Source organism: Brachybacterium atlanticum (assembly GCF_025669985.1).
Classification (GTDB): Bacteria; Actinomycetota; Actinomycetes; order Actinomycetales; family Dermabacteraceae; genus Brachybacterium; species Brachybacterium conglomeratum.
This window is the reverse complement of record NZ_JAKJJW010000016.1, coordinates 1-56,643: the sequence shown is the minus strand read 5'-3', so window position 1 is coordinate 56,643 and position 56,643 is coordinate 1. Positions and strand designations below refer to the sequence as shown.

The following is a 56,643-nucleotide window of genomic DNA, read 5'->3' as shown; positions in this document are numbered from 1 at the left end:
GCTGGCCGTCCGGGCCCGGCGCGGGGACCACGGTCCAGCTCGCTCCGCCGTACTCGTGCACGCGCGAACGGGCGTTGAAGGGGGCGGGCAGGACGGTGACGCGGTCGGCCGGTACGGACGTGGCGGGCGGCTGCGAGTCGTCGGCGGCGGAGGCGACCCCGGGGGCGGGGCCGGCGTCGGCGGCGGTGACGCCGTCGGCCCGGTCGGTCGCAGCGGCCGATCCCTCGGCGCCCTCGGCCGGCGGGAGCGCGACGGGACCCGCGGTGCGGACGATCGCCTGGCGGCCGCCTTCGGTCGCGATGCCCTCGGTCCACCACACCTCCCGGCCGACGAGGCGCGGCGAGCCCAGGCGGGTGCCGCCGGTCGCGAGGAGGTCGGCGGTCAGGGGCGAGGGCCAGGAGCCGTACGGGAGAGTCGTCACCATGCGTCCAGCCTATGCAGGCGAGCGGTCCCGGGAGGTCGAGTCGTGCGTCCGGATCCAGCGGCCGGATCATGGACTCGTCCCTCCCGCGGAGAGCTGACGGGGTCGGGCGCGACGGTCATGGGCCCATCCTCCGCCGGTCGATTCTCTGCACGTCGCCGGAGCGGGCCCTGTCCTGCCGAGGCGGCAGGACATGGCTCCGCGTCTCCCTCACCACGTACTGCGCAGCACCCGCAGCGCGTCCTCGAGCGAGAGGCCCTCGTCGCGCGCGGCGGTCGCCAGATGGCGCGCCGCCTGCGCGACGGCCGAGGAGACCGGGGCCGCCTCGTCGCTGACCCGAGTGCCCGAGCCCACCCGGGTCACCAGGAGGCCGTCCGCCTCCAGCGAGCGGTAGGCCTTCGCCACGGTTCCAGGGGCGACGGCGAGGTCGGCGGCGAGCTGCCGGACCGAGGGCAGGCGCTCGCCCCGGCCCAGCCGACCCGTGGTGATCAGGCCGCTGATCTGATCGTGGATCTGCCGGGCGGGGCTCCCGTCCTCGTGGCTCAGGGCGAGGATCACGACGGGACCGCGCTGCGTCGCGAGCGGGAGAGGGACGGCGCGGGCACGGCGGTCAGGGCCGTGAACACCCACAGCGCACAGCCCGCGCAGGCGGCCACCGCCCCGAGCACGTCGAGCGCGCTCGAGAGGGCGGCGAACGGCGTGCTGATCGAGAACTGCCCACGATCCCCGCCGGAGAAGGTGCCGGAGAGCCGCGAGGTGTTCGCCAGCGAGGTCAGGATCGTGCCGAGGTGCAGCAGCAGCGCCCCGAGCGCGACCCGCGCGACGTTCGCGCTGCGCCGCCGACGCTTCGCCGTGTCGGCGGGCTCCGCCTCGGCCAGCGGCGAGCGCGCGATCCTGGACAGGGCCCACCAGGTGGCCGCACCCAGCGGCATCAGCAGCACCAGAGGGAGGGCGGAGTGGTGCCATCCGTAGATGCCCGTGCCGAGCGTGCCCGAGCCGACGTGGACCACGTAACGGGTGTACTCGCCGTCCTCGTCCGGCCGGGAGGCAGTGCCTGCGGCGAGCGCGAGAACGAGCACGAGGGTGAGGAGGACAGCGGAGAGCCAGCGGACCTCGAGGAAGGAGCGCCAGGTGCGGGGCGCGAGCGTCGCCCCAGCAATCGGCGCGCGGTGCGGGCGGACGGCGCCCAGCGCGATCAGGGCGGCCAGCCCGAGCACCAGCGGCAGCGCGTAGCGGGCCCCGAAGACGGCCGACCAGACCTCCCGGGGCGCCTCGACCCACAGCGGCATCGCCCCGAGCACGGAGTAGGCCGCCAGGAGCACCACGGCCCCTCCGGCTGCCGCCGCCGTCACGGCACGACCTGCCTCCAGCGCAGGGAGCCCGCGACGGCGCACCGTCCATGCGAGCGCACCGAGCACGATCCCGGCCAGGTGTCGCCAGAGCAGCATCCACAACAGCGTCCAGGTCATGCCTAACCTCCGCGGTGCACCAGTGCAGTGTCACACACCGTATCAGCCGCTTGATACACCTGGGGTGCCGCGCGCGCCGCTGCCGTCCCTGCGGACTGCTCGCTCAGCGCTCCTCGCTGTGCGGCTCCTGCTCCCCCTCGCCCGGCGCCCGGGCGAGGTCCTGCGGGGCGGTGCGCGGGTCCACGGGCGAGCCGGAGAGGTAGGCGGCGCGCGCCAGCACGTTCGAGGCGATGGAGGAGACGATGATCAGCGCCAGCACGGTGAGCAGCGTCTTCACCAGCACGACGGGGTCCAGGCCGCTGGTGCGGGTGTGCTGCAGGAAGGCGCCGATCACGATCATCGGCAGACCCAGGCCGGTGGCCGGGGAGAGCACGTTGATGCGGCTGAACGAATCACGGGCGTGGAACATCGACAGCGCGGCGGTGAGCATCCAGAACGCGCCGCCGATCAGCAGCACGCCGATCAGCACGGTGAGGGCGAGGTCGAGCACGGGGTTCATCGGCGCCCCTTCGTGAGGATGCGGGCCAGGGCCACGGTGGCGAGGATCCCCAGCACGGAGGCGATCAGCGCGGCGTCCACCGCCGCGGCGGAGGAGTTCACCAGGCCGATCAGCACGATCACCCCGATGCCGGAGAAGAACACCAGATCGCCCACCACGGCGCGGCTGGCCGGGTCCGGTGCCGTCGCCACCCGGAACAGGCCCACCAGGATCGCGGCGCCCAGCAGCACCACGGTGGTCCACAGGATGATGGTCATCGCTCGTCCTCCTCCTGCTCGCGGGGCTGCTCGTGCGAGGACCCGCCCGCTCCGGCGTGCCCGCCGGGACCCGTGCGGTGGCCCGCGGCGCGGATCCGACGCACGGCGCGCCCGTCCGCGAAGCGCTCGTCGACCGCACTGCGCGACCGGCGCGGGAGCAGCGCCGCCTCGGCCCCGCCCGGCCCGCGGGAGGCGCGCAGCAGGCGCTGCTCCATCTCGCGCAGGTCCTCGACCACCTGCTCGCGCGAGTCCGCGAACAGCACGTGCACGAACAGGCTCGGGCCCTCCTCGAGGGTGCCGTGGGCGGTGCCCACCACCAGCGTGCCCGGGGTGATCGTGATCGAGGAGGCCATCGCGATGATCTCGAGGTCCGTGGTGGCCCGCAGCGGGTACTCCACGATTGCGGGCGAGCTGCGGGTGCGCGGGCTGTACACCCCGGCGGCCACCGCGAAGGAGCCCTTCACGATCTCGCCGATGATCCACAGCACGTAGGTGAACGTGTACCAGGCGCGCATCAGCCGATCACCGCCTCGACGTAGGCCTCGACGTCCAGCAGGTCCGTGGCGGCCACGTCGATGCTGGGCAGCACGGCGCCGATCCCCGCGAACAGCGCCATCGACAGCGCGATCATGGCCGCGCCCGGGGCCAGCAGCCGCCGCGGCACCCGCACCTCGTCGGGCAGCGGCTGCTCCTCGCCGCGGCCCGTGGTCGGATCGTCCGGCCGGTAGGTGGTCATGTCCTCACCCCAGGCCAATCTGCGCCACACCCGCTGCAGGCCCAGCAGCGAGCCCACGGAGGCGATCACCACGGCGAGCAGCGCCGCCCAGCCCAGCACGGCGTCCCCGCCGGTGATCTGCTGGGAGGGGGCCTGCAGCAGGCCCACCTTGCCCCACAGGCCGGAGGTGGGCGGCAGGCCCACCAGGCTGAACATGCCCAGCGCCATCACGGCCATCACCCACGGCTCACGCCGGGCCAGGCCGCTGAGGCGGTCCAGGCGGCCCGAGCCGTAGGTGTGCTCGAGCGCGCCGGTGGTGAGCAGCAGGGAGGACATCGAGATCACGTGGTGGACCAGGTAGAGGATGCCCGCGGTCACGGAGAGCTGGGTGAGCAGCACCAGGCCCAGCAGGATGTGGCCCACGCCGGTGACCATCTGATGGCCCATCGCGGTGCGCACCCGGGTGGCGGCGGCGGTGGAGAACGCTCCCACCAGGATCGTGGCCAGCACCAGCACCGCGAACACGGTGAGGAACGGGAGCTCGTCGCCGAAGGCGACCGCGACGATGCGGTAGATCGCGTACAGCGCCACCTTGGTGTGCAGGGCGGAGAACAGCGCCATGATCCCGGCCGACGTCGCGGGGTAGGCGCGCGGAAGCCAGGAGTGCACCGGCACCATGCCGCCCTTGACGGCCAGGGCCAGCAGCACCACGGCCAGGGCCGCGGCGGTGACCTGGTCCTCGCCGCCGGCACCGGCCAGCGCGGCGAGGTTCACGGTGCCGGCGGTGCCGTACACGAACCCCACGCCGATCAGCAGTAACGTCGAGGTGAGCAGGTTGACCAGCACGAACAGTCGGCCGATGCCGAGGCGACGCCAGGTGCCCGTCAGCGCGATCAGCGCGTAGGAGGGCATCAGCATCACCTCCACCCACACGAACAGGTTGAACAGGTCGCCGGTGAGCAGCGCGCCGTTCACGCCGGCGCTCAGCAGCAGCACCAGCGGCGGCACGAAACGGTACCGCGCCTCCCCCGTGAGCACGAGGAACACGCTGGCGGCGAGCGTGGACAGCGCCGTCACCAGCAGCATCACGGCGCTGAGGGTGTCGGAGACGAAGGGGATCGCCAGCACGTCGGAGAAGCCGCCGACGGCGTGGGAGAGCACCGGCACGGTGCGGTGGAAGGCCAGCAGCCACAGCGCGCCGAGCGCCACCAGCAGCGGGGCGCCCAGCATCACCGCGACCTCCACGGGGCGGCGGCGCACCACCACCAGCGCGGCGGCGCCCAGCAGGGGCACCACCACGAACAGCGGCAGCAGGGCGGGGTTCACGGCGGGGAACATCAGTCGTGGGTCTCCCCGGTGTCGGGATGGGCGGTCATGTCGTCGTCCCGGCCGATCACCGCGAGGGTGAGCATGAAGATCGTGACCGCCATCGTGATCACGATCGCGGTGAGCACGAACGCCTGGGGCAGCGGATCGGCCATGTCGGCGCGGGAGGAGAGGTCGGTGAGCGGCTCGGCCCGCCAGCCGGGCACGCCGGTGGCCAGCAGGGCGAAGTTCGCGGCGTGGCTGATCAGGGTCATCCCGAACACGGCGCGCACCATGCTGCGCTGCAGCAGCAGGTACACACCGCCGGTCACGAGCACGGCCACGGTCAGGGCGAGGATCATCGGCGTCCGGCCTCCCTCGGCTTCGTTCCGGCGGTCAGGTGCGCGGTGCCGACGCCCACCGGGCGGCGCCGCGCGGGCTCGCCGCGGGTGGTGTCCAGCGGGCCGGGCAGCTCGCCCTCCACCGCCTCGTCGGTGCGCTCACGGGTGCCCTCGCCGGACTTCTCGCCCGTGGTGGCGCCGGCCCCCAGCAGGTTCACGGCCACCATCACCAGGCCCAGCACCGCCAGGTACACGCCCAGGTCGAAGATCATCGAGGTGGAGACGTGCTGGCCCAGCAGGTAGCCGTGCAGCGGCTCGAGGAAGCCGTCGTGGAGGAAGCCCAGCACGCCGGAGCCGAGCGCCACCAGCACGCCCCCGCCGATCAGCAGCAGCGGCAGGCGCGGCGGGCCGATCTGTCGGTCCCGGGAGGTGGACAGGTACAGCAGCGCCACGATCGCGGAGCCCACCAGGGCGGCGATGAAGCCGCCCCCGGGGGCGTTGTGGCCGCGCAGGAACAGCATCAGCGACAGCAGCGCGAGGACCGGGCCCACCACGCGCACCATCAGCTGCAGCGCGGCGGCGTTGCCCCAGGCGGAGGAGATGGCCCGGTGCGCGGAGGTGCCCTCCTCGCGCAGGTGCGGGGCCTCGACCTGCTCGTCGGCGCGGGCGGGGTCGATGAACATGTGACGCACGCTGGAGAGCACGGCCACGATCGCCACGCCCGCCATGCCCAGCACGGAGAGCTCGCCGAGCGTGTCCAGCGCACGGAACTCCACCAGGATCACATTGACGATGTTGTGGCCGCCGGTGATCTCCTCGGCGTGGTCGATGTAGTACTCGGCGACTTCGCTGCGGCCGCGCCGGCCCATGAACAGGAACACGCCGGCGCCGGCGGCCAGACCCACCGGGACCGCGACCAGCAGCGCGCCCGCCCGTCGGGAGCGGCGCGGGGCGCCGTCCCGCTCCGGGGCCTCGAAGCGCTGCGGCATCCGCTGCAGCACCAGCATGATCACGATGATCGTCAGCGACTCCACCAGCAGCTGGGTGAGGGCGACGTCCGGGGCGCCCAGCGCCAGGATCTGCGCGGTGGCGAGGATGCCGACGGCGGAGAGCGCCACCGCCGCACCCAGCCGGTCCCGCCGCGTGCACACCACGATCACGGCGACGGTGACCAGCACCAGCAGGATCACGTCGATGCCGCGGTTCATGCCCTGCTGCAGCGGCGCGAGGTCCCCCCACAGCACAGCGAGGGAGCCCAGCACCACCGCGGCGAAGGCCAGCAGGATCGCGCCCAGGTGGCGCATCGGGTCGTCGGAGGCGATGGGGCGCACCAGCACCGCCGCGACGCGCTCGGCAAGGCGGTCCACCGCCGTGAGCACGCGGGCGCCGTCCACGGGGAAGGGCCGCGCCTCCAGGGCGGGCAGCACCCGCTCCCGCGCCAGCGCGATCAGGGTGCCCAGCGCGATGATGGCGGCGGTGAGGCCCAGCTCCGGGGTGATCCCGTGCCAGAAGGCCAGGTGGGGGTGGAACTCGCCGCCCAGGGCGGCGTCCATCGCGCGGCCGACGGGGGTGTCCAGCACCCCCACCACCAGCGCGAGCGGCAGGCCCACCAGGATCGGCAGCGCGGCCGGGCCCAGGAACAGCAGGCCGGGGGCGTGGGCGTCCTCGGCGCGCACCAGCGCGCCGGTGGCGTCATGCGCGCCGGGGGCCGACGGCGCCCGCTCCCCGTCCACGCGGGCCAGGAGCTCCTCGTCACGACCGTCCACGAAGGCGCCCAGCACGATCTTCGCGCAGTAGGCGAAAGTCAGCACGCTGGCGCCGGCGATGCCGAGCGCCACCGCCCAGGGAGCCCAGGCAGGGCCGCCGGTCTCGAGCGCGCCGGTGAGCAGCGACTCCTTGGAGACGAAGCCGAGCATCGGCGGCAGGCCCGCCATCGACATGCAGCCCAGCACGGTCACCGCGAAGGAGCCGGGCATCGTGCGCCACAGCGCCGGCATGCGCCGCAGCTCGCGGGTGTGCACGGCGTGGTCCACCACGCCCACCATCATGAACAGCCCGGACTTGAACAGGGCGTGCGCGATGGTGTGCAGCACGGCGGCGAGGATCGCGTACTCGGTGCCCACGCCGATGAGGGCGACGATCAGGCCCAGCTGGCTCACCGTCGAATAGGCCATCAGCTTCTTCAGATCGCCCTGCTGCAGGGCCAGGAACCCACCCACGAAGGCGGTGACGATCCCCGCCACGATCAGCAGCACGTTCCAGGCGGGGACGTCGTGGAAGGCGGGGCTGAAGCGCAGCAGCAGGAAGATGCCGGCCTTCACCACGGCGGCGGCGTGCAGGTAGGCGGAGACCGGCGTGATCGCGGCCATCGCATCCGGCAGCCACACGTGGAACGGGAACTGGGCGGACTTCGTGCACGCCGCGAGCGCGACCAGGAGGGCGACCAGCGTGGTGAACGCCGGGTCCTGCTGCCAGATCCCGTCGGCCAGGACCTCGCTGAGGGAGGTGGTGCCCAGGCGCAGCACCATCAGCGTGACGGCGCTGAGCAGGGCCAGGCCACCCAGGAAGGTGATCAGCAGGGTGCGCATCGAGGCGGCCTGCCCAGCCGCGCCGGAGCGGGCGATCAGCAGGAACGACGCGATCGAGGTGAGCTCCCAGGCGATGAACAGCAGCACCAGGTCGTCGGCGAGCACCAGGGTCACCATCGACAGGGTGAACAGCGCCATCACCAGGGAGAAGCTGAGATTGCGGCCCACTGGGAGGTATCGCGCCGAGTAGGCGAGCACCACCGCGCCGATCACCAGCGCGATCATCGAGAAGACGATGCCGATCCCGTCGGCCCGCAGCGCGAGCTCCACGCCCCACTGCGGCGCCCACGGGACGGCGAAGGTGGTGGCCGGGTCACCGGCCCCGCCCGCCATCACGGCGGCGGCGGCGGGCAGCAGCGCCGCGGCGGCGGCCAGGTAGAGGGCGGCGAGAACCCAGCAGGCCGCGCGGCCCATCAGCCGGTCCAGCACCGGGGTGACGGCGACGGTCGCGGCGAGGAGCAGCAGGGTCCACAGCACTGACACCGTCAGCACCCCGGACGTGCGTGGGCGGCGGCGTCACGGCGGGTCATGGCGGGGAGTCTAGCGAAGCGGACTGAGGGCTCCAACGCGCCGCCACCTCTCCGGCCGGGCGGGCTCCTCGCGCGCGCGTGCGAGAGAAACTCGTCTCCGCCCCGGCCGCGCGCCGCGGGCGAGGACGGAATCCGGTGAGCAGGCTCACAGCGAGGCCGCGGGGCAGGGCGGCCGACGGGCCGGGCGCGGGGCTGTCGGGCAGGGCGCGGGCCGTCGGATCCGGTGCGGCCCCGCCGGCCGCCGTTCCCGAGCGCACGCGGGCACCACGAGGGCCCCGCACGACGCGAGGGTTCTCGCGGGGCGCGCGGGGCCGTTCAGGCGTGGTGCGGGGCCGACGTCGCAGCGACGCCGACCCCTCCCCGGCGGAGCACCGGATCAGCGGCAGATCAGTGCGAGATCAGGGCCAGATCAGCACGGGGTCAGCCGCGCTGGGGCAGCACCTGCACGACCGTGGGCTTCGGGCCCTGGCCGTCGTAGTCCGGGAAGTACGAGCGCTGCGCGCCGAACTCGCCGTCCTCGCCCGGGTGCTGGACGGAGACGAACGCCGAGCGGTCCTCGTCGCGGATGATCGGGCCGCAGGTCTCGCCGTCGATCGGGACGGAGAGGAACTGCTCGACGCGGCCGCGGTCCTCGCCCTCCAGGGTGACGCGGAACAGGCCGTCGTTGTAGCCGATGCCGGAGGGGGCGCCGTCGGTGGAGATCCAGAGGTTGCCCACCGAGTCGAAGGCGAGGTTGTCCGGGCAGGAGATCGGGGAGACCTTCTCGACCGGGAAGCCGGAGAAGTAGGTCTGATCGCCCTGTGCGGGGTCGCCGGCCACCAGCAGCAGGTTCCATGCGAAGGCGGTGGAGGTCTGGTCGCCCTGCTCGTCGATCTCGACGACGTGGCCGTCGCGGTTCTGGGTGCGGGGGTTGGCCTCGTCGACCGCGGCCTTGCCGGCGGTGCCGCGATCGGAGTTGTTGGTGCAGGCCACGTACACGCGGCGGCTGTGCAGCGAGGGCTCGACGTCCTCGCAGCGGTCCATCTTGGTGGGGCCGACGGCGTCCGCCGCGAGGCGGGTGTGCACGAGGGCCTCCTCGACGGTGAAGCCGGGGACCTGGGACTCGCCGTCGACCACGAGCGGCAGCCATTCACCGGTGCCGTCGAAGGCACCGTCGGAGGGGAGGTCGCCGGAGCCGTCGATCTCGGCGGCGGGCGAGTTGCCGGTGAACTTCGCGACGTAGAGGTCGCCGTTCTCCAGCAGGGTCAGGTTGTGCTCGCGGTCGCCCTCGACGTAGCGGTCGCGGGAGACGAACTTGTACAGGTAGTCGAAGCGCTCGTCGTCGCCGGAGTAGGCGACCGCGCGGCCGTCCTCGGCGATGATGATGTTCGCGCCCTCGTGCTTGAAGCGGCCCAGCGAGGTGTGCTTTCGCGGGGTGGAGGTCGGGTCGAAGGGGTCGACCTCGACGATGTAGCCGAAGCGGTTGACCTCGTTCTCGTAGCCCTCGTTGCGCGCGTCGTAGCGGTCGTGCGCGTTCTCCCAGCCGCGGGCGGTGGCCGCGTCGCGCAGGCCGTAGCGCTTCTCCGCCTCGGAGGTGCCGGCGGAGCGGAAGTAGCCGTGGAAGTTCTCCTCCCCGGAGACGAGGGTGCCCCACGGGGTGAGGCCGCCGGCGCAGTTGCCGAGGGTGCCCAGGACCGTGCGTCCCTCGGGGTCCTCCACGGTCCTGACCAGGTCGGAGCCGGCGGCGGGGCCGGTCAGCGCGAACTCGTCGTCCAGCAGGATGCGACGGTTCAGCTCCGCGCCCTGCACGTACCGGTAGGGGAAGTTCTTGTTCTTGCGCTCGAGCTCCACGACGGTGAGGCCGTGGGCGGCGCGGCCGATCTCGATCGCCTCCTCGGCGCCGGTGTCGGCCGGCAGCATGATGTTCTCGTTGGTGTACTCGTGGTTCACGAACATCACCGCGCGCTTGCCGGCGCTGCCCGGGATCTCCTGGATCTCGGTGTAGTCGTTGTTGTAGCCGAACTGGCGCTTCTGCGCCTCGGCGCTCTGGGCGTTCCAGTCGAACTCGGGCGCGTCGTCGAACAGCGGGTCGCCCCAGCGGATGATCGGGTACCAGGCGAAGCCCCGGGGCACGGTGAACTCGTCGACGGCCGCGTCGACCGGCTCGATCGGCGTGAAGGTGAGCTTGGTGCCGTTCGGGGGGCGGTGACCACCGCGTCCGTTGCCGTTGCCCTGCCCCTTGCCCTTCCCGCTGCCGGGATCGGCGAGGGCGCCCTGGGTGCCGGCGAGGCCGATCGCGAGCGCAGCGGTGGAGCCGCCGATCACGGCGCGACGGGACAGCGCGCTGGAGGCGATGTCGCGGAAGGTGGGGTTGTCCGAGTGGTTGCAGTCTCCGAAGGCGCACTGGCTGGCGCACTTGAGCTGGCAGGTCACGGCGGAGCGCTTGCCGCGCACCGCGTCCTTCATGAGCAGGGGCAGGTCGATCAGAGCCATGGCTGACATCCTTCGCTGGTGTACTCGTCTCTCCGCGCATCACGATGCGCAGGACCAGATGACGGTGCGTCACGAAGGTGAGTCGCTCCCGGCATGCGGGGAACGGGCAGATGAACAGCGGGCGAAGGGAGGCCCCCGAGCCCGGAGGAATCGGAAGGACGCGGCGTAGCTGCCCCGGATGCCCGACGGCGCCGCCGCGCAGGGCACCGCCGCCGTCTCCCGGCGAGGAGCAGGGCCGACGGGCCCCGCTCAGGGTCTCCTCAGAACCTCGTCGGCGCGACGAAGCCCTCGGGCTTGACCATCACCACCGGCACGGGCGCCTCGATCGCGACCCTCTGCGAGGTTGAGCCCAGCAGGATCTTCCCGATCGGGGTGCGCTTGCGGATGCCGAGGATCACGAGATCGACGTCGTCGTGCTCGACGGCGTCGAGGATGTCGTCGGCCGGATCGTCGCGCTTGGGGACCGTGCGCAGCTCGAAGGCGAGGCCGGTCTCCTCCAGACGCTCCTGGAGAGGGCGATGGTCCGTGACGCCGCGCGCCTTGCGCGGGTCGGGAGCGCGCTCGGAGGCGAGCACGAGCAGCGAGGCGCCGCGGAGCTCGGCCTCCTCGACCGCGAAGGCGAACGCGGCCTCGCTGGTGGCGCTGGGGACGTAGGCCAGCAGGATCTTCGACATGGGTTCTCCCTCGGGGTGCGGGTCTCAGGGAACGGGGCGGGACGGCAGGCCGACGGCGGGGTCAGTCCTTGCCGAGGTCGTCGGGGTGGCGGAAACGGGTGCGGCGTGCCCGCACAGCGCTGTTGTAGAACCAGGTGATCACGTACAGCACGAGCCCGACCACGAGCAGGCCGCCGCCGATCACGTAGTTCTCCCGCGGCTGCGCGATCGGCGAGACCAGGGCGAAGGACGTGATCGCACCGATGATCGGCAGCACCGTCGGGGTGCGGAAGTGGCGCACGTCCACCTTGTCCTTGCGCAGCACCAGCACCGAGATGTTCACCAGGCCGAAGACCGTCAGCAGCAGCAGGGCGGTGGTGCCGCCGAGCGCCGAGATGGTCTCGTCGGCGAGCACGTAGCGCACCGAGAGCACCAGCGCGAAGGCCAGCACGGTGGAGAAGACGATGCCGGCCCACGGGGTGCGCTGCTTCTGCAGCACGCCGCGCAGGAAGCCCGGCAGCACTCCCTGCTTCGCCATGCCGTAGAGCAGACGAGAGGCCATCATCATGTTGATCAGCACCGTGTTCGCGACCGCGAAGATCGAGATGAACGCGAAGATCGTGTCGATCGGGATCGTCGGGGCGCCCTCCTTGACCACCTCGAGCAGCGGGGTGGTCGACTCGGTGAGCTGGCCGATCGGGACCACCGCGACGGCGAGGATCGAGATCAGCACGTAGATCACGCCCGTGACCGACAGACCCGCGATGAGGGCGCGGGGGAAGTTCTTGACCGGGTCCACGGTCTCCTCGGCCATGTTCACCGAGTCCTCGAAGCCGACCATCGAGAAGAACGCGAGCGCGGTCGCGCCGATCACGGCCATGAAGATGCTCTTGTCGTCCTGGGTCTCGAAGAGGACCACGCGCGAGAGGTCCGCCTTGCCCTGGCCGACGGCGAAGAAGCCGACGACGATCACCAGCGCCAGGCCGGTCAGCTCGATGCAGGTCAGGACCACGTTCGCCTTGACCGACTCGGAGACTCCGCGCAGGTTGATCAGGGCCACCAGGGCCAGGAACACCAGCGCGATGGTGGTGGCGACGGCTCCGGCGGAGTCGCCGAGCGGCTCCTCGAGCGCGAAGGCCTTCAGCACGTTCTCCGAGAGGAAGATCGCGCTGGTGGAGGCCGAGGTGATGCCGGAGGAGAGGACCGCGAAGGTGACCATGAAGGTCAGGAAGTGGATGCCGAAGGCCTTGTGGACGTAGAGGGCGGCGCCCGCGGCCTGCGGGTACTTCGTGACCATCTCGACGTAGGACAGGGCCGAGACCATCGCGACGGCGAAGGCGATCAGGATCGGCAGCCAGCCGGCGCCGCCGACCTCGCCGGCGACCTTGCCGGTCAGCGAGTAGACGCCGGTGCCGAGGATGTCGCCGACGATGAACAGCAGCAGGAGCTTGGGCGTGATCGCCTTCTTGAGCTCGGGCTGATCGGAGCCGTGATCGGTGCCGGGGTCGCCGGCGTTCGCCGGGGCGGTCTCGTGGGACTCGCTCATGGGGGTTCCTCCCGGGGAAGACAGGGATAGGGACCGCCGACGGCAGCAGGGCGGGCACGAGGTCGGTGCACGCCGGTGCGGGGATCACCGGACGGCGGTGCACGCACTCTACTCTCCGGTGACCGCTCTCACAGCGCGGGCGCGGCCTCGCGCTCCTCCTCCGAGTCCTCGTCGGCCCGACGCTCGCGGGGGTCCAGGCGCAGGGTCTGGACCCACTGGCGGGAGGCATCGGAGCTGATCGCCATCACGCCGAGCGCGGAGGCGCCGGCGCCCACCAGCAGCGAGTGGGAGACGTCCCCGGTCATCGTGGTCGCCACGGCCAGACGGGCGAAGGCGTCGGCCGTGAAGAGCGCCATCAGCGCGATGCGGGCCCAGCGGCTGCGGCGCAGCACCCCGATCTGGAGCAGCAGCAGCGCGGCCGCGAACGCGGTGGCGCCCCAGATCGTGCCCTGCTCGGGCAGGATCAGCGACGCGTCGGGGAAGTGCTCGGTGAGGTCGACACCGGAGCCGAGCGTGAACCACTGGATCGCCACGATCGCCGCCTGCAGCAGCGCGAGGAAGCCGGTGAAGATCACCGAGGGCGGCGGGAGGTGGTGGTCCGCGGCGCGGGCGAGCACCTCGTGGAAGTCCCCGACCGTGCCGTGCCACTGCGCGGTCAGCTCGTCGGCCACCTCGGTGCGGCGCCCGCCGAAGCGCGTCGCGCTCAGAGCCGTCTGCGTCGCCGCGCGGGCGCGGGACTTCATCACCGAGCTGCCGGTGGGGCGGTGTCGCGGCAGCATGATCGCGCTCGCCCCGTCGGAGCGGGAGGCCGCGCCGGTCACGTCGATCACCGGCAGGTCGCCGTCGGTGCGGAACCGGTCGCCCTGCCCGTTGCGGTCGTGGTACGAGGTGGAGAACTCCTCGATGACCTCGACCTCCACCTCCGGATCCGCGAAGCGGACCGTGTCCACGAGGTAGTCCCGCTCCACGTCGATGTTCTCGTCAATGCGGTGGGTGATCTGCAGGGTGAAGAAGGAGAAGCCGACGGCGCGGTCGTAGGTGCCCGCCGCGAGCCAGTCCGAGCGGTACCCGCCCGGCAGCACGAAGTCGGGCGGCATCCGCCAGAAGCGCACGTGATGGCGCTTGGTGGTGGTGCCGCCCACCTCCTGCTGATAGGTGAAGTCGTGGCGGCGCCCCATCAGGTACAGGTCCGAGACGGGGGCCGACGGGTAGGAGCGTCGCAGCAGCGTCGAGCGCACCATCGACCAGGCCGAGGAGAGGGTCCGCTCCTCCGCGAGCACCCAGCCGGCCCGCCGCATCGCCACATGCAGATCCCGCTCGGGGCCGTCCAGGGCGATGTTGATCGGGTCCGAGAGCACGCCCTCGGTGGTGCGGGTGCGGCCGAAGAAGTAGTCCGGCAGGTAGATCCAGGTCATCAGCTGGTGCAGTCGCGGCAGCGTGATGTAGGTGAGCAGGATCCAGAAGCCCAGCAGGTACAGCAGCCGCACCGGCGTCAGCGAGAAGCCCTCGACGAGGTACAGCAGCGCGAGCCAGATTGCGACGACCACGCCCGCGGCGATGAAGAGGTTGTCCAGCAGCGCGTAGAGCTCGAACCGTCGGCCGCGCGGGGTGTGCCCGCGGGAGTGGTCGTAGCCCGGCGGCTCCGCGGGCACCGGACGGCCCAGCGGCACCAGTCGGGCGGACCGCGCCGGGGTCACCTCCGGCGTCCCGTGCTCGGCGACGTCATGCCGCCATCGTAGAGGGACGGGCTGGGAGGGCCGTGGGCCGGTCCGCCTCCGTCGGCCGCCCGCCGTAGGCTGGAGCGAGTCCGTCCCGAGGAGAAGAACTCCATGTCCACCACGCAGAACGCAGAGCACCCCGCCGTCCCGACGCTCGAGATCCGCGGTGCCGCCCCGATCCCCCAGCTCGGCTACGGCGTGTTCAAGGTCGACCCCGACATCGCGGCCGACGTCACCGCCCAGGCCCTCTCGGCCGGCTACCGCCACATCGACACTGCGAAGATCTACGGCAACGAGGAGGGCGTGGGCCGGGCGATCGCCGAGTCCGGGATCCCGCGCGAGGAGCTGTTCGTGACCACGAAGCTGTGGGACGACGCCCACGCCTTCGACGACGCCATCGCCGCCTGCGAGGCCTCCCTCGAACGGCTCGGCCTGGACTACGTGGACCTCTACCTCATCCACTGGGCGGTGCCCTCGCAGGGGCAGTACGTCGAGGCGTGGAAGGCGCTGATCGCCCTGCAGGAGCGCGGCCTGGTCCGCGCCATCGGCGTCTCGAACTTCCCGGCGCAGCAGCTCGCCGAGGTCATCGAGGCCACCGGCGTGGTCCCCGCGATCCACCAGATCGAGCTGCACCCCTACTTCCAGCAGCGGGAGCTGCGCGCGATCCACGCCGAGCACGGCATCCTCACCGAGGCGTGGGGGCCGCTGGGCCAGGGCAAGTCCGACCTGCTCGAGAACCCGGCCGTCACCGCGATCGCCGAGGCCCACGGCGCCACCCCCGCCCAGGTGGTCCTCGCCTGGCATCTCGCGCACGGCATCGTGACGATCCCGAAGTCCGTCACGCCCTCGCGGATCGTGGAGAACCTCGCCGCGGCGGAGCTGGAGCTCACGGCCGACGAGGTCGCCGCGATCGACGCGCTGGACCGCGAGGACGGCCGCGGCGGGACGGACCCCGCCACCAAGTGACCCGCTGAGGGCAGGCGACCCGCCGCCCGAGCGCCCCGCTGCCCGCGTGGCCTACTGCCCGGGTGCCCCGCCGCCGAGGTGCTCCGGCGGCCGGGCGCCCCGCCGCCGACCGAGTGCTGCATCTGGACCGCTGTGAAGCCGTCATGGCGGCCCGGATGCATCACTCGGCGCCGGTTCTCATGGGCAGGCGGCGCAGCCGCCTCCCCACACACATCGAGTGGCAGGTATCGACCGGTATGACTCAGGGATAGCGGTCGATATCTGCCACTCGGTGCTGGGCGCGAGGGCGGTGCGCCCGGTCCCGCTGTGCGGTGTCTCGCGGGGCCCGGACCCGGCCGGTCCGCCGCCGCCGGGCTCAGTAGTAGACGGCGAGCGGGCCCGTCGGCCCCTCGACCACCTGCACCGGGGTGTCGAAGACGCGGGAGAGCACCTCGCCGTCCATGATCCGCGCGACGGGCCCGGCCTCGACGACCGCGCCCTCCTTCATCGCGATGATGTGGTCGGCGTAGTGGGCGGCGAAGTTGATGTCGTGCAGCACCACCACGACCGTGCGGCCCAGCTCGCGGGCGGCATCGCGCAGGCGCCCCATCATCTGGACGCTGTGTCGCATGTCGAGGTTGTTCAGCGGCTCGTCCAGCAGCACGTACTCGGTGTCCTGGGCCAGCACCATCGCCACGTACGCCCGCTGGCGCTGCCCGCCGGAGAGCTGGTCGAGATAGCGGTCCTCGAGGTCGTCGAGGTTCAGGAAGTCGATCGCCTCGGAGATCTTCTGCTCGTCGAGCCGGGTCAGGCGCCCCTTGGAGTAGGGGAATCGGCCGAATCCGACCAGCTGGCGCACCGTGAGCCGGGTGATGAAGTGGTTCTCCTGGCGCAGCACCGAGAGGATCTTGGCGAGGTCCTTCGAGGCGGTGCAGGCGATGTCGTAGCCCGCCACCTCGATCGCGCCCTCGTCGATGCCGAGCAGTCGACCCACCATGGTCAGCAGCGTCGACTTGCCGGCGCCGTTCGGGCCCACCAGCGCCGTCACCCCGCCGGAGGGGATGCCGGTGGTGACCGGCCCGATCTGCACCGTTCCGGTCGCGGACCGGTACTCCTTCCGCACCTTGTCGATGGTGATCACAGGCGCCCCTTCCGCATGATGACGACGAGGAACACGGTCCCGCCGACGAGCTCGATGATGATGGAGACGACGCCCTGCGCATAGAACACGTGGTTCATGACGAAGTAGGCGCCGGCGAGGACCACGAAGCCGGTCAGCGCCCCGAGGGGCAGCAGGCGGCGGTGGTCGTGGGTCCCGGCGAGCTGGTAGGTCAGCGTCGCGACGAGGAAGCCGAAGAAGGTCATGGGACCGACGAGCGCGGTCGAGACGGCCATCAGCACCGAGACCAGGACGAGGGAGTAGATCGTGTGGCGGCCGTGATCCACACCCACGTTGATGCACACGTCCCGGCCCATCGCGATGACGTTGAGGGTGCGGGCGTTGAGCCAGATCAGCGTCGTCGCCACGACCACCAGCGGGATCGCGAAGGGCAGGTACTCGGCGCTCGCATTGGTCACCGAGCCGAACAGCCGGGCGCTGAGCACGTCGAACTCGCTGGGCGAGAGGAGGCGCTGCATGAAGGTCGAGACCGCGCCGAGCCCGCCGCCCATGATGATGCCCACCAGGAGCATGACCTGGATGTTCGCGTAGCGGCCGCGCAGCAGCCAGCCGTACAGCAGCACCGAGAGTCCCACCATCGCCGCGACCTGCGCGAGGAACTGGCCCGGGCCCTGCAGGGCGACGACGCCGGCCACGCCGAGCGTGTACACCGCGGCCGTCTGGATCACGGTGTACAGCGACTCGAAGCCCATGATCGAGGGGGTGATGATGCGGTTGTTGGTGACGGTCTGGAAGGTGATCGTGGCGACCGCCTGGCAGATCGCCACGACCGCCATCACCACCAGGGAGGTCACGCGCATCTCGGCGATCAGCCAGAAGCCGCGAGAGCCCACCGGCATGGGGTTCCCGATCGCGAGCAGCCCGAGCGCCGCGCCCGCGGCCAGGACCACGAGGACGGCCAGCACGATCCAGTAGCGGCGCTGGGAGACGGCGTCGGGGAAGGCGCCGGAGCGGGCGCGCACGCGCCGCGGGGCCGAGAGCACGCCGAGCTCACCTGCGGCGTCGGCCGGGGCGGTGGAGAGCTCGACCGGGGCGGCCTCGTCGGCGACCGCCTCGAGGCGGCGCCCGTCGTGGGTCGTCGTGCGCTCAGCCATGTCGGCGCTGCCTCAGCAGGAGGGCGATGAACACGGCCGCGCCCACGATCCCGAGGATCAGGGAGACCGGCACCTCGAAGGGCATGATGATGGTGCGGCCGATCAGGTCGCAGATCGTGACGATCGCGATGCCGAGCAGGCACACCCAGGGCAGGTTCGAGCGCAGGTCGTCGCCGCGGATCATCGAGACCACGTTCGGGACGATCAGGCCCAGGAAGGGCAGGTTCCCGACCACGACGGTGACCACGCCGGTCGCGATCGCGACCAGGCCCGTGCCCAGCAGCACCACGCGGCGGTAGTTCACGCCGACGTTGGTGGCGATGTCCTCGCCGAGGCCCGCGACGGTCAGGCGGTCGGCGACGACGAACACGGCCACGCCCACGGCGAGCACGATCCACAGCACCTCGTAGCTGCCGCGCAGCACGGAGGTGAAGGAGCCGGCGAACCAGACCCCGAGGTTCTGCAGCGCGTCGAACTGGAGGGCGACGAAGGTGGAGACGGAGCCGACGACGGCCCCGAGCATGATCCCGATGATCGGCACGATCAGGGAGCTGCGCAGCGTGACCCGGCGCAGGAACAGGAAGAACACCATCGTGCCGACGAAGGAGAAGACGATCGCCACGCCCATCTTCGTCAGCAGCCCCGCGGTCGGGACCAGCACCATCACCAGGATCAGGCCGAGCCCCGCCCACTCGGTGGTGCCGGTGGTGGACGGCTCGACGAAGCGGTTCTGCGTCATCAGCTGCATGATCAGGCCCGACATCGACATCGCGGCGCCGGCGAGGACCAGCGCGATGGTGCGGGGGATGCGGGTGATGGCGAACATCTCGCCGCCGTTCTCGGCGCCGAGCACGTCGTAGACGCCGGTGAGCAGGGAGACGACCAGCAGCAGCGCGACCGCGCCGATGCCGATCAGGAGCTTGCCGTCGACGAGGCGCTCGCGCCCGCGGGTGCGGGGCGGGGGCGCCTCGGAGGTGAGCTGGTGGGCGGTCATTCAGGACTCCTGGAAGGGGCGGTGGTCGCGTCGGCGCGCGGCCGCCGGAGCGGGCGCGCCGCACGGGGCCGACGGGCGCTCCGACGACGCGACGCACGGCGGGCGGGGCGCGCAGGCCCTGCCCGCCGTGCGGCGGTCAGCGGTGACGGACGTGGCTCAGGCCTTGCCCTCGAGCGCATCGGCGAAGGTGGTGAAGAACTCCGTGTAGGTCTGGATCGACTCGTTGGTGTAGGTGTCCGCGGGCATGTAGACGACATTGCCCTCGGCCACGGCGGTCACGCCGGCGAGCGCCTCGGAGGAGTCCAGCAGCTCGTTCGCGGGCGTGTACTCGGGGTCGTCGGCGGAGACGGCCGCGTCGCGGTCCATCACCAGGATCCAGTCGGGGTTGGAGTCGGCGATCGCCTCGACGGAGATGTCGTCGCCCTCGTGGTCGTCGCTGGCGCCCTCGACCTCGAGCGCGGGCACCAGGCCGAGCGCCTCGAAGGTCCAGCCCAGCGTTCGCCCCTGTCCGGGAGCGATGTAGCCGATCTCGCCGCCGGAGGTGTTCACGGCCATGACGGTGGAGGAGCCGTCGTAGGCGCTCTTCACGCGCTCCATCGCGGCGTCGAGGTCGGTGCCGAGGGCCTCGGCCTCGGTCTGCTTCTCGAAGATCTCGCCGAGCACGGAGACCTGGCGCTTGAGCTCGTCGGCGAAGGGCTGGTCCTCGCGCGGGTCGAGCTCGAGGATCGTGGCCCCGGGCGCGTACTTCACGAAGTCGTCGTGGTACTGGGCGAAGCGCTGGCCGTTGATGATCAGGGTCGGCTCGGCGGCGACGACGGCCTCGAGGTCGGGCTCGCGGTGGTTGCCGAGGTCCACGATCGACTCGTCGTCCTTGTACCCGATGGTGGTGGGCATGAGCGCGCGGGCCGCGGCGGTGAGGGTGACGCCCCAGTCCTCGAGGGTCTCGAAGGTGCGGTTGTCCGTCGCGACCACGGAGGCCGGCGGGACCTGCACGGTCTGAGTGCCGTTGTTGTCCTCGACCTCGACGGTGCCCGCCTCGGCGCCGCCCGCGTCGGAGGCGCCGGCGCCCGTCGCGTCATCCTCCCCGGAGCCGCCGCAGGCGGTGAGGGCCAGGCCGAGGACGCCGGCGGCGGAGAAGGCGCCGAGGCTGCGGCGGGTGAAGGAGGTCATGGGAAGTCTTTCTCTCGACGGGGTCCGGAGGCGCGGCGGGGATCCGGGCCGCACCGTGACTGAGGGTAGCCTCACCTGCGCGGTTTATGCCACTCCTTGCTTGCTTTATTCATCAGGTGGACGCGTGATCGTCGCTACATGCGCTGACCTGCGGGGACTTTCGGCCCGGTGCCGATGGAAGCCGGCGAAGGCCGGCGGATGGATGACAGGGGCGGGCCGGCGTCGTCGGCAGGCGGGTGGACGACAGGTGCGGGTTGGCGGCGTCGGGCGGCGGGTCGCCGGCATCGCGGCTGCGCTGCATCCACTGGCGCTGCGCGTGCGTCGGGGCCGGTATGCGCGGTCGGCTGCGGGCTGAGCGCCTGCGGATGCAACGGCCCGGCGGGGAGCAGGGGATGGCAGTGAGCACGGGGCCGGCAGGGGGCGCGGGGACGGAGCGGCGGCCCGCTAGGGTGGTCCCGGTCGTCGGGGGGCGGCGGCCGGGGACGAGGGGACGATCCATGAACGACCACAGGGGCGGTCAGGGACCGCAGCTGCCGGACTTCTCCGCGCCCGGCGGCGGGCAGGGCGCAGACGGGTACGACGTCGGAGGGCACGACCTCAGCGCACAGGGCGCTAGCGGCCCGGGCGCCGGCGGCCCAGGCACCGGGGGCGACCGCGGCGCCTCCCTGCCGGACTTCTCCGGCGGTCCCTCGGACAGCCCCGCCGAGCCGGGCGGGTCCGGTGCCGTCGGCCCTGGCGTTCCCGTCGGCTCCGGGTCGCCCGGCGGATCGGGTGGCGGCCGCGGCCCGCTGCTCGCGCTGCTGCTCGGCGGCGGCGGATGCCTGGTGGTCATCATCGCCGTGATCGCGCTGGTGCTCTCGCAGACCGTGCTGAGCGGCGGCGGGGACGAGCCGGGCGACGGGCCGACCACGAGCGCGGCGGAGCCCTCCGGCGGGACCGACCCCTCGGACTCGCCGGATCCGTCCGATGGCGGGGGCGCCTCCGACGGCGGGGGCCCGGGCGGCGCCACGGCGCCGACCGACGAGGAGCCCGCGACCGAGGCGGAGGCGTCGGGCACCGCCTGCACCATGCACGGGGACGGGGCCGTGACCGAGCAGGTCGAGGGCGAGGTGCGCGGCGGCGGCCTCGCGTTCCCGCAGCCCGAGGGCTGGGAGGTCGGCACCGGCTGGGGCAGCCAGAGCGCCTACGTCACCGACCAGCACCACGCCGACCAGCCCGTGGAGGCGGGCTGGTACACGCTCGCCGGCGTCGGGAAGGTCGAGTTCCCCGAGGAGGAGGGCGGCTATCCCGGCGCCGAGGAGGCCGCGCGCGCGATCTTCCTGTGCGCGCTCGAGCCCGAGCAGGGCGAGGAGCTCTACGGCGACCCGGCCATGCTGCGCGACTTCCGCTCCGAGGCGACCACGGTCGACGGGCACGACGCCTGGGTGGTCTCGGCCGACGTCGCGATCTCCGATCTGGCACTGCTCCACTCGACCGATGCCTGGCGTCGCGTGGTGATCGTGGTGGACACCCCGGACGGCCCGGCGGTCTTCGACGGCGGTGCGGCGCTCGGCCACGACCAGCAGGTCGCGGATCTCGAGGCGATGGTCGAGGGGCTCACGGTCCTCTGAGCGGGTCCGCCCCGGGGCTTCTCGGCCGGCGCGGCCGGGGCTCAGGCCTTGTCGGCCTTGGGCTTCTTCACGGACTCGCCGCCGGCGACGATCAGCGCCGCGGCGATCGCGAGCAGCCAGGTGTCCTTCGCGACGGCGGTGCCCTCCTGGGTGGGGCGCACGCCGTCCTCCTCGGTCATGCCGGGGGTGCGCAGGTACATCGAGACCAGCGAGCCGGAGAAGCCGGCGAGTGCGAGGCCCGCGACCTTCGAGGGGACGAAGGGCAGCAGCAGCGAGGTGCCCACGGCGATCTCACCGTAGCTGAGGAACTTCGCGAACTGCTCGGGGGTGAGCTTGCCGAGCACCGGCACACCCTGGGCGGCCATGCCGCGCAGGTGCTCCGCGGTGCCCGCGTCCATGCCGAGCTTGCCGATGCCGGAGTTGAGGATGAACGCGCCGGGGACGGCGCGGAGGATGGCGGTGCTGAGACTCATGGTGACTCCCGGTTCAGATCGTTGTACTTTCAACCACACAGTACGCGCCCCGAGGGGTGCCTGTCGAGAGGGTACGGCGAGGACGCGTCCCACGCGATGGTCGACGGGGCCCGCGCGGACTCGGACAGCCGAGATGCGTCCACCGCTCGGCGTGCCGCGGCCGACCGACCGGCAGACCGTTCTCAGACCCGGGCGAGGATCTCGCCGTGCAGCAGGCTGAACCACCCGTCGGGATCCTCCGACCAGGCGCGGAAGGCCGCGGCGATCTCCTCCCGCTCGGCGGCGTCGGCCCAGCCCTCGCGCTCGAGCTGGTCGGCGAAGGGCGCGGAGGTGATCCGGCCCGACCAGGTGTCCGCCCAGGCCGCACGGCTCTCGGGCGTGGCGTGCAGCCAGGTGGAGCTGCCGGGGACGACGTCCGCCAGCCCTGCCTCGTGCGCCCAGGCCAGCAGGCGTCGGCCGGCGTCGGGGGTGCCGCCGTTGGCGCGGGCGGCGCGGAGGTAGAGCGCGAGCCAGCGGTCGAAGGCGGGCGTCTCCGGCCACCAGCGGAAGCCCTCGTAGTCGCTGTCCCGCACCGCGATCAGCCCGTCGGGGCGCGCGACGCGCCGCATCTCGGCGAGGACCTGCACCGGGTCGTGGACGTGCTGGAGCACCTGGTGGGCGTGGACCACGTCGAAGGAGTCGTCCTCGAACGGCAGGGCGTGCGCATCGCCGACCAGCACCCGGACCTGCTCGAGCCCCTGACGGGCGAGCTCGGCACGGGTGAGCGCCGCGGACTCCTCCGCCACCTCGAGCGCCGTGACGTTCTCCGGGCCGACGATCCGGGCGAGGTCCGCGGTGATCGTGCCCGCGCCGCTGCCCACGTCCAGCAGGCGCTGCCCGGGGCGCAGGTGCGGCAGGAGATGCGCGGCGGAGTTCACGGCGGTGCGGGCGCGGTGGCTGCCGAGCACCGCGTCGCCGTAGCCGTGGGTGTACGGGGTCGGATCGCTCATGGGCCGACGGTACGTCCACCGCGGCGGCCGGTCCTCGCCCGGTCGCCTGGCGGAACGGGCTCAGAGGGGCGGGGCGCCGCCGGCGGCGAGGTGCTGCAGCAGCTCGACGACCTCCTGGCTGCGCTGCTGCTCGGCGACCTTCATCGTCAGGTCCCTGCCGTCTCGCACATGGACGCGGAGCCGGCCGGAGAGCAGCCGCTCCTCGCGCTCGGCCCCCGTGATCGATGCGGCTGGCGCCTCCTCGAGCACGGTCCAGCCGCGCAGGCGGTCCATGACGTGAAGGACCCGCTGGTCGGTGACGATCAGCAGCGGGAAGGTGTCCGAGCGCTGGGCGCCCACCGCGACCTCGTACACCGTCTCCTCGGGGCAGAGGACCTGCTCGGGCAGGGTCAGGTCCGACGCCCGGAAGCGCAGGCCCTGGTTGCGGCGCATCGCGCGGCGGTAGGTGGCCTCCGCCCGGCTCGCGCCGGGCCGGCCGGCGACCGTCTCCGCCATCTCGGCGTCGGCGTCCTCGCCGTGCCGGGCGCGGATCTGCTCCTGCAGAGCGGCGGCGTCCCGCAGTCGATCGATTCCCTTCCCCATGCCCTCGAGACTACTGACCTCGAGCGCTGCGCACGAGGCGCGAGTCGCCTCAGAGAGGCGGCGCTCCCGCGGCGGCGAGGTGCTGCAGCAGGGCGGCGACCTCGGCGGAGCGGGTCCGCTCGTTGACCCGGAAGGAGATGTCCCGGCCCTGATGGAGCCGCACCCGGATCCGGCCCGACAGCAGACGGGTCTCGAGCTCGGCCCCGGCGATCTGGGCGGCGGGCACCTCGCGCTGGATCTTCCAGCGCCTCCAGGGCAGGTCCTTCGTCACGAGCACCCGGCGGTCGGTGACGATCAGCAGCGGGAAGGTGTCATCGCTCTGCCCTCCGACGGCGACGTCGTACACGGTCTCCTCGGGGTCGAGGATCCGCTCGGGCAGGTCGATGTCGTGCAGGCCCCCGCCGATGCCGGCATTGCGTGCCATCGCCGCACGGTAGGTCTGTGCGCTGCGCGTCGGCCCTGCCTGCGCCCACTGCTCGGCGAGGGCGTCGACGAGGTCGTCGCCGTGCTCGGCCTTCAGCTGTCGCCGCAGCTCGGCGGCCTGCTCCAGGCTCTCGCGTCGTCCTCGCACCATGGCGCCACCCTAGCGGCGTCGGCCGTGCGGGCGGCCCGTCGGCCCCTGCACGGCCCCCCGGTCAGCCCGCCGTCGCGCTCCGCCGCTCCCGTGCGTAACGGCCGAGCACCAGTGCGAGCCCGACGACCACGCCGATCGCGGTCTCCAGAACGCGGGCCTCGAGCATCGGGCCGGCGGGCTGGGGGTGGCCCAGCTGCACCATCAGCAGCGCGAGCGGCGTGATGAACAGCAGCGCGATCGAGTAGTTGCGCAGGATGAACATCTCGGCGAGGAACTGCAGCAGCACCACCCAGACCACCAGCTGCCAGGGCTCGACCGGGAAGGACAGCAGGAACGCGGTCACGCCCACGCCGAGGATCGTGCCGACGAGGCGGTGGACGCCCTTCTCGATCCGCGCCCCGTGGCCGGGCGAGGCCAGCGGTGCGACGGCCGCGACCTGGGCCCAGTACGGGAAGGGCAGCCCGGAGGCGAGACCCATCCCGCCCGCGACCAGGGCGGCGACGAAGTAGCGGGAGAATTCGGCGCCGAGCTCGGCGCGGGTGACGTCCTCGTGGTCGCGGCCCAGCACCACGTCCGGATGCCGCTCCCCCGCCCAGTGGCCCAGCAGCCCCAGCAGCACGCACAGGGCGACCACGGAGGCCGCGATCAGCCCCGCGAGCCAGAACGGAGCGGCGGGCGGCGCGGAGGCGACCGCCGCGGTCGCGAAGACGGGGAAGATCGCCCCACCCGGCTTCAGCCCGTGCGAGGTCACGAAGATCGCCGAGCCGCCGGCGACCAGCGCGCCGACGAGGATCACGATCCAGGAGGAGAGCGTCTCGGGCATCCTCGGCGCGAGCTGCGCGACGGCCGCGCCGATCGTCACGCAGACGGTGAGCATGGCGCCGGCCAGCAGCTGGCGACGGAAACGCGCCCGGGTCGGCTCGTAGCGGGAGTAGATGCCGGTGAACGCACCGAAGCCCACGTACATCGCGAACTCGATGCGGTCTGTCAGCAGCAGCACCGCCAGCGGGATCGCCAGGCCCACCGCGATGCGGAAGGCGGGGATGTGGTCGACGCGGGCGGGGGCGATGGCGAGCAGACGTCGGGCTTGCGCGAGGGGGGACGGGGTCCGGGGCACGCGGCTCCTTCCAGGAGGGGGCGCGACCGCGGTCGGGGCGCACGAGGAGGAGGCACGACCGGGGTCGTCGTCGAACGGGGACCCGGCCGGGGCGGGGCAGCGGCGGATCGCGCGCGCCGGGGCAGGGGAGGTCGGGGCAAGGCTATCCCCGCCCGTCGTCGGCCGCCGGAATGCGCGAGACATCCTGCCGGGCTGTGACGTGGGAGACTCTGCCCATGTCCACCTCCCCCACCGCGCCCGAGGGCGCCCGCACCGCGCCGCTCGTCGAGACCACGGGCATCGAGATCATCGCCGAGTCGGAGCGCACCGCCCGGCCGCGCGACCTGTTCTGGCCGTGGTTCGCCGCGAACGTGTCCGTGTTCGGGATGAGCTACGGCTCCTACCTGCTCGGCTTCGGGATCAGCTTCTGGCAGGCGACGATCGTCGCGGTCATCGGCATCGTCATCAGCTTCGCGCTGTGCGGGCTGGTCGCGATCGCGGGCAAGCGCGGCTCCGCGCCGACGATGGTGCTCTCCCGCGCCGCGTTCGGCGTGCACGGGCAGAAGGTGCCGGGCATCATCTCGTGGCTGACCTCGATCGGCTGGGAGACCTCGCTGGCGATCTCCGCGGTGCTCGCCACAGCCACGGTCTTCGAGATCCTCGGGATCGGGGCGGGCAGCGCCGCCACCGTCATCGCGGCGCTCGCGATCGCGGCTCTGATCGTCGGCGCCTCCGTGCTCGGCTATCACACGATCATGCGCCTGCAGTCGATCCTGACCTGGGCGACCGGCGCGATGACGATCGTCTTCATGGTCCTCACGATCCCCCACATCGACCTCTCCGCGGTGATGAGCGCCCCGTCGGGCCCGCCGCAGGCGATGATCGGGGCGCTGGTGATGGTGATGACCGGCTTCGGCCTGGGCTGGATCAACATCTCCGCGGACTGGTCCCGCTACCAGAAGCGCTCGGCGTCCGACGGGTCCATCATCCTGTGGAACACGGTCGGCGGCGCGGCCGCCCCGGTGGTGCTGGTGATCTTCGGCCTGCTCCTGGCCGGCTCCGACCCCGCGCTGAACACGGCGATCGAGTCCGACCCGATCGGTGCGCTGATCACGATCCTGCCGCTGTGGGCGCTGGTGCCCTTCTGGATCGTCGCGGTGCTGACCCTGGTCTCCGGCGCGGTGCTCGGCATCTACTCCTCGGGCCTGACCCTGATCAGCCTCGGCATCAGGATCCCCCGTCCGGCCGCCGCCGCGGTCGACGGCGTGATCCTCACGGCCGGCACGATCTGGGTGGCGTTCTCCGCGCAGAACTTCATCGGCCCCTTCCAGAGCTTCCTGATCACCCTCGGCGTCCCGATCGCCGCCTGGGCCGGGATCCTCATCGCCGACGTGCTCTCCCGCCGCGCCGACTACGACGAGCAGGCCCTGTTCGATCCGACAGGCCGCTACGGCTCGGTCGACTGGATCTCGGTGGGCACCATGGTCGTCGCCTCCGTGATCGGCTGGGGCCTGGTGGTGAACTCCTTCGCGGAGGCCGCGCCGTGGAACAACTGGCAGGGCTACCTGCTCGAGCCGCTGGGTCTGGGCACCTTCGTGGAGACGGCCGACGGCTCCTTCTGGGACGGGAACTGGGCGTACGCGAACGTCGGCGTGCTGTTCGCCCTGGTGTTCGGCTTCGCGGTGACCTGGTTCGCGCGCCGCTCGCGGATCCGCGCGCAGGAGCGGACGGCGTGAACGCTCCGCGCCTGCTGATCGTCGACCCGCAGCGGATTTTCGCCGATCCCGGATCGGACTGGGCCTCCCCGTTCTGGGGCGAGGCCTGGGAGCGGATCCGCGAGCTCGCCGCGCGCGTCGGCCCCGAGCGCACGCTGGTCAGCCGCTGGCTCCCGACGGCGGACCGCACCACCTCCTGGGGCGAGTACTTCCGTGCCTGGCCCTTCGCGGACGTGCCCGCCACGGATCCGCTGTACGACCTGGTCGACGGCGCGGCGGAGCTCACCGCCCATCCCACGATCGACGAGCCGACCTTCGGCAAGTGGGGGCCGCAGCTGCGCGCGAGCCTCGGCGAGGCGGCGACGGGTGCGCCGCTGCTGATCGCCGGGGTCTCGACCGACTGCTGCGTGATCGCGACCGTGCTCGCCGCCGCCGACGCGGGCGCGCACCTGACGGTGGTGACCGACGCCTGCGCCGCCTCGGACGAGGCGAACGGGGCGGCGGCCCTGCACACGATGAGCCTGTTCGGACCGCAGGTCACGCTCGCCGGCACCGCCGAGGTCCTCGCGGGCGCCGGGGAGCCGGGCTGATCGCCGGCCCCGCGACCGACTCTCCACGCAGCGGCACCGCCCTCACGCCGTGACCCGCCCGGCGGCGTGGCACCCGAGGCGCACGCGCCGAGACCGGGACAGGGAAACCGCTGGCCATGGCGAGGCCCGCCTCCGTAGTCTGCGCTCATGCACCACCGCTCCCCTGCCCTTCCCGGCACCGCCCTGCTCACCGGCGTCGGCCGACGTCGCGGGATCGGCGCCGCGATCGCGCGCGGCCTCGCCGAGGACGGCTACGACCTCGCGCTCTCCTTCCACGGCGAGTACGACCGGCGCGTGCTCGGCGAGGACGCCGACGTCGAGCTGCTGGCCGAGGAGCTGCGCGGCCTGGGCCGGCGGGTCGTGCTGCTGCCCGGCGATCTCGCCGATCCCGCCGTTCCGGAGCGTCTCGTCCACGAGGCCCGCGAGGCGCTCGGCCCGCTCGGCGCCCTGCTGATGAGCCACTGCGAGTCGGTGAACTCCTCGATCCTGGACACGACGGTGGAGAGCTTCGACCGGCACTACGCGGTCAACGTGCGGGCGAGCTGGCTGCTGCTCCGCGCCTTCGCCGAGCAGGTCCCCGTCGCGACCGACCCGCCCGGCGGCGCTGCATCCCCGAACGGAGCTGCTTCTCCGGGCGGCGCGGTGATCGCGCTGACCAGCGACCACACCGCCCACAACCTGCCCTACGGGGCGACGAAGGGCGCGCTGGATCGCCTGGTGCTGGCCGGCACCCACGAGCTCGCCGACCGCGGCATCCGCGCCAACGTGATCAACCCCGGCCCGATCGACACCGGCTGGATGGACGCGAGGTCCGTGCCGCCTGCGCGGCGCAGACGCCCGGCGGGGAGCTCGGCGCGCCGGGCACCGTCGCGGACCTGGTGCGCTTCCTGCTGTCCCCGCAGGGCGGGTGGATCCGCGGTCAGCTGCTGCTGTCCAACGGTGGCTTCGCGACGCCCGCGGTCTGAGCGCCGCCGGCGCCGCCCCCGCCCTGCACCGGCACCGCCCCGCAGCGCCAGCAGGGCAACGTCGCGTCCTGCGCCCCCGCCCCCTCTGGAACGGCCCCGCACTCCGGGCACAGCTGCCCGAGCCAGCAGGCGTCGTCCCCCGCCGCCACCTCGGTCACCGGCACGATCCGGTCCGCGGCGCGTCCCTCGTCCCTCATCCCTCCCCCTCGAGCACGCCGACCGTGCGCCACGCCTCCGCGACGGCCGCGCGCTCGGCCGAGTCCGCGCCGTGGCGGGCCTCGGCGGCGGCGAGCGTCGCGGCGGCGAAGGACGCGAAGTCCGCGTCCCGGGGCAGACCACCGCGGGTGAGCGCGTCGTACCAGAGCAGCCCCGCCCCTTCCTCGGTCCGCCCGCCGATCCCGGTCGCGGCCAGGTAGAACGCCCGGTTGGGGATGCCGGAGTTGATGTGCACCCCGCCGTTGTCGTTCTCGGCGTCGTGCGGGAGGTCGGCGTAGCGCGCCATCGAGTCCGGCTGCGGGTCCTTCCCGAGCACCGGGTCGTCATAGGCGGTGCCGGGCGCCTTCATCGAGCGCAGCGCCACTCCCTGCACGGCGTCGGTGAACAGGCCCGCGCCGATCAGCCAGTCCGCCTCCTCGGCGCTCTGGCCCCGCTGGTGCTGCGCGGTCATCGCGCCGAAGCAGTCCGCGATCGACTCGTGCAGCGCCCCGGGCTGGGCGAGGTAGATCAAGCCCGCGGTGTGCTGGACGACGCCGTGGGTGAGCTCGTGGCCGATCACGTCCACCGCGCCGGTGAACGAGGTGAAGTAGACCCCGTCGCCGTCGCCGAAGACCATCTGCTCGCCGTCCCAGTAGGCGTTGGCGAAGTCCTGGTCGTAGTGGACGCTCGCCACCAGCTCCATCCCCGCGCCGTCGAGCGAGTCGCGGCCGAACGCCCGCGCGTACAGCTCCCAGGTCGCGCCGAGCCCGTCGTAGGCCTCGTCGGCCGACGGATCACCGGTCGGGTCCGCGCCCTCGGCGCGCACGAGCCGGCCGGGCAGCGCGGTGCCGCCCGCGGCGTCGTGGATGCTGCGGCGCGGACCGAGCCCCGGCTCCGGCACGGCCGACGTCGCCGCTCCCGGAGCGGTCGACGGCGTCGTCCCCGCCGCGGCCGCGCGTCCGTCCGGTGCCGCCGGGCGGGCGGCGGAGTCCGGGCGAGGGAGCCGCTGCGTGATGTGCGGCGGCAGCATTCCCGCCGGGGCGCTCGGAGCGTCCGGCGAGGACTGCGGGCGGGTGCCCGTCGGGGCGTCCGTCCGTCCGGTCCGAGCGGCTCGCACCTCCCTGGTCGCGGCCGTGCGGGCGCCGAGGGCGAGGGTCCGTCGCGCCGCGTCCGCGCTCGGCCCCGTCGGCCCGTCGGCGATCCTGCGCAGCAGGTGCGGGGGCACGATCCCGTGCACGGGTCCCGGGACCGGGACGCGTGCCGCCGACCGCGGCAGGAGGGGCCCCGCCCCCTGCCGGGGCGGGGGCGGGAGAGGAACCTGCGGGGCCGGGCTCATGCCCCCATCCTCGCCCCGCACCCCGACGAAGGGAAGCGCCCCCGAGGTGCAGGACCTCGGGGGCGCAGTGCGGGAGCGGTGCCCAGGTGGTGCCTGAGCAGCGCCCGCCGGGCGGCGGCGCGGAGCGCGAGCCGCCCCGGCGGGATCACTTCGAGGTGATCTCCTCGCCTTCCCGCCTCCGAGCGACCACGAGCGAGGCGATGATCGCCACGCCCATCGCGACCACGATGAAGCTCAGCGAGAGCCAGATCGGCACCTCGGGGATCTTCGCGAGGGTGTCGAAGCCGGGGATGAAGCCCAGCGGCGCCTCGTGGATCGCGTGGATCAGCAGCTTCACGCCGATGAAGCCGAGGATCGCGGCGATGCCGTAGTGCAGGTAGGCCAGGCGGTCCAGCATGCCGCCGAGCAGGAAGTACAGCTGGCGCAGGCCCATCAGCGCGAAGATGTTCGCGGTGAACACCAGGAACGGGTTGCGGGTCACGCCGAAGATCGCGGGGATCGAGTCCAGCGCGAACATGACGTCGGTGATGCCGAGCGTGATGAACACCAGCAGCATCGGGGTGAACACCTTCTTGCCGTCCACGACGGTGCGGATCTTGTTGCCGTCGTACTCCTCGGAGACCGGGATGACCCGGCGCACCAGGCGCATGATCGGCGACTCCGCGTCGTCGTCCTCGTCGCCGAAGGCCTGCTTCCAGGCCGTGTACAGCAGGAACAGGCCGAAGAGGTAGAAGACGCCGACGAAGTGCTCGATGATCACGGAGCCCGCGAGGATGAACAGGCCGCGCGCGATGAGCGCGATGATGATGCCCACCATCAGCGCTTCCTGCTGGTACTTCCGCGGGACCCCGAACTTCGCCATGATCAGGATGAAGACGAAGAGGTTGTCGATGCTCAGCGAGTACTCGAGCAGCCAGCCGGTGAGGAACTCCGAGGACGGCTTCGAGCCGCCCACGAAGAAGAGCACCACCGCGAAGACGAGCGCGAGGCCGACGTAGAAGCCGATCCAGCCTGCGCACTCCTTCATCGAGGGCAGGTGGGGCCGCTTGATCACGAGCAGGAGGTCGGCGAGCAGGATCGCGCAGAGCACGACCAGCGCGACGATCTCGAAGCCGAGGTGCAGTTCTCCCATGGGACTTCTTTCAGGGGGCGCCGGAGGCAGGGATCCGGGCGGTAGGCGGGGAAAGGGCGACCGTCCCCGGCTCCCATGGGGGCCGGACGGCGTGCCTCAGGCTACCGCTCCCCCGCCTGCTGCGACCGCTCCGGCCGGGGTGAAGATCATCATCGCAGGTCGCCGACGACGCCCTCCACCGCGGCGAGCAGCGTCCCGTCGGCCAGACGCGCCTCCGCCTCGGCGATGTCGGGGGCGAGGAAGCGGTCCGGGCCGGGCCCCTCGACGCTCTCCCGCAGCACCGCGATCGCGGCGGCGCTGCCGGCCGACGGGCTCAGCGGCGCCCGCAGGTCGATCGCGCGGGCGGCGGCGAGCAGCTCGATCGCGAGGACCCGGCGGAGGTTCTCGACGGAGGTGCGGAGCTTGCGGGCGGCGTGCCAGCCCATCGAGACGTGATCCTCCTGCATGGCGGAGGAGGGGATCGAGTCCACGCTCGCCGGCACCGCCAGGCGCTTCATCTCGGAGACGAGGCCGGCCTGGGTGTACTGGGCGATCATGAAGCCGGAGTCCACGCCGGGGTCGTCCGCGAGGAAGGGCGGAAGGCCGTGGGAGCGGGACTTGTCGAGCATCCGGTCGGTGCGGCGCTCCGCGATCGAGGCGAGGTCCGCGGAGACAACGGCGAGGAAGTCCAGCACGTACGCGACCGGGGCGCCGTGGAAGTTGCCGTTGGAGGTGACGGTGCCGTCCTCGAGCACGACGGGGTTGTCGATCGCAGAGGCGAGCTCGCGCTCGGCGACGGTGCGGGCGTGCTCGATCGTGTCCCGCACGCCGCCCGCGACCTGCGGGGCGCAGCGCAGCGAGTAGGCGTCCTGCACGCGAGAGCCCTCGGCGGCGACGTCGGCGATGATCCCGGAACCCTCGAGCAGGGCGAGGATGTTCGCGGCCGACGCCTCCTGGCCCGGGTGGGGGCGCAGCGGGGCGTGCAGCTCGGGGTGGAAGACCGTGTCGCGGCCGCGCAGGGCCTGCACGGACAGGGCCGTGGTGACGTCGGCGGTGCGCACCAGCTCGTCGAGGTCGGCCAGGGCCATCAGCAGCATGCCGAGCATGCCGTCGGTGCCGTTGATCAGGGCCAGACCCTCCTTCTCCTCGAGCAGCACCGGCTCGATCTCCGCCTCGGCGAGCAGCTCGGGCACGGGCCGCTCCACGCCGTCGCGATCGCGGGCGCGCCCCTCCCCCATCAGCACGATCGCGCAGTGGGAGAGCGGGGCGAGGTCGCCGGAGCAGCCGAGCGAGCCGTACTCGTGGACGATCGGGGTGATACGGGCGTTCAGCAGCGCGAGCATCGTCTCGACCACGACGGGGCGCACGCCGGTGCGGCCGGAGGCGAGGGTGCGGGCGCGCAGCAGCATCAGGGCGCGCACCACCTCGGTCTCGACCTCGGGGCCGGCGCCCGCGGCGTGCGAGCGGATCAGGGAGCGCTGCAGGGCGTGGCGCATCGAGGGCGGGATGGACGTGTCGGCCAGCGCCCCGAAGCCGGTGGAGACGCCGTAGACGGGGGTCTCGCCCGCGGCGAGCGCGTCGATGTGGGCGCGGACGGAGGCGACCTGCTCGCTGGCGGCGGGGTCGAGCTCGACGCGGGCCCCGCGGCGGGCGACGGCGAGCACATCAGCGGCCGTGATCCCCTCGGCGCAGAGGGTGACGACGGGGGCGGAGCCGGTGCTGGTGGTCATGAGGGTCCTTTCGGGGCGCGAGCGGCGCGGGTGGGGGAGGTCGGAAGGGCGGGCAGGGTCGGGAGAGCGTCTGCGGCGCGGAGGGGCGGGCGGGCTACAGCAGCAGGTGCGCGAGCGGGGCGGTGATCAGGATCGTCAGCACCACGCGCACGAACCACAGCACCACCAGCTGGCCCACGTTCACGGGGATGCGGGTGGCCAGGACCGAGGGGACCAGCGCCGAGAAGAACACGATCTGGGAGACGGCGGTGACGCCGACGGTGAAGCGCAGCACCTCGGACTCGTGCCCGGCGACCACGGTGGCGGGCAGGAACATCTCCGCGATGCCGACGGAGACGGCCTTCCCGGCCAGCGCCGGGTCCGGCAGCTGCACGAGCCAGGCGAAGGGCACGAACAGCCAGCCCAGCAGGTCGAACACCGGGGTGTAGGTGGCCAGCAGCAGCCCGGCGAGCCCGACGGAGAGGATCGAGGGGACGATCGCGGCGGCCATCAGCACGCCGTCCTTGAAGGTGTCCCAGGTGCCGCGGATCAGGCCGGGCGCCCCGTCCAGGGCGCGCATAGCCTCGTCCCAGGCATGGCGCAGCCGGTTCCCGGTGGAGACCGGCTCCGCCTGGTGCTCCACGCCCTCGAAGGTCACGTCCGGCACGCGGCTGAGCGGCGGGATCCGCACCGTGATCGCGGTGACTGCGAAGGTCACCACCAGGGTGAGGAAGAAATACAGGGTCCAGTGGTGCATGATCTCGAGCGTGCTCGCGACGATGACCATGAAGGTCGCCGAGACGGTCGAGAAGCCGGTGGCGATGATCGCGGCCTCGCGGCCGGTGTAGCGGCCCTCGCGGTAGACCCGGTCGGTGATCAGCAGGGCCAGGGAGTAGGAGCCGACGAAGGAGGCGACGGCGTCGACCGCGGCGCGGCCGGGCGCCTTCCACAGCGGGCGCATGATCGGCTGGACCAGCACGCCGATGAACTCCATCAGCCCGTAGTTGATCAGCAGGGCGAGGAACACGGCGCCGACGGGCACGATGAGGCCGACGGGGATGCCGAGCTTCTCCCACAGGAACGGGCCGATGTCGGGGTTGCCGAGCGGTCCCGGGTAGTAGCCGAGCGCCGCGCAGACCGCGACGACCAGGCCGATCACGTTCGCGACCGCGAAGACGGTGCGCAGCGCGCCGCGGCGCCAGGAGCCGGTGACGAAGGGCCGCACGGTGCCCAGCAGCACCAGCGCCACCACCACCCACGGCACGGCCGGGCCCAGCACCCAGCGCACGAAGGTGAGGGCGTGGTCGACGAGGATCGTGGACTTCCCGCCGATCTTGACGGACACGAAGAACATCACCAGGCCGATGGCGCTGTAGACGAAGAAGCGCCAGCGGTGCGGTGGGACGGGCCGCTCGGTGCCGTCGGCGGCGGTGACGGAGCGGGCGCGCGCGGCGGCGGAGCGGTCGAAGGGCTGGTGGTCGAGGTCGCGGCGGGGGCCGCTTGCTGCGTCGGACGTCGTCATCATCGAGATCGTCCTTTCGGGAGGAGGGGCGGTGAGGCGGGGCCGGGTCAGGTGATCCGCCGGCCGCGGCGGCGCACCTGGTGGGTCAGCGGCATGCCGGGGCGGTAGGCGAGGTGGATCGCGGCAGGGGCGTCGAGCACGTGCAGGTCGGCGCGGGCGCCGATCCCGAGGTGGCCGACGTCGCTGCGGCGCAGGGCGAGGGCCCCGCCGCGGGTCGCGGCGCGCACGGCCTCGGCGAGGGAGAGGTGCATCTGCAGCACGGCGGTCGCGACGCAGAAGCTCATGGAGCTGGTGTAGCTGGTGCCGGGGTTGCAGTTCGAGGCGATCGCGAGGGCGGCGCCGGCGTCGAGCAGCTCCCGGGCCGGGGCGAGCGGGGCGCGGGTGGAGAGGTCGCAGGCGGGCAGCACGGTCGCGACCGTCGGCCCGGCGTCCACGGCGAGGAGGCCGGGGGCGTCCCCATCGGCCGTGGGCCGGGAGCCGGTCGCGGCAAGCACCTCGACTTCGCCGGGCGATAGATGGTTCAGGTGGTCAACGCTCGCGGCGCCGAGCTCGGCGGCGAGCGCGACCCCGCCGCTGCGGCCCAGCTGGTTGCCGTGGACGCGCAGGCCGAGGCCCGCTGCGGCGCCGGCGCGCAGCACCCGCTCGGACTGGGCGGGGTCGAAGGCTCCCTCCTCGCAGAACACGTCGATCCAGCGCACGTGCGGCGCGACCGCCTCGAGCATCTCCCCCGCGACGAGGTCGACGTACTCCTCGGCCCCGGGCCGGCCGTCCCGGCCGTCGTACTCGGAGGGCACCAGGTGCGCGCCGAGGAAGGTGACCTCGTCGAGCTCCCCGGCCTCGGCGAGCGCGGCGAGGAGCCGGGCGGCCCGGGCCTCGTCGGCGACGGTGAGGCCGTAGCCGGTCTTGGTCTCCAGCGTGGTGGTGCCGCCGGCGGCGGCCTCCGCGAGCCGGGCCCGGACGAGGGTGCGCAGGCGCTCGTCGGACGCCTCCCGGGTCGCCGAGGTGGTCACGCCGATGCCGCCTGCGGCATAGGCCTGCCCCGCCATCCGGGCCTCGAACTCGGCGGCGCGGTCGCCGTCGAAGACGAGGTGGGAGTGGGAGTCGACCCAGCCGGGCAGCACGGCCCGGCCGCCGAGGTCCTCGCTCTCGTCGGCCGACGGGGGCTGCGCGGCGGGGCCGGACCAGGCCACGCGGCCGTCCTCGATCACGAGAGCCGCGTCGCGCAGCACCTGCTCCTCGGTGACCTGCCCGGGGCGGGCGGGGTCGTCGAGGGCGGGGTCGAGAGTCCAGAGCTCGGAGATGCCGGTGAGCAGGGTCGAGGTCATGGCGTGCCTCCTCAGTCCCGGCGCACCGGGGTCATCGGGATGCGGACGCCGCGCTCGTGGGCGACCTGGTCGGCGCGGGAGTAGCCGGCGTCGACGTGGCGGATCACGCCCATGGCGGGGTCGTTGGTGAGCAGGCGCTCGAGCTTGCGGCGGGCGAGCTCGGTGCCGTCGGCGACGCCGACCTGGCCGGCGTGGATGGAGCGACCGATGCCGACGCCGCCGCCGTGGTGGATCGAGACCCAGGTCGCGCCGGAGCTGGTGGCGGTCAGGGCGTTCAGCAGCGGCCAGTCGGCGATCGCGTCGGAGCCGTCGAGCATCGACTCGGTCTCCCGGTAGGGGGAGGCGACGGAACCGGAGTCGAGGTGGTCGCGGCCGATGACGATCGGGGCCTTGACCTTCCCGTCGCGCACGAGGTCGTTGAACAGCATCCCGGCCTTGTGCCGCTCGCCGTAGCCGAGCCAGCAGATGCGGGCGGGCAGGCCCTCGAACTCGACGAACTCGTCGGCGGCGTCGAGCCAGCGGTGCAGGTGCTCGTTCTCGGGGAACAGCTCCTTCAGCGCCGCGTCGGTGACCTTGATGTCCTCGGGGTCGCCGGACAGCGCCACCCAGCGGAACGGGCCGAGGCCCTCGCAGAACAGCGGTCGGATGTAGGCGGGCACGAAGCCGGGGAACTCGAAGGCGCGATCGTAGCCGGCGTGGCGCGCCTCGTCGCGGATGGAGTTGCCGTAGTCGAACACCTCGGCGCCCTCGTCCTGGAACTCGACCATGGCCTGGACCTGGCGGGCCATCGCCTCGCGGGCCTTCTTGGTGAAGCCCTCCTCGTCGGCGGCGGCCTCGCGCTGCCAGTCCTCGACGGCGACCTCGGTGGGCAGGTAGCTCAGCGGGTCATGGGCGGAGGTCTGGTCGGTGACCACGTCGATCTGCAGGTCACCGGCCCGGTGCCGCTCGAGCAGGGCGGGGAAGACGTCGGCCGCGTTGCCGACGATGCCGATCGAGAGGCCGCGCTTCTCGGCCTTGGCGGCGTTCGCGCGGGCGATCGCGTCGTCGAGGTCGTCGGCGATCTCGTGGCAGTAGCGCTTGGCGACGCGGCGCTCGAGGCGCGTGCGGTCCACGTCCACGATCAGGCAGACGCCGTCGTTGAGGGTGACGGCCAACGGCTGCGCGCCGCCCATGCCGCCGCAGCCGCCGGTGAGGGTGATGGTGCCGGCCAGCGTGCCGCCGAAGCGCTTCTGTGCGACGGCCGCGAAGGTCTCGAAGGTGCCCTGGAGGATGCCCTGGGTGGCGATGTAGATCCAGGACCCGGCGGTCATCTGGCCGTACATCATCAGGCCCTCGGCCTCGAGCCGGCGGAACTCGGGCCAGGTCGCCCAGTCGCCGACGAGGTTGGAGTTCGCCAGCAGCACGCGCGGCGCCCACTCGTTGGTGCGCAGCACGCCGACGGGCTTGCCGGACTGGACCAGCAGGGTCTCGTCGTCCTCGAGGTCCTTGAGGGTGTCGACGATCGCGTCGAAGGCCTCCCAGGAGCGGGCGGCGCGGCCGGTGCCGCCGTAGACGACGAGGTCGTCGGGTCGCTCGGCGACTTCGGGGTCGAGGTTGTTCATGAGCATGCGCAGCGGCGCCTCGGTCTGCCAGGACCTGGCGGTGAGGTCGGTGCCGCGGTCGGCGCGGACAGGGCGGGCTCCGGGGAGGGACATCTTCGGCTCCTGGGTCGAGGGCGGTGCGCGGGGGCGGGACTGCCCGGGGTCCCCTCAGGACACCACCGCGTCCCGCTCGGGTCGAGAGTCGCAGAGGGAGTCCCGTCCGGCATACCGGACGTCGCGGTTCTGTTCCTCGGTCCCGGGCCGCCGTGGACCGGGATCGCTGCCGAGGCGCCCGGTCACCTGCCGGTGAGGGGAGCCCCCGTCATCTCCGCCCGCCCGCCGAGTCGGCGCGTGACCTCCTCCGCGCCGCTCCTCACGGCGGCGGCGAAGCGCTCGCGCTCGGCGGGGCCGACGCGCGCCTCGACGAAGGTGAGCGCCACGGCGGCAGCGGGCCACCCGGCGTGGTCCCGCACGACGGAGGCGACCGAGCCCATCTCGTCGCTGACCTCCCCGGACTCCCTCGCGACCCCCTCGGCGCGCACGGCCGTCAGCAGCTCCCTCAGCTCCTTCGGGGTGGCGGGGCCGGGTGCGTCGGTGCGGGCGGCGAAGTCGGCGGCGGTGCCGTAGAGGGCACGAAGCTGGGGTGCGGGCAGATGGGCGAGGATCGCGCGGCCGCTCGCCGTGAGATGGGCGGGGATCCGCACGCCGACGTCGGTGACGAGGCTCGGCCGGTTCCGGGCGCGCTCCTCGACCACGTAGAGCACGTCGCGGCCGTGCAGCACCGCGAGATGGCCGCTCTCCCCCACCGCGTCGACCATCCGCTCGACGACCCGCCGGCCGATCCGGGCCAGCGGCTCCTGACGCAGGTAGGCGCCCGAGAGCTCATGGGCCGACGGGCCCAGGCCGTACAGCCGCTCCTGCTCCAGGTGCATCACGTACCCGTGCTCGACGAGCGTCGCCAGCAGGTCGTAGGTGCGTGAGCGCGGCAGCTCCAGCTCCTCGGCGATCCGCGCGGCGGCGACGGGTGCGCGGCGCGAGGCGAGGAAGGTCAGCAGGCGCAGCGTCGCATCGGCCGCCGGGACTTTCGGGGTGGGCATGGGCGAAGCATGCCACCGACCGGCGCGTGCGTCAGGGGGCGGGGCCGGCCGCACGGCCGGCTGACGGGGTCGCCGCTCAGCGGCTCGGGGCCTGCTCGTCCGCGCTCTTCCCCTCGGCCGACCGCGCGCGCTGCGCCTCCTTCTCGGCCCGCACCAGCTCCCAGGTGCGCACGAGCCGCGGCAGGGTGATGATCACGAGACCCCCGGCGATGTTCAGCGGGATCACCCAGGCGCACCAGCCCAGCCACTGGAGATAGGTGGTCTCGGCGCCGGCGTGCATCGCCGCGAAGATCACCGCGGAGCTCAGCGCGCCGTGGAACATGCCCAGCCCCACCACCAGCAGCCCGGAGATGAGAGAGTTCGCGAGGGTCGCTATGCCGTCGCTTGAGCCCTGGCTCATCCTCGTCACCAGCGTGATTGTGAAGCCGGCGAGGATCGCGAGGGAGGCCGTCTCGAGTGTGAGGCCGGGCTCCATGTACTGCGTGGTCGACTCCAGCAGCACGTCCTCGAAGCGAGGGAACGCCGCGACGACCAGCCAGGCCAGCGCCCAGCCGCCGGCGAGGTTGGTCACCAGCGTCACGGCCCACAGCCGCAGCAGCTGCCACCAGGTGCCGTGCCCGGCCACGATGGCGTTGATCGGGACCAGGAACTCCTCGGTGAACAGCTCCGAGTGCGCCAGCCGCAGCGCGTACAGCCCCACGCCGAAGGCGAGTCCGCCCAGCAGCTTCGAGCCGGTCGCGTCCATCACCGCGAGCATCGCCAGCAGGCCCAGCCCGACGTCGATGCCGCCGAACAGCCCGGTCACCGCGAGGGCACGCCAGGTGCGGTTCAGCCGGTTCGCGCCCTCGGTGACGGTGTTCTCGAACTCCTGGACGAGGGCGTCCTCGACCGCGTGGTCGCTCGCGCCGAGACGTCGGCGCTCCTCGGTCTCGTCCTGGCGGTCGCTGCGTGCCATCGGGGCTCCTCGTCGTAGGTCCCGTGCTCCGGCACGGTGCCATGATGGAGCGAACCTACCCCTTGGAGAGCCGACGAGGAGCCCTCGATGACGACCTCTTCCACCCCCGCGTCCGTGTGGACGGGCCGGCACGACGGCGACGGCCCGGAGCACGCCCGCTGGCATCAGGCGGTGCGGGTCGTGGAGACGGGAACGGCCGACGGCGCGGCGGGTGCGCCCGGCGCCGGCTCCCCGGACCCGGCCGCGGACCATGTGGCGCTGCACGGATTCCGCTCGGACGAGGGCGTGCGGCGCAACCGCGGTCGCGTCGGCGCGGCCGACGGCCCCGCGGCCCTGCGCCGCGCGCTCGCACCGCTCGCCCTGCACGGGCCGCTCGCACACGGGGAGGTCCAGCTGCACGACCTCGGCGATGCGGAGACCGTCGGCGAGGACCTCGAGGCGGGGCAGGCCGCGGCCGCAGCGCTGACCGCGCACGGCCTGGACCGGGCCGGATCGCGCCTGACCGTGGTGCTCGGCGGCGGGCACGAGACCGCCTGGTCCTCCTATCTGGGGCTGATGGGCTCCGGCTTCGGCCCGCGGGCCGGGCAGCGCTGGGGCGTGCTGAACCTCGATGCGCACTTCGACCTGCGCAGCGAGCCGCGACCCTCCTCCGGCACGCCCTTCGCGCAGATGGCCGAGGCGGAGCACGCCGCGGGCCGGGAGCTGCGCTATGCGGTGCTCGGGATCGCGGAGCCCTCGAACACGGGGACGCTGTTCGCCCGGGCGCGGGAGCTGGGCGTCACCTGGTGGACCGACGAGCAGTGCCTCGCCGCCGGCGCCGAGGGGATCACCCGCTTCGTGGAGCAGTTCGCCGCAGAGCTCGACGTCCTCTATCTGACGATCGACCTCGACGTGCTCCCGGCCGCGGTCGCGCCGGGCGTCTCGGCGCCGGCCGCGCACGGGGTGCCGCTGCCGCTGATCGCCGCGGCCGTCCGCACTGCGGCGGGCTCCGGGAAGCTGGCACTGCTGGACGTGGTAGAGCTGAACCCGTCCCTCGACGTCGACTCCCGCACCGCCCGCACCGCCGCGCGGCTCATCGACGACGCGGTGCGCACGGTGACCGGCGCGAGCGCCTGACCTCCCTGTCCCTCGCCCGCCCCAGCTCCCCAGCTCCCCAGCACCCCAGCACCCCAGCACCCCAGCTCCCCAGCACCCCAGCACCCCAGCACCCCAGCACCCCAGCACCCCAGCACCCCAGCACCCCAGCACCCCAGCACCCCAGCACCCCAGCTCATGGTCGCCCGCCGGCGCAGGGCGTACCAGTATGCCTATATAGGCGTAGCGGTACGCCACACGCCATCAGTCGACCACGAGACTCCGCCGAACGCCGGATGAAGGCCCCGGGGACCCACCCGACGCGGCCCCCGGGACGCACGGGACGCACGGGACGCACCGGACGGCGCCTTCCCCGGGCGCTCACAGCCCATCGACGACGCGGTGCGCACGGTGACCGGCGCGAGCGCCTGACCTCCCCGACGCTCCGCGGGTCGGCGCGACGGGCGGCCGCGGCGCGCCGCGTCGGCCCTGCGCTCAGCGCAGCCGCACGAAGGAGCGCAGGCCGGGGTCGTGATCGTGGGCCTCCACGAAGCCGAGCGCCTCGTAGAACGTGCGCTGACCCGGTTCCGCGTCGGTGAGCAGCACCTGCTGACGCACCGTGTCGAAGGGGGCCAGGGCCTCCTCGACGAGGCGGCGCCCGATGCCCCGGCCCTGCGCCTCGGGGCGCACCAGCACGTCCTGCAGATAGGCGATGACGGCGCCGTCGCCGACCACGCGGGCGAGGCCGAGCAGCACCCCGTCCCGTCGGGCGGTGACGACGTGCCGGCTGCCGGCGAGCGCCTGCTCGAGGATCGCCGGCTCCTGCGTGTAGGCGCCCCAGCCCACGGCGTCGTACAGGGCCAGTGCCTCGGCGAGCGCCGGCACCCCGGCACTGACCTCCACGTCGGCCTCGCTCACTCCCCGGTCCTCCCGTCGATCGCCTCGCGCAGGAGGTCGAGGTGGCCGGCGTGCCGGGCGTACTCCTCGATCAGGTGCGTGAGGATCCAGCGGAGGTTCAGCTCGCGACGTCCGAGGAGCCCGCGCACGGGAGCGTCGAGATCGGTCCAGCCCGCCTGCGCGTCGCGGGCCGCGGCGACCCGCTCCCGGTAGACGGCGACGTCGGCGAGCGCGGTCTCCGGGGTGCCGTCCAGCAGGTCGCCGTCGGGGTTCTCCGGCGTGCAGTACGGGTCGGGACGCTCCTCGCCGAGCAACACCTCCCCCAGCCAGTACTCCTCGACGACGCCGAGGTGGCGCACGACGCCCAGCGGGCTGAGGGTCGAGGGCGGCACGGAGCGGCGGCACAGCTGCTCGGCGTCCAGCCCCTCGATCTTCTGCAGCACGGTCGCGCGATGGAACTCGAGCCAGGCGTCGAGGGACTCGCGCTCGGCGGCGAGGAGGGGCGGCTCGATGCGGGCGTCGGCGGGGGTGTCCATCATGGGCGCACCCTCTCACGGCGCCCCGTCGGACGACGCGCCTGACGACGCAGCGCCCTCCGCTCCGTGCGGGGCGGTCGGGCCGGGATCTCAGCCCCGACGGCGGCACCGCCGGCGCGGACTCAGAGCAGCAGCGTCTCGACCAGCGTCACCGCGGCGACGCCCGCGAGCAGCGCCGCGAACAGCAGCGTCAGCGTCGAGGGGCGCGCCCTCGCCGAGAGCGGCCCGCCGAGCACGCCGCCGACGGCGGAGCCGGCCGCGAAGATCAGGGTGGTCGCCCAGTCGACCTGCACGTCGGTGCCGAGGCGGGCCAGCAGGCTCACGGTCGTCGCGATGATCATGACCAGCAGGCTCGTGCCGGAGGCACGGCGCATCGCGAGCCCCAGAGCGATCACCAGCATGGGCACGACGATGAACCCGCCGCCCACGCCGAAGAAGCCGGTGAGGAAGCCGGTGAGCGAGGCGGCGGCGATCACGGAGCCCCACCGCGGGGAGGGCGGCGCGGCCGGGGCGAACGGCAGGTCGGGCTCGCCGTGATGGTGCTGCAGCCCGTCGGCCGTCTCGACCGTGTCGGGGCCGGGCTGATCCAGGACGGGGTCGTCGTGGGAGGCGATGGGGGCGTCCCCGTCGGCGAGCGGGACGGTGCCGAGCGCGGCGGCCTCCGCGTCCTCCGTCCGACGGGTGCGGAGGCCTCGGCGCAGCATCGCCGCGGCGACGACCGCGAGCATGAGACCGAACAGGGTCAGCAGCACATCGGGCGGGACCAGGACCGACAGCCGCGAGCCGAGGACGGCGCCGACCACCGACACCCCCGCGAACACGAGCCCCGCCCGCCACTCCACGTTCCGCTGCCGCGCATGGTGGGGCAGGCTCGCCAGCGCCGTGATCAGCACGATCACGAGGCTCGAGGCGGTCGCGGCATGCGGCGGCATGCCCAGCAGGAACACCAGCACCGGCACCGCGAGGATCCCCCCGCCCGCACCGAGCGCCCCGACCACGGTCCCGACCCCGAGGCCGACGCCGATCGCGAGCAGGACGAGCTCCATCGGGGGTCTCCTTCGGGCGGGGGCGCGGGCCGGCTCATCGTATCCGCGGGGAGGGGCAGGGCGCGGGCCTGCGGCGATAGACTCGCTCCACCCCTCGGAGAGGAGCGGACATGATCCCGGATCCGCGCACCGGCACCCCGGCGCCGCTGGACCCTGCCTCGCCCGCGATGGGCGAGCGGATCGTGGAGGCGTGGCGGCGCGGCGCGCTCGTGCTCCCCCTCGGGGAGGACGACGCCACTCCCCTGCGCCTGCCCGGCCTGCACAAGTCCGCACTGCCTCCCTCCCTCTCGGGCCAGGCGCGGGTGTCGCTGGCCGGGGTGGGCGAGCGCTTCGCCGCCTGGCGCGTGACCCCGCAGGAGAACGCGTCGGTCATCGTGCGGATCGCGCATGTCGCTCCCGAGGAGCTGCACCAGGATCTGGCCCACGAGATCGCGGCGCTGACCCTGATCCCGCCGGAGACCGGCCCCGATCCGATCGCCGTGCACGACGACGCCGCGACCAGCCCGCTCGGCCACCCCTGCGTCGTCACCACCGAGATCCCGGGCGTGGCCGCAGCGCCCGAGGCCTGGACGGGCGCGCACCTGCGCTCCCATGCCCGGCTCCTCGCCCGCCTCCACGCCGTGCCCGCCCCGGGCCGCGGACCGGTGAGCTTCGGGGAGGACCCGTGGGCGGCGGTCCCCGTCGGCCCCCAGGCGCTGCTGCCCGAGGTGGAGGCCGAGGTCGAGTCCTGGCGCGCCCGGCACGGCGCGCTGCTCGCCGAGCACGGGCTCGAGCCCTTCCTCGAGGCGGCGCTCGCCCGGGTCGCCGGCATCGAGGACCAGATCGCGCAGCTGGACGGCTTCGCGCTCTGCCACGGCGACCTGTGCTCGACGAACATCCTGTGGGACGGCACCGATCCGTCGACCGGCCTGCCGCGCGTGCAGTACATCGACTACGAGTGGGCGCAGGGCGACGACCCCGCCCGCGATCTCGCGATCATCGGCGGTCCCGTGCACGGCGGGCCCTGGTACGTGCCGCTCGCCGAGGAGCAGGTCGCGGCCTTCGTCGAGGAGTACGTGCGGGCGCGCGGCGAGGTCGGCGAGGTGCCCGCGGGGATCGCCGACGTCGGCGCGCTGCGCGAGCGGATGCGGGCATGGACCGCCTACGAGCGCACCGCGATGCTCGTCCACGTCGCCTCGCGCGCCGCGACCCGCGCCTCCCACCGCCAGGTGCTGCCGGTGCTGCAGGGCACCCTCGCCGCGGAGCTCGGCCTGGAGGGCTGAGCCGCCCGCCGCGCCCTGCGGCTGTCCTCCCCACCACATTGCCCACCTGCACAGTGGCGCGATCACGTCACCCTCTGCTTACGGTGGGCCCATGAGTGACTTCGTGAAGAACGCATCGAACGCCCCCAAGGGGCACATCGCGGCCGAGGCCGCGGGCCTGCGCTGGCTCGCCGAGCCCGGTGCCGTCCCCGTGGTCGAGGTGCTCGAGGAGGAGAAGGACTCCCTGCGCCTGGCGCGCCTGGAGCCCGTCGGCCCGACCCCCGAGGCGGCCCGCGAGTTCGGCCGACGCCTCGCCCGCCTGCACGACGCCGGCGCGCCCGGCTTCGGCTGGTCCCCCGCCGACCCCGCCTTCTTCGGCCCGCTGGAGAACCCCTTCCCCGTCTCGACCCGCGTCGAGGAGGAGTTCGCGGTGTACTGGGCCGAGGAGCGGCTGCGCCCCCTGGCCGACAAGGTCACCCGCAGCCTCGGCGCCGACGGGCACGACACCGTCGACGAGGCGATCGACGTGATCGCCGACGGCGCCTACGACGGCATCAGCGGCCAGGGCACGGAGGAGCCGAGCCGCGTGCACGGCGACCTGTGGTCCGGGAACCTTATGTGGACGGCCGACGGGGTGACCCTCATCGACCCCTCCGCGCACGGCGGCCACCGCCTCGAGGACCTCGCGATGCTCTCCCTCTTCGACGCCCCGCACCTCGAGGAGATCTTCGAGGGCTACACCGAGGAGCACCCGCTGCCCGGCGACTGGGAGCAGGACCTGCCCGCGCACCTCTTCTTCGGCCTGCTCGCCCACGTGCACCTCTTCGGCGAGGCGTACGTGGACCAGGCGATCTCCACCGCCGGGGCGATCATCGCCCGGGCGGACGAGCTGGGGTTCTGAGCGGCGAGGAAGAGTCCTGACCCGCTTGCCGGGCGGAGCACCTCACCACGCGATCGAAACGTGGCCCTGTGCCGGAATGAGTCGTCGTTCCAGCGCAGGGCCACGTATCGGTGGTGGTCCGGGGCATCGCCCCCGGCCCGGTGGTCGCGGTTCAGCGGCGTGGGCTCAGTGGTCGTGGCCCTCGTGACCCTCCTCGGCGCCCCCGGCATCGCTGGCGCCGTGGTCGTGGCCCTCGTCGGCGTGGTCGTGGCCCTCATGGCCCTCCTCGCCCTTCGACTCGCTCGCGCCCGGGGAGACCTCGTACTCGCCGGAGGCGGTGCCGGTGGTCACCTGGATCTCGTGCGGGACGACGGGCAGGTCGAGCTCGCGGTAGACCTCGCCGCTGGCGACGTCGACCATGCTGAGCTTCTTCGCCTCGGGGTCGACGACGAAGGCGGTGCCGTCGGCGACCGAGAGCATCGGGCCGGCCTCCTGCCAGTTCTCGCCCTCCTCCCACTCACCGGTCACGGGGACCTCGTGGAGGATCTCGCCGCTCTCGGGGTCCAGGATGTTCAGCTCCCCGTCGTAGGTGAGCACGAGCGCCTCGCCGTCGGGCCCGCGGTCGAGGCTGCGGAACCAGTACGGGGAACCGAGGTCGATGAGCTGCTGGGTCGCGTCGCGCGTGTCGATCAGCGCGATCTCCGTGGGGCGCTCGATGCCGCCGGCGGGCTCGGCCTCGACCTTGTGGTCCGCGAGCACGATCGGGGAGTCCTCGTGGCCCTTCTGATTGCCGGAGCGCTGGTAGTCGCCGTCGATCGCGACCTTGTGGAACTCGCCGTCGCGGTAGATCACCGAGCCGTTCTCGCAGCCCAGCGAGATCACGTCGCCGGACTCGGTGGGCTTCGCGGCGGCCTCGCCGTGCACGCCGGGGCAGTCGTCGGTCTCGGCGACGACCTTGCCGTCGGCGTCGAGGACCTGGACGGTGCTGCGCTCATCCTCGGTGCCCTGTGTGGTGAGCAGCCCGCCGTCGGACAGCGGCACGGCGACGCCATGGTGCGGGTCCTCGGTCGCGGTCTCCTCGAGCACGTCGAGCTTGCCCTCGCCGAGGGCGGTCGGGTCGAACAGGGTGATCTCACCGCTGCCGTCGGCGAAGATCGCAGTGCGGTCGCCGTGAGGGACGACGTGGCCGGGCATCGGCGCCTCGACGGAGAAGTCGGTGAGCGCCGGGTCCTGGACGTAGTAGTGGAAGTGGTCGCCGTGCCCCTGGGCGAGCAGGCCGGTGTCGTACATGGTCACGGCGTCGGACGCGCTGACCGCGACGTGGCGACCGTCGCCGGCCGGGTTCAGCCGCACGTACCCCTCGACGGGGGTCTCGTTCAGCACGGAGCCGTCGGCCGAGTCGAGGGTGACGACGCCGCCCTCATGGGCCAGGACGATCCGGGGGCTGAGCGCGCCGACCTCGGTGCGGTCCGAGGACGGGGCCTCGGTCGCGCCGGTGCCGTCACCGCCGCCGTCGGAGGCTCCCCCGTCGACGCCCGAGCCGCAGGCGGCGAGCGCGAGCACGCCCGCGCCGAGGAGGGCGGCAGCGCGCCGCTTCATGACAATGCTTCTCATCAGGTGCATGCCAGGAAGCTACCAGCGAATGAGAATCTTTCGCAATTGGGGACGGATGGCGCGGGCCACCCAGAGCCGGGCGTCACCCCGTGGTCGCGAGCTCGGCGACCTGGCCGCCCGTCCGCTCCGGCCCTGGACCTCCGCCTCGACTCCACTCCGGGGCTCAGTGCGCCGAGGCCTCACGCCCCTGCATCGGCACCGCCAGCGCCACAGATCATGTGACACCTACACGTGCGTCAGTCCCTATGGCTATGGTGATCGCTTCTATGTCGTACCAAAAACGAAAGTAGTAGCTCGTTGACGGATCCCTCAGCGGGCATTCATTCGGGCAGGGCTTACGTACGCCAAGAACTTCAGCCCCACCATCCACCGCCGACCTATTGCCTCCTCAGCGGTCCGGGCCTGCATCGGAGTCCTCTGCACGAGATGTGTCGTCGTTCTGCGCCGCGTCGTGGACCGCGCTGTTATTGTTCTCTGCGCTGCGTGAGCGGCGCCGCGCCTCGCGCCGTGCGCGCTCCCGGTAGCTATAGGCGGCCTCGTGCACCGACTCTTCACTTTCGAAGCCAGACCCAATCGCACCCGCGATCGTCGCAGCAGCGGTCGCGAACAGGGTCACCAGGAGATACTCGCCCAGTACGTATTCGTCTCCGGCGTACTGGCTGAACACCTCCGGAGTGAAAACGATCAGCGCGGCAGTCAGGTTCAGGACGAACAGCCCCGCATAGCCGCACGTCAGCCCAATAGCGAGGGTCAAGACAGTCGACGCGTTGAACAGCGCCGTTCGCTCACGTTCCTGCGGCGGCAGATCTTTGGCTCGTTCCCAGAGGTGGTGATAGACGATGAGCCAAGTGATCATCACCGCAATTGAGGCGACGACGACGGCGACCAGCTGCCACGCAGCCATGGTGAGTGCGAGTTCCCACAGCGTGGTGTTCAACAGATAGAACGCGCTGAACGCGAACGCTCCCACCAACGCCCCTCGGAGACCGGAGACCAGCCGCCACGGACGATTATCCCGGACCATTCCCACGAGCAGCCGCAGACGCCCGCGGTTCGCGAAGATACGGACGTCGACCCCGTCTTGGTCTGGGGTCGTCCGCTCGAAGGCGCCGCCCAGAGCCGGGACCCGTGACCGCCGATGCGCCTGGGACCCGTCCTCCGGAATGGTCCCGCCGCGCATGTCCCCAATGAGCTGTGCCACCACCTCTGAAACTCGCCTTCGCAGGCGCATGGCCCCGAAGGCCGGCAGTGAAGCCACCGCCACGTTCCGAGTGTGGTCGGCGTCAGCGACGACGGGGCGCCGGTCGATCATCAGTGGGAGGTCGGTCACGCATACCGCGAGGTCCCAGCCATGTTCCCGCTTACGCTCGGCTGCCAGGTCCATCATCTCGAACCGCTTCTCGTCACTGGGAGGCAGCCTCTCTCGGTGCACCTCCACTCTCCAGGGACCGTCAGAGAGCTGCTCGGCGAGTAGGCCAGGCAGTTCCCGTTCGAGATGCTTCGCGACTGTCAGGGCGGTGGCGACCGGATCGGCCACCACCCCGACCACTACCTCCCCCGTCGGGCTTTGCGTCGTCCCGATGGGTTCACTCTTGTGAGTCGTCAAAAGTCGACTCCTTCCGCGCTGTCAGTGAATCGTCCCGGGTTCTCTGCCGCTACTTCGTGGGTGCGGGCTCTCGGGTGAGGGCCTCGTTGTGCAGCGTCTCGAACTCTATCGGGGTGAGCATCTCGAGGGAGCCGTGGAGGCGTCGGTTGTTGTACCAGTCGACCCAGCCGGCAGTCGCGAACTCGACGTCTGAGAGCGCCCGGAACGGCCCGGCGTGGAAGACGGTGGTGCGGATGCACTCGGTCTTGAACAGGCCGTTGACGCTCTCCATGAGGGCGTTGTCGAAGGCATCGCCGACGGTGCCGATCGACGAAGCGATGCCCTCGAGGCCGAGGTGCTCGGTGCACCGGATCGACGGGTACTGCGATCCGGCATCACTGTGCGCCACCAAAGAGCCTGGTGATACCTGGTTTCCCTCGCGTTCCCGCTGCCACAGCGCGATCCGCAGTGGCGTCATGACGAGATCGCTGCGCATGCTCGAGGACGCGTGCCGGTCCACGATCCGCTGAGCGAACACGTCGACGACGAACGCGACGTACACGAACCCAGCCCAGGTGCGCACGTAAGTGAAATCGGTGACCCAGACCAGGTTCGGAGCCGGGGCCGTGGAGTCGCGATTGAGCAGGTCACCCGCCCGTTTCCCATCAGGCTTCGGGGTGGTGCGCAGCTTCTTCGCCCGCCGGAGATCTTCGAGGCCGAGGGTCCGCATCGCCCGGTCCACCGCCCCGCGGGACGTGCTCGCGAGGCCTTCCCGGCGGCGGAGCAGCGCGACCCACTTCCGACGTCCATACAGGCCCTCGGGCGTCATCTGGACCTGCCCGGTGACGGGGTTGGCCCTCCAGGCGAGGTCGCGGATCTTGTCCTCGACCAGGGCATCTGTGATGGTGCGCTCAGCGATGCGGGCCGGCTGCTTCCAGGACCGCTAGGAGGCCGCATCACGACGACGGTGATGGAAACGCCGGAAAACAGCGTCGACACCCGTCGGTCGCCAGGGCGGCATCGATCGAGCGCCGGCGACCGCGATCGCGATAGCGGTCGCCGGCGCTCCATCGATGTGCAAGGCGGCTCCGACGGACCACCAGGTATCGGCTCCCAACTCTGCCCGGCGGGCAGGAGCCTCCGTGGGGCCAGGCCCGGCGGGGCTCAGATCACGCCGAAGGCGATCATCGCATCGGCCACCTTGCGGAAGCCGGCGACGTTCGCGCCGAGCACGTAGTCGCCGGGGCGACCCATGTCCTCGGCAGTCTCGAGGCAGGTGGTGTGGATGTTCTTCATGATCTGCGTGAGGCGCTCCTCGGTGTGCTCGAAGCTCCACGCATCGCGGCTCGCATTCTGCTGCATCTCGAGCGCGCTGGTCGCGACGCCGCCGGCGTTCGCGGCCTTGCCGGGGCCGAAGGCGACCTCGGCCTCGCGGAACACGGTGACGGCCTCGGGGGTGCAGGGCATGTTCGCGCCCTCGGAGACGGCGAGCACGCCGTTCTTCACGAGGGTCCGAGCGGCGTCCGCGTCGAGCTCGTTCTGGGTGGCGCTGGGCAGGGCGATGTCTGCCGGGACGTCCCAGACGCTGCCGCCCTTGACGAAGCGGGCGCCCTCGCCGCGACGGTCGGCATACTCGTGGATGCGACCGCGCTCGACCTCCTTGATCTGCTGGAGCAGCTCGAGGTCGATGCCGTTCTCGTCCACGACGTAGCCGGAGGAGTCGGAGGCGGTGATGGGGATGCCGCCGAGCTGGCGGGACTTCTCGATCGCGTAGAGCGCGACGTTGCCGGAGCCGGAGACGGCGACGCGGCGGCCCTCGAAGGACTTGCCGCGGGCCTTGAGCATCTCGTCGGCGAAGATGGCCGCGCCGTAGCCGGTGGCCTCCTTGCGCACGAGCGAGCCGCCCCAGTCCAGGCCCTTGCCCGTGAGCACACCCGCCTCGTACTTGTTGGTCAGGCGCTTGTACTGACCGAAGAGGTAGCCGATCTCGCGGGCGCCCACGCCGATATCGCCGGCGGGGACGTCGGTGTACTCGCCCATGTGGCGGTGCAGCTCGGTCATGAACGACTGGCAGAAGCGCATGACCTCGCCGTCGGACCGGCCGTGCGGATCGAAGTCCGAGCCGCCCTTGCCGCCGCCGATGGGCAGGCCGGTCAGGGAGTTCTTGAAGATCTGCTCGAAGCCGAGGAACTTCACGATGCCGAGGTTGACGCTCGGATGGAAACGCAGGCCGCCCTTGTAGGGCCCGAGAGCCGAGTTGTACTCGACGCGGAAGCCGCGGTTGACCTGCACGTTCCCCTCATCGTCGACCCACGGGACGCGGAAGATGATCTGGCGTTCGGGCTCGCACAGGCGCATGAGGATCCCGTGGTCCTGGTACTCGGGGTGCCGGGCCTGGACGACCTCGAGAGACTCGAACACCTCCCGGACGGCCTGGTGGAACTCGGGCTCGCCGGGGTTGCGGCGGAGCACACGGTCGAAGGTGTCCTGGAGCGTCGAGTCGAGCATCGCAGTCCTTTCAAGGGCCCGGAGGCCCGATGTCGCGGGGCCCTCGGGGTCGGAGGGCGGAGCGGGGCCAGAGTACGCGTACGGAGTCGGGCGGTCACGGGACGTTCAGTGAGTGAACATGCACGTTCCTGTCTCGCCATGCACCGGCGAGACGGGGGTCACAGCCGAGCGTCGTCGCGACGGCCGTCGCACGTCCGGCGACAGCACCTCCACTCGCTACGTACGCTCGTACGCATGTCAGTGACTCCTCCCGTGCCCGTCGTGCGCCGCGCGCGCCTCAGCGTCGGCGCCCTCTTCCTCACCAACGGCGCTCTCCTCGCGAACCTGCTGCCCCGCTATCCCGAGGTCAAGGCGCAGCTCGGGATGGAGAACTCCGTGTACGGACTCGCGCTGGCCGCCTTCCCGGCCGGGGCGATCCTCGCCGGGTTCGCCGCGGGCGCGCTGATCCGCCGAATCGGCTCGGCCGCGCTCGCGACGTTCGGCACGGTGCTCACCGCGACGGGGCTGCTGGCCGCCGCCTGGGCGCCCGGGGCGCTGTGGTTCGCCCTCGCCCTGCTGGCGGCGGGGGCGTTCGACGCCCTCACCGATGTCGCGCAGAACGCCCACGGCCTGCGGGTCCAGCGGCATCTGGGCCGCTCGGTGATCAACTCCTTCCACGCCCTGTGGTCACTCGGCGCGGTGCTCGGCGGGGCGATGGCCGCCGCGGCGATCGCGCTGGAGATGCCGCTGCGCACCCATCTGCTGCTCTCGGGGATCCTCTTCTCCGTGGTCGCGCTGCTCGCGCGTCGTGCCGCGCTGCCGGGGCGGGACGTCGACGACGTCGCCGATCCGGTGGGAGCGCCGACGGGCCCGGCCGTGGCCGAGGGCACGGAGAGCACCGGCGCGACGGCCGACGATGCGACGGCCGCTGGCACGGTCCCCGGCGGCACGACGGCCGACGGGACAGCTCTCGGCGGCACGACTCCCGGCGGCACCGCGGCGAGCGACGCCCCGGCCGACGCCACCGCACAGCGCCGCGCCCCGCGCGGCGGACGCACCGCCGCGGTGCTGGGCGCGCTCGTGCTCATCGCGATCGCCGGGACCCTGGTCGAGGACGCCGGGAACTCCTGGGCCACCCTCTACCTCGCCCGCGACCTCGGTGCCGCCTCGACGATCGCGGCCACAGGGTTCGTCGCCCTGGTCGGCGCGCAGTTCGTGGGCCGGCTGCTCGCGGACCCGCTGGTGGATCGCCTCGGGCAGCGGGCGGTGGCGCGCGGCGGCGGTGCGCTGATCGCGCTCGGCATGGGACTTGCGCTGGCGCTCCCCTCCGTGCCGGGCACGATCTCCGGCTTCGCCCTGGCCGGTCTGGGAAGCGCGAGCCTGGTCCCCTCGGCGATGGCGCAGGCCGATGCGCTGCCGGGGCTGCGTCCGGGCACCGGACTGACGGTGGTCTCGTGGCTGATGCGGTTGGGCTTCCTCGCCTCGCCACCGCTGGTGGGGCTGGTGGCCGACGCGTTCGGGCTGCGGGTCGGACTGCTGTCGGTGCCGCTGGCGGGCCTCGCGGTGGTGCTGCTGGCCGGGGTACTCCCCGCCCGACGGCACAGCACTCCTGTCCCGGAGCGAGAGCCGAGCACCGTCGGCTGACGGGCTCGCGCCCGGCACCGATGCCGGGCCCGGGCCGACGCCGGGCCACGCCCCCTCAGCCCTCGCGGCGCGGGCGCGCCTTCGCGCCGGCGGCCAGACGGGCCACGCCCTCGCGGGCGAGGTCCGGCATCGGGGGCCGGAGGTGGAGGGCCTTCTGGATCACGAGGCCCTCGTTGAGGGCGTCCAGCAGCGCGGCGGTACCGCCGTCGACGAAGGGCTCGAGGCAGGCGCGGGTGCGGGCCATCCAGGCGCTGGTGATCTCGCGGAACTCGGGCCGACGGGCGGCGAGGGTGTAGAGCTCCAGGGTGATCACGAGCTCTCCCTGGGTGCCGAAGACGTCCTGGTCGATGTTCGCCTCGAAGCCGGCGAGCGCCTCCTGGAGGGTCTCCGCGCGCGCGGTGCGGGCCTCGACCCGGGCGGCGGCCTCCCCGGCGAAGCGGGTGAACGCCTCGCGAAGCAGCTCGTCCATACCCTCGAAGTGATAGGTCATCGAGCCCAGCGGCACGTCGGCCGCGGCGGCGACACGGCGGTGCGAGGTGCCGGCGACCCCGTACTCGGCGATCACCGCGAGACAGGCGTCGATGATGCGGTCGCGGCGCCCGGGATCGTGGCGACGGGTCCGCGGCGTCGCGTGAGCAAAGGTGGTGTCGGGCTCGGAGGCGGAGTCGGGCGCGAGGGCTGATCCGGCATCGGGCTCGGGGTCGGACGGCGCGGTCATCCCCCGACGGTAGCCGCTCCCCCGCCGCCGCCACTCTACGACGCCACCTCTCCCCGTCGCCGAGCGTCGGCCTCGCCGCCCTCCGGGTCAGCTCTCGCGGAGCACCTGCTCGTAGGCGGCGAGGGTCTCGTCGTCGAAGAGCACCAGGCGCAGCTCCCAGCGCCCGCCGAGCCGCGCCGCGCTCTCGCGCAGGCTCGCGATCGCGATGCGCGCGGCGCGGTCGAGGGGGAAGCGGTAGGCGCCGGTGGAGATCGAGGGGAAGGCGAGGCGGTGCAGATCGTGCTCGTGCGCGACCTCGAGGCAGCGTCGGTAGCAGGAGGCGAGCTCGGCGTCGCGGCGGGCGCGACCGGCCTCGTCGGCGCGGGCGGACCAGATGGGGCCGACAGTGTGCAGGACGTACGGGACAGGCAGGTCGTGCCCGCCGGTGAGCTTCGCGTCCCCGGTCTCGCAGCCGCCCAGGGTGCGGCATTCGGCGAGCAGGCCGGGACCGGCGGCGCGATGGATCGCGCCGTCGACCCCGCCGCCGCCGAGCAGGGTGGAGTTCGCGGCGTTGACGATCGCGTCGACGTCGTCCACCTGGGTGATGTCGCCGCGACGCAGGCTGATCAGCGGGGACCCGGCGACGGTCGTCATGGCATTCCTCCTCAGCGTGTCGGGCTCGGCAATGCCGGCGACGGAGTCATCGAGTCCCGCGATCCGCCCGCGCCCGCGACGGCCCGCCGCGGATACCTCACTCCCCGACGGTCACCACGATCTTCCCGCTCGTGTGCCCCTCCATGCTCGCGCGGAACGCATCGGCGGCGTCGGCGAGGTCGAAGGTGCGCTCGACGTCGACGCGCAGCGAGCCGGCCTCGACCAGCTCGGCGAGCGCGGCGAGGTCCCCGGCGTCGGGCCGCACCCACAGGTAGGCCCCGCCTGCCTCGGCGACGGAGTCGTCGGCGATCGAGGCGTGGCGACCGCCGGGGGCGAGCACGGCGAGGGTCTGCTCGAGCACGCCGCCCACGTAGTCCACGACGAGATCGGCGCCCCCGGGGGCCATTGCGCGGACCCGCTCCTCGAGCCCGTCCCCGTAGGTCACCGGCTCGGCGCCGAGGCCGCGGATCCGCTCGTGACTGCGCTCGGAGGCGGTGCCGATCACACGGGCGCCGGCCGCAGCGGCGATCTGCACGGCGAAGGAGCCGACGCCGCCGTTCGCGCCGTGGACCAGCACCGTCTGCCCGGCGGTGAGGCCGAGACGGTGCAGGGACTGGTAGGCGGTGAGGCCGGCGAGAGGCAGCGCGCCGGCCTGGGCGAAGGAGAGGGAGTCGGGCTTGCGAGCGGCGGCGCGCACCGGGACCATCATCTTCTCGGCGAAGGAGCCGGCCTGGACCCAGTCCTTGCGGGCGTAGGCCATGACCTCGTCGCCGACGGAGAACTCCGGGACGTCCAGGCCCACTGCCGTGACGACGCCCGCGACGTCCCAGCCGGGGATCACGGGGAAGATGGTGGTCATCAGCGGGTCGAGGCCGCCGGAGAGGACCTTCCAATCCACGGGGTTCACTCCCGCGGCGCGCACGTCGACCAGGATCTCGCCAGGGCCGACCTTCGGGTCCTCGAGCTCGGAGAGGGTGAGGACCTCGGGGCCCCCGTAGCTGCTGTAGGTGATGGCCTTCATGAGGGCGTGCAACGCGCGGCGCCCTCCCCGTATTCCCGTGGGACGCGCGCGGCTGCGGGCTTTTCCGGGTCGCAGACGCCGCGGAGAGCCCGCGGCGTCACCAGGCGTAGTCATGCCCGCCCTGCCGGACCTCGCGCGCGATCACGACCTCCGCCGGCCGCAGGAGCTCCACCAGGCTGGCGGAGCCGGGCTGGGCGATGCCTCGGGCGGCGAGACCGGGGCGGCGCAGGAGGCGCGCCGGACGTCAGCTCCGCACGTCGAGCTCGCGCTGCACCCAGGCCGGGTCGTCGGTGGTGATCGTGTCGACGCCGCAGGCGAGGGCCACCTCGAGCTGGGCCGCGGTGTTCGCGGTCCACGGGTTCAGGCGCAGACCGGTCTCGTGCGCGGCGCGGGCGGCGCGGAGGGCGAGCCCGTCGATCGCCGGGCCGATCCCCGCGGCGCCGAGGTCCTTCGCGGTCCGGATCGTCTGCTCGGTGATCTGCTCGACGAGATACGAGACCGGTGTGCCAGGGCTGCCGCGACGGATCGCCTCGAGCGCCTCGGCATGGAAGGAGATGACGGTGGAGGCCTTCGCCGGGGAGTCCTCCGGGAGCGCGGCGAGCTGCGCGGCCACTGCCTCACCGGCACCGGCGACCTTGACCTCGATGAACAGGGGCACGGTGGTCATCTCCAGCAGCTCGGCGAGCGAGGGGACCTTCTCCCCCTCCTCGAGCAGCACCGTGTCGAGCTCGCCGCGGGTCAGCTCGCCGATCGCGCCGCTGCGCAGGGGCGAGTCCGCCGCGGCGGTGCGATCGATGGTCTCGTCGTGCATGACGATCACCTGGCCGTCGGCGCTGAGATGGACGTCGCACTCGAGCAGCTGGGCGCCGTCCTCGATCGCGCGGCGGAACGCGGCGAGCGTGTTCTCTGGGGCGTGCGCGCTGGCGCCGCGGTGGCCGACGATCGCGGGACGGGCGGGATGCTGCGGGGTCATGGTGCTCCTGTCGGAGGAGAGGGACGAGCGGAGGCGGTCGATGGGGACAGTCTGCCCCCGCTCAGGCCGGGAGGGGCTTCGCGATCCGCGCCGCGGCCCAGGCCGGGTCGTCGACGGTGAGGGTGTCGCAGCCGAGCTCGAGGGCCCGCTCGAGCTCCTCCTCGGTGCGTGCGGTCCACAGGTTCAGGGCCGCGCCGAGCTCGGCCGCGCGCTCGACGTCGGCCTGGCGGGCGTCGGCGATCCGCACGCCGGCGTGGGCGACGCCGAGGTCGCGGCACGCCTGCCACCACTCGGGGCTCGTCGCGGTGGTAGTCAGCATCCGCGGGATCCACGGCGCGACCTGCTGCGCGTGCTGCAGGGGCTCCTGGTGGAAGGAGAGCAGCACGGCCGGGGCGGCCGACGGATCCGTCCAGGCCTCCGCGCCGCCGTCGCCGAACTCCTCGGCGAGGATCTCGAGCACCCGCTCCACGGCGCCCGGCGCCTTGATCTCCACCAGCAGCGGCACCCGGGTGCCGTCCTCGCGCACCGCCGCCTCGAGCACCTCGGAAAGGGTCGGGATGTGCTCGCCCTCCCCCACCAGCACACGGTCCAGCTGGGCACGGGTCAGGTCGGCGACCGCGCCGGTGCGCAGCGGGGAATCGGCCTGCGCGGTGCGGTCCAGGGTCGCGTCGTGGAGGATCACGTCCTGGCCGTCGGCGCTGAGGTGGACGTCGCACTCGAGCAGCGTCGAGCCCTCGGCGACGCCGCGCCGGAAGGAGCGCACGGTGTTCTCGGGGTCGAGGGCGGCGGCGCCCCGGTGTCCGACGAGGGCGGGCTGCGTGGGGGTCATGAGGGGTGGTTCTCCTGGGTGGGATGGTCGGCAGGGCGAGTGGCCGGGGGCCGTCGCGTGCAGGCGGCCCGGTGGGCCGACGGGTCGTGCGGGCCGGGTGGCCCCGGGGCGGGCCGGCACGACCCGCCCCGGGAGGGCGGGGTC

Annotated in this window: 49 protein-coding genes and 2 pseudogenes (1 of these 51 only partly in view); 9 read left to right on the top strand and 42 right to left on the bottom strand. The window is 72.8% G+C overall.

Annotated elements, in window-relative coordinates; translation table 11 throughout:
- The 13 genes from L3K22_RS09685 to L3K22_RS09625 all read right to left on the bottom strand — a co-directional run.
- Positions 1-424: the 5' end (the start) of a prolyl oligopeptidase family serine peptidase gene (locus L3K22_RS09685; RefSeq protein WP_263311205.1), read on the bottom strand. It extends 1,883 nt beyond the left edge of the window; 424 of the gene's 2,307 nt are visible here — the first part of the coding sequence; the start codon lies at positions 422-424; its stop codon lies off the left edge, out of view.
- Positions 425-631: 207 nt separating this feature from the next.
- A complete protein-coding gene (locus tag L3K22_RS09680) occupies positions 632-979 on the bottom strand; it encodes a GntR family transcriptional regulator (RefSeq protein ID WP_259880799.1) in 348 nt (115 codons plus the stop codon).
- Positions 976-1,890 (bottom strand): hypothetical protein, encoded by a 915-nt coding sequence (locus L3K22_RS09675; RefSeq protein WP_263311204.1) that lies wholly within the window; start codon positions 1,888-1,890, stop codon positions 976-978. Before L3K22_RS09675 ends, L3K22_RS09680 begins: the two co-directional genes overlap by 4 nt.
- A 103-nt stretch (positions 1,891-1,993) precedes the next feature.
- The gene (locus tag L3K22_RS09670) at positions 1,994-2,389 is read right to left on the bottom strand and encodes a cation:proton antiporter (protein WP_010552319.1); all 396 of its coding nucleotides are present in this window, start codon (positions 2,387-2,389) and stop codon (positions 1,994-1,996) included.
- A complete protein-coding gene (locus L3K22_RS09665) occupies positions 2,386-2,646 on the bottom strand; it encodes a monovalent cation/H+ antiporter complex subunit F (RefSeq protein ID WP_062947068.1) in 261 nt (86 codons plus the stop codon). Before L3K22_RS09665 ends, L3K22_RS09670 begins: the two co-directional genes overlap by 4 nt.
- Complete coding sequence (locus tag L3K22_RS09660) at positions 2,643-3,161, bottom strand: Na+/H+ antiporter subunit E (protein ID WP_263311203.1); 519 nt, start codon at positions 3,159-3,161, stop codon at positions 2,643-2,645. The genes L3K22_RS09665 and L3K22_RS09660 overlap by 4 nt, the downstream gene beginning before the upstream one ends.
- A complete protein-coding gene (locus L3K22_RS09655; protein WP_263311202.1) occupies positions 3,161-4,699 on the bottom strand; it encodes a proton-conducting transporter transmembrane domain-containing protein in 1,539 nt (512 codons plus the stop codon). The genes L3K22_RS09660 and L3K22_RS09655 overlap by 1 nt, the downstream gene beginning before the upstream one ends.
- Entirely contained in the window at positions 4,699-5,028 is a 330-nt protein-coding gene (locus L3K22_RS09650) for a sodium:proton antiporter (RefSeq protein WP_263311201.1), read from the bottom strand. The genes L3K22_RS09655 and L3K22_RS09650 overlap by 1 nt, the downstream gene beginning before the upstream one ends.
- On the bottom strand, positions 5,025-8,087 hold the full coding sequence (locus tag L3K22_RS09645; RefSeq protein ID WP_263311200.1) for a DUF4040 family protein: 3,063 nt from the start codon (positions 8,085-8,087) through the stop codon (positions 5,025-5,027). The genes L3K22_RS09650 and L3K22_RS09645 overlap by 4 nt, the downstream gene beginning before the upstream one ends.
- A 458-nt stretch (positions 8,088-8,545) precedes the next feature.
- Positions 8,546-10,597, bottom strand: a complete 2,052-nt coding sequence (locus tag L3K22_RS09640) for a PhoX family protein (RefSeq protein WP_263311199.1) — start codon at positions 10,595-10,597, stop codon at positions 8,546-8,548.
- A 260-nt stretch (positions 10,598-10,857) separates the two neighbouring features.
- Complete coding sequence (locus tag L3K22_RS09635) at positions 10,858-11,271, bottom strand: universal stress protein (protein WP_263311198.1); 414 nt, start codon at positions 11,269-11,271, stop codon at positions 10,858-10,860.
- A 61-nt stretch (positions 11,272-11,332) separates the two neighbouring features.
- Positions 11,333-12,796, bottom strand: a complete 1,464-nt coding sequence (locus L3K22_RS09630; RefSeq protein WP_263311197.1) for an APC family permease — start codon at positions 12,794-12,796, stop codon at positions 11,333-11,335.
- A gap of 128 nt (positions 12,797-12,924) precedes the next feature.
- Positions 12,925-14,493 carry an LssY C-terminal domain-containing protein gene (locus tag L3K22_RS09625; protein ID WP_263311196.1) on the bottom strand — a complete coding sequence of 523 codons (1,569 nt, stop codon included), beginning with the start codon at positions 14,491-14,493 and terminating at the stop codon, positions 12,925-12,927.
- Positions 14,494-14,625: 132 nt separating this feature from the next.
- Between L3K22_RS09625 and L3K22_RS09620 the strand changes: the two genes are divergently transcribed.
- A complete protein-coding gene (locus tag L3K22_RS09620) occupies positions 14,626-15,480 on the top strand; it encodes an aldo/keto reductase (protein WP_263311195.1) in 855 nt (284 codons plus the stop codon).
- 355 nt (positions 15,481-15,835) lie between these two features.
- Here L3K22_RS09620 and L3K22_RS09615 read toward each other — a convergent pair whose 3' ends face one another.
- From L3K22_RS09615 to L3K22_RS09600, 4 genes are all read right to left on the bottom strand, one after another.
- Positions 15,836-16,600 carry an iron ABC transporter ATP-binding protein gene (locus tag L3K22_RS09615; protein ID WP_263311194.1) on the bottom strand — a complete coding sequence of 255 codons (765 nt, stop codon included), beginning with the start codon at positions 16,598-16,600 and terminating at the stop codon, positions 15,836-15,838.
- Positions 16,597-17,733: an iron chelate uptake ABC transporter family permease subunit gene (locus tag L3K22_RS09610; RefSeq protein WP_263311193.1), complete on the bottom strand. Its 1,137-nt coding sequence runs from the start codon at positions 17,731-17,733 to the stop codon at positions 16,597-16,599. The genes L3K22_RS09615 and L3K22_RS09610 overlap by 4 nt, the downstream gene beginning before the upstream one ends.
- On the bottom strand, positions 17,726-18,727 hold the full coding sequence (locus L3K22_RS09605) for an ABC transporter permease (protein WP_263311192.1): 1,002 nt from the start codon (positions 18,725-18,727) through the stop codon (positions 17,726-17,728). The genes L3K22_RS09610 and L3K22_RS09605 overlap by 8 nt, the downstream gene beginning before the upstream one ends.
- Positions 18,728-18,883: 156 nt before the next feature.
- A complete protein-coding gene (locus L3K22_RS09600) occupies positions 18,884-19,897 on the bottom strand; it encodes a siderophore ABC transporter substrate-binding protein (RefSeq protein WP_263311191.1) in 1,014 nt (337 codons plus the stop codon).
- A 497-nt stretch (positions 19,898-20,394) separates the two neighbouring features.
- Between L3K22_RS09600 and L3K22_RS09595 the strand changes: the two genes are divergently transcribed.
- Positions 20,395-21,507: a hypothetical protein gene (locus L3K22_RS09595; RefSeq protein WP_263311190.1), complete on the top strand. Its 1,113-nt coding sequence runs from the start codon at positions 20,395-20,397 to the stop codon at positions 21,505-21,507.
- Positions 21,508-21,548: 41 nt separating this feature from the next.
- Here L3K22_RS09595 and L3K22_RS09590 read toward each other — a convergent pair whose 3' ends face one another.
- From L3K22_RS09590 to L3K22_RS09570, 5 genes are all read right to left on the bottom strand, one after another.
- Positions 21,549-21,980, bottom strand: a complete 432-nt coding sequence (locus tag L3K22_RS09590; protein WP_263311189.1) for a hypothetical protein — start codon at positions 21,978-21,980, stop codon at positions 21,549-21,551.
- A 182-nt stretch (positions 21,981-22,162) separates the two neighbouring features.
- Positions 22,163-22,969, bottom strand: coding sequence for a methyltransferase domain-containing protein (locus L3K22_RS09585; protein ID WP_263311188.1), 807 nt, complete (start codon positions 22,967-22,969; stop codon positions 22,163-22,165).
- A gap of 60 nt (positions 22,970-23,029) precedes the next feature.
- Positions 23,030-23,551 carry a PH domain-containing protein gene (locus L3K22_RS09580; RefSeq protein ID WP_263311187.1) on the bottom strand — a complete coding sequence of 174 codons (522 nt, stop codon included), beginning with the start codon at positions 23,549-23,551 and terminating at the stop codon, positions 23,030-23,032.
- A 49-nt stretch (positions 23,552-23,600) separates the two neighbouring features.
- Entirely contained in the window at positions 23,601-24,125 is a 525-nt protein-coding gene (locus tag L3K22_RS09575) for a PH domain-containing protein (RefSeq protein ID WP_263311186.1), read from the bottom strand.
- A gap of 61 nt (positions 24,126-24,186) precedes the next feature.
- The gene (locus L3K22_RS09570; RefSeq protein ID WP_263311185.1) at positions 24,187-25,242 is read right to left on the bottom strand and encodes an FUSC family protein; all 1,056 of its coding nucleotides are present in this window, start codon (positions 25,240-25,242) and stop codon (positions 24,187-24,189) included.
- Between the two features lie 215 nt (positions 25,243-25,457).
- Between L3K22_RS09570 and L3K22_RS09565 the strand changes: the two genes are divergently transcribed.
- From L3K22_RS09565 to L3K22_RS09555, 3 genes and pseudogenes are all read left to right on the top strand, one after another.
- Entirely contained in the window at positions 25,458-26,957 is a 1,500-nt protein-coding gene (locus tag L3K22_RS09565; protein WP_263311184.1) for a purine-cytosine permease family protein, read from the top strand.
- Complete coding sequence (locus tag L3K22_RS09560; RefSeq protein ID WP_263311183.1) at positions 26,954-27,526, top strand: cysteine hydrolase family protein; 573 nt, start codon at positions 26,954-26,956, stop codon at positions 27,524-27,526. Before L3K22_RS09565 ends, L3K22_RS09560 begins: the two co-directional genes overlap by 4 nt.
- 147 nt (positions 27,527-27,673) lie before the next feature.
- Positions 27,674-28,491: pseudogene (locus L3K22_RS09555) on the top strand (SDR family oxidoreductase).
- A gap of 193 nt (positions 28,492-28,684) precedes the next feature.
- Here L3K22_RS09555 and L3K22_RS09550 read toward each other — a convergent pair.
- The 8 genes from L3K22_RS09550 to L3K22_RS09515 all read right to left on the bottom strand — a co-directional run bounded on the left by L3K22_RS09550 (position 28,685) and on the right by L3K22_RS09515 (position 39,321).
- Positions 28,685-29,923 carry a M4 family metallopeptidase gene (locus tag L3K22_RS09550; protein ID WP_263311182.1) on the bottom strand — a complete coding sequence of 413 codons (1,239 nt, stop codon included), beginning with the start codon at positions 29,921-29,923 and terminating at the stop codon, positions 28,685-28,687.
- Positions 29,924-30,167: 244 nt separating this feature from the next.
- Positions 30,168-31,154 (bottom strand): TerC family protein, encoded by a 987-nt coding sequence (locus L3K22_RS09545; protein WP_263311181.1) that lies wholly within the window; start codon positions 31,152-31,154, stop codon positions 30,168-30,170.
- A gap of 149 nt (positions 31,155-31,303) precedes the next feature.
- Positions 31,304-32,863: a histidine ammonia-lyase gene (hutH, locus tag L3K22_RS09540; protein WP_263311180.1), complete on the bottom strand. Its 1,560-nt coding sequence runs from the start codon at positions 32,861-32,863 to the stop codon at positions 31,304-31,306.
- A gap of 94 nt (positions 32,864-32,957) precedes the next feature.
- Complete coding sequence (locus L3K22_RS09535) at positions 32,958-34,367, bottom strand: YjiH family protein (RefSeq protein ID WP_263311179.1); 1,410 nt, start codon at positions 34,365-34,367, stop codon at positions 32,958-32,960.
- A 44-nt stretch (positions 34,368-34,411) separates the two neighbouring features.
- Positions 34,412-35,689, bottom strand: a complete 1,278-nt coding sequence (gene hutI / locus L3K22_RS09530) for an imidazolonepropionase (RefSeq protein WP_263311178.1) — start codon at positions 35,687-35,689, stop codon at positions 34,412-34,414.
- Between the two features lie 11 nt (positions 35,690-35,700).
- Positions 35,701-37,383, bottom strand: coding sequence for a urocanate hydratase (hutU, locus tag L3K22_RS09525; RefSeq protein ID WP_263311177.1), 1,683 nt, complete (start codon positions 37,381-37,383; stop codon positions 35,701-35,703).
- Between the two features lie 182 nt (positions 37,384-37,565).
- Positions 37,566-38,366 carry an IclR family transcriptional regulator gene (locus L3K22_RS09520; protein ID WP_263311176.1) on the bottom strand — a complete coding sequence of 267 codons (801 nt, stop codon included), beginning with the start codon at positions 38,364-38,366 and terminating at the stop codon, positions 37,566-37,568.
- Between the two features lie 76 nt (positions 38,367-38,442).
- Entirely contained in the window at positions 38,443-39,321 is an 879-nt protein-coding gene (locus L3K22_RS09515; RefSeq protein ID WP_263311175.1) for a formate/nitrite transporter family protein, read from the bottom strand.
- 87 nt (positions 39,322-39,408) lie between these two features.
- On the opposite strand from L3K22_RS09515, the gene hutG reads away from it, so the two are divergent.
- Entirely contained in the window at positions 39,409-40,437 is a 1,029-nt protein-coding gene (hutG, locus tag L3K22_RS09510) for a formimidoylglutamase (protein WP_263311174.1), read from the top strand.
- A gap of 453 nt (positions 40,438-40,890) precedes the next feature.
- Here the strand turns inward: hutG and L3K22_RS09505 are convergent, their stop codons facing one another.
- From L3K22_RS09505 to L3K22_RS09495, 3 genes are all read right to left on the bottom strand, one after another.
- Positions 40,891-41,313: a GNAT family N-acetyltransferase gene (locus L3K22_RS09505; RefSeq protein ID WP_263311173.1), complete on the bottom strand. Its 423-nt coding sequence runs from the start codon at positions 41,311-41,313 to the stop codon at positions 40,891-40,893.
- Positions 41,310-41,831, bottom strand: a complete 522-nt coding sequence (locus tag L3K22_RS09500; protein ID WP_263311172.1) for a DinB family protein — start codon at positions 41,829-41,831, stop codon at positions 41,310-41,312. Before L3K22_RS09500 ends, L3K22_RS09505 begins: the two co-directional genes overlap by 4 nt.
- Positions 41,832-41,950: 119 nt before the next feature.
- A complete protein-coding gene (locus L3K22_RS09495) occupies positions 41,951-42,874 on the bottom strand; it encodes a sulfite exporter TauE/SafE family protein (RefSeq protein WP_263311171.1) in 924 nt (307 codons plus the stop codon).
- A gap of 110 nt (positions 42,875-42,984) precedes the next feature.
- Here L3K22_RS09495 and L3K22_RS09490 point away from each other — a divergent pair, with 110 nt between their 5' ends.
- Both L3K22_RS09490 and L3K22_RS09485 read left to right on the top strand, forming a co-directional pair.
- Positions 42,985-44,136 (top strand): phosphotransferase family protein, encoded by a 1,152-nt coding sequence (locus L3K22_RS09490; protein ID WP_263311170.1) that lies wholly within the window; start codon positions 42,985-42,987, stop codon positions 44,134-44,136.
- Between the two features lie 91 nt (positions 44,137-44,227).
- A complete protein-coding gene (locus L3K22_RS09485) occupies positions 44,228-45,016 on the top strand; it encodes a fructosamine kinase family protein (RefSeq protein WP_263311169.1) in 789 nt (262 codons plus the stop codon).
- Between the two features lie 165 nt (positions 45,017-45,181).
- Here L3K22_RS09485 and L3K22_RS09480 read toward each other — a convergent pair whose 3' ends face one another.
- The 4 genes and pseudogenes from L3K22_RS09480 to gdhA all read right to left on the bottom strand — a co-directional run bounded on the left by L3K22_RS09480 (position 45,182) and on the right by gdhA (position 50,702).
- Positions 45,182-46,609 (bottom strand): hypothetical protein, encoded by a 1,428-nt coding sequence (locus tag L3K22_RS09480; protein WP_263311168.1) that lies wholly within the window; start codon positions 46,607-46,609, stop codon positions 45,182-45,184.
- A 388-nt stretch (positions 46,610-46,997) separates the two neighbouring features.
- On the bottom strand, positions 46,998-48,215 hold the full coding sequence (locus L3K22_RS09475; RefSeq protein ID WP_263311167.1) for a hypothetical protein: 1,218 nt from the start codon (positions 48,213-48,215) through the stop codon (positions 46,998-47,000).
- Positions 48,216-48,264: 49 nt separating this feature from the next.
- A pseudogene (locus L3K22_RS09470) lies at positions 48,265-49,137 on the bottom strand (IS3 family transposase); the annotation flags it as partial.
- A gap of 221 nt (positions 49,138-49,358) precedes the next feature.
- Positions 49,359-50,702 carry an NADP-specific glutamate dehydrogenase gene (gdhA, locus tag L3K22_RS09465; RefSeq protein ID WP_263311166.1) on the bottom strand — a complete coding sequence of 448 codons (1,344 nt, stop codon included), beginning with the start codon at positions 50,700-50,702 and terminating at the stop codon, positions 49,359-49,361.
- Positions 50,703-50,936: 234 nt separating this feature from the next.
- Here gdhA and L3K22_RS09460 point away from each other — a divergent pair, with 234 nt between their 5' ends.
- Positions 50,937-52,325 (top strand): MFS transporter, encoded by a 1,389-nt coding sequence (locus tag L3K22_RS09460; RefSeq protein WP_263311165.1) that lies wholly within the window; start codon positions 50,937-50,939, stop codon positions 52,323-52,325.
- 55 nt (positions 52,326-52,380) lie between these two features.
- Here L3K22_RS09460 and L3K22_RS09455 read toward each other — a convergent pair whose 3' ends face one another.
- The 5 genes from L3K22_RS09455 to L3K22_RS09435 form a co-directional block, all read right to left on the bottom strand.
- The gene (locus L3K22_RS09455; RefSeq protein ID WP_263311164.1) at positions 52,381-53,043 is read right to left on the bottom strand and encodes a TetR/AcrR family transcriptional regulator; all 663 of its coding nucleotides are present in this window, start codon (positions 53,041-53,043) and stop codon (positions 52,381-52,383) included.
- 87 nt (positions 53,044-53,130) lie between these two features.
- Complete coding sequence (locus tag L3K22_RS09450; RefSeq protein WP_263311163.1) at positions 53,131-53,676, bottom strand: O-acetyl-ADP-ribose deacetylase; 546 nt, start codon at positions 53,674-53,676, stop codon at positions 53,131-53,133.
- A gap of 97 nt (positions 53,677-53,773) precedes the next feature.
- Positions 53,774-54,697 carry an NADP-dependent oxidoreductase gene (locus L3K22_RS09445; protein ID WP_263311162.1) on the bottom strand — a complete coding sequence of 308 codons (924 nt, stop codon included), beginning with the start codon at positions 54,695-54,697 and terminating at the stop codon, positions 53,774-53,776.
- Between the two features lie 244 nt (positions 54,698-54,941).
- On the bottom strand, positions 54,942-55,670 hold the full coding sequence (locus L3K22_RS09440) for a glycerophosphodiester phosphodiesterase (RefSeq protein ID WP_263311161.1): 729 nt from the start codon (positions 55,668-55,670) through the stop codon (positions 54,942-54,944).
- Positions 55,671-55,731: 61 nt separating this feature from the next.
- Positions 55,732-56,499 (bottom strand): glycerophosphodiester phosphodiesterase, encoded by a 768-nt coding sequence (locus L3K22_RS09435; RefSeq protein ID WP_263311160.1) that lies wholly within the window; start codon positions 56,497-56,499, stop codon positions 55,732-55,734.
- Positions 56,500-56,643: the final 144 nt, after the last annotated feature.

Excerpts from the sequence above, each read along its gene's own strand:
- L3K22_RS09675 (WP_263311204.1), bottom strand. The coding sequence starts at position 1,890 with ATGACCTGGACGCTGTTGTGGATGCTGCTCTGGCGACACCTGGCCGGG.
- L3K22_RS09670 (WP_010552319.1), bottom strand. The coding sequence starts at position 2,389 with ATGAACCCCGTGCTCGACCTCGCCCTCACCGTGCTGATCGGCGTGCTG.
- L3K22_RS09665 (WP_062947068.1), bottom strand. The coding sequence starts at position 2,646 with ATGACCATCATCCTGTGGACCACCGTGGTGCTGCTGGGCGCCGCGATC.
- L3K22_RS09660 (WP_263311203.1), bottom strand. The coding sequence starts at position 3,161 with ATGCGCGCCTGGTACACGTTCACCTACGTGCTGTGGATCATCGGCGAG.
- L3K22_RS09655 (WP_263311202.1), bottom strand. The coding sequence starts at position 4,699 with ATGTTCCCCGCCGTGAACCCCGCCCTGCTGCCGCTGTTCGTGGTGGTG.
- L3K22_RS09650 (WP_263311201.1), bottom strand. The coding sequence starts at position 5,028 with ATGATCCTCGCCCTGACCGTGGCCGTGCTCGTGACCGGCGGTGTGTAC.
- L3K22_RS09640 (WP_263311199.1), bottom strand. The coding sequence starts at position 10,597 with ATGGCTCTGATCGACCTGCCCCTGCTCATGAAGGACGCGGTGCGCGGC.
- L3K22_RS09635 (WP_263311198.1), bottom strand. The coding sequence starts at position 11,271 with ATGTCGAAGATCCTGCTGGCCTACGTCCCCAGCGCCACCAGCGAGGCC.
- L3K22_RS09630 (WP_263311197.1), bottom strand. The coding sequence starts at position 12,796 with ATGAGCGAGTCCCACGAGACCGCCCCGGCGAACGCCGGCGACCCCGGC.
- L3K22_RS09620 (WP_263311195.1), top strand. The coding sequence starts at position 14,626 with ATGTCCACCACGCAGAACGCAGAGCACCCCGCCGTCCCGACGCTCGAG.
- L3K22_RS09610 (WP_263311193.1), bottom strand. The coding sequence starts at position 17,733 with ATGGCTGAGCGCACGACGACCCACGACGGGCGCCGCCTCGAGGCGGTC.
- L3K22_RS09605 (WP_263311192.1), bottom strand. The coding sequence starts at position 18,727 with ATGACCGCCCACCAGCTCACCTCCGAGGCGCCCCCGCCCCGCACCCGC.
- L3K22_RS09600 (WP_263311191.1), bottom strand. The coding sequence starts at position 19,897 with ATGACCTCCTTCACCCGCCGCAGCCTCGGCGCCTTCTCCGCCGCCGGC.
- L3K22_RS09595 (WP_263311190.1), top strand. The coding sequence starts at position 20,395 with ATGAACGACCACAGGGGCGGTCAGGGACCGCAGCTGCCGGACTTCTCC.
- L3K22_RS09590 (WP_263311189.1), bottom strand. The coding sequence starts at position 21,980 with ATGAGTCTCAGCACCGCCATCCTCCGCGCCGTCCCCGGCGCGTTCATC.
- L3K22_RS09585 (WP_263311188.1), bottom strand. The coding sequence starts at position 22,969 with ATGAGCGATCCGACCCCGTACACCCACGGCTACGGCGACGCGGTGCTC.
- L3K22_RS09580 (WP_263311187.1), bottom strand. The coding sequence starts at position 23,551 with ATGGGGAAGGGAATCGATCGACTGCGGGACGCCGCCGCTCTGCAGGAG.
- L3K22_RS09575 (WP_263311186.1), bottom strand. The coding sequence starts at position 24,125 with ATGGTGCGAGGACGACGCGAGAGCCTGGAGCAGGCCGCCGAGCTGCGG.
- L3K22_RS09565 (WP_263311184.1), top strand. The coding sequence starts at position 25,458 with ATGTCCACCTCCCCCACCGCGCCCGAGGGCGCCCGCACCGCGCCGCTC.
- L3K22_RS09545 (WP_263311181.1), bottom strand. The coding sequence starts at position 31,154 with ATGGGAGAACTGCACCTCGGCTTCGAGATCGTCGCGCTGGTCGTGCTC.
- hutH (WP_263311180.1), bottom strand. The coding sequence starts at position 32,863 with ATGACCACCAGCACCGGCTCCGCCCCCGTCGTCACCCTCTGCGCCGAG.
- L3K22_RS09535 (WP_263311179.1), bottom strand. The coding sequence starts at position 34,367 with ATGATGACGACGTCCGACGCAGCAAGCGGCCCCCGCCGCGACCTCGAC.
- hutI (WP_263311178.1), bottom strand. The coding sequence starts at position 35,689 with ATGACCTCGACCCTGCTCACCGGCATCTCCGAGCTCTGGACTCTCGAC.
- hutU (WP_263311177.1), bottom strand. The coding sequence starts at position 37,383 with ATGTCCCTCCCCGGAGCCCGCCCTGTCCGCGCCGACCGCGGCACCGAC.
- L3K22_RS09520 (WP_263311176.1), bottom strand. The coding sequence starts at position 38,366 with ATGCCCACCCCGAAAGTCCCGGCGGCCGATGCGACGCTGCGCCTGCTG.
- L3K22_RS09515 (WP_263311175.1), bottom strand. The coding sequence starts at position 39,321 with ATGGCACGCAGCGACCGCCAGGACGAGACCGAGGAGCGCCGACGTCTC.
- hutG (WP_263311174.1), top strand. The coding sequence starts at position 39,409 with ATGACGACCTCTTCCACCCCCGCGTCCGTGTGGACGGGCCGGCACGAC.
- L3K22_RS09500 (WP_263311172.1), bottom strand. The coding sequence starts at position 41,831 with ATGATGGACACCCCCGCCGACGCCCGCATCGAGCCGCCCCTCCTCGCC.
- L3K22_RS09495 (WP_263311171.1), bottom strand. The coding sequence starts at position 42,874 with ATGGAGCTCGTCCTGCTCGCGATCGGCGTCGGCCTCGGGGTCGGGACC.
- L3K22_RS09490 (WP_263311170.1), top strand. The coding sequence starts at position 42,985 with ATGATCCCGGATCCGCGCACCGGCACCCCGGCGCCGCTGGACCCTGCC.
- L3K22_RS09485 (WP_263311169.1), top strand. The coding sequence starts at position 44,228 with ATGAGTGACTTCGTGAAGAACGCATCGAACGCCCCCAAGGGGCACATC.
- L3K22_RS09480 (WP_263311168.1), bottom strand. The coding sequence starts at position 46,609 with ATGAGAAGCATTGTCATGAAGCGGCGCGCTGCCGCCCTCCTCGGCGCG.
- gdhA (WP_263311166.1), bottom strand. The coding sequence starts at position 50,702 with ATGCTCGACTCGACGCTCCAGGACACCTTCGACCGTGTGCTCCGCCGC.
- L3K22_RS09460 (WP_263311165.1), top strand. The coding sequence starts at position 50,937 with ATGTCAGTGACTCCTCCCGTGCCCGTCGTGCGCCGCGCGCGCCTCAGC.
- L3K22_RS09455 (WP_263311164.1), bottom strand. The coding sequence starts at position 53,043 with ATGACCGCGCCGTCCGACCCCGAGCCCGATGCCGGATCAGCCCTCGCG.
- L3K22_RS09450 (WP_263311163.1), bottom strand. The coding sequence starts at position 53,676 with ATGACGACCGTCGCCGGGTCCCCGCTGATCAGCCTGCGTCGCGGCGAC.
- L3K22_RS09445 (WP_263311162.1), bottom strand. The coding sequence starts at position 54,697 with ATGAAGGCCATCACCTACAGCAGCTACGGGGGCCCCGAGGTCCTCACC.
- L3K22_RS09440 (WP_263311161.1), bottom strand. The coding sequence starts at position 55,670 with ATGACCCCGCAGCATCCCGCCCGTCCCGCGATCGTCGGCCACCGCGGC.
- L3K22_RS09435 (WP_263311160.1), bottom strand. The coding sequence starts at position 56,499 with ATGACCCCCACGCAGCCCGCCCTCGTCGGACACCGGGGCGCCGCCGCC.